A 57,671-nucleotide genomic window follows, 5' to 3' on the forward strand; every position below is an offset into this window, starting at 1 on the left:
GTCTTTAAGTCTATCGCTTCATATACGTCATTCTCAAAGGCATCCGAATGCGTCTTGTATTCTTCCAGAGTCAGATCGGCTAAAGACTTGTCCTCACGTACACACTGTGCAACCAGCTGTCCGACTGTCTTGTATGCATCACGGAACGGCATTCCCTTCTTGGTCAGGTAATCTGCACAGTCCGTTGCATTGATAAAGCCCTTCAGAGCGGCTTTCTTCATATTGTCTTTCAGAATCTGCATCGTAGAGAACATCGGTGTCAGCACACGCAGGCACTGTTTTACGGTGTCAATCGCATCAAAGACAGCCTCTTTGTCTTCCTGCATATCTTTGTTGTATGCCAGCGGAATGCCCTTTAACATTGTAAGAAGAGTAAATAAATCGCCGTAGACACGTCCTGTCTTGCCGCGGACCAGCTCGCATACATCCGGATTTTTCTTCTGGGGCATAATGGAAGAACCGGTGGAGAATGCATCATCCAGCTCTACAAACTTGAACTCCCAGGAGCACCAGGAAATAATTTCCTCAGAGAAACGGGACAGATGCATCATCAGGATGGATAAAGCGGCTGTCAGCTCCACGCAGTAATCGCGGTCAGAAACACCATCCAGGGAGTTGTTGGTCACTCTGGCAAAACCAAGCTGCTGGCGTACAAAATCACGGTCAATCGGATATGTGGTGGAAGCCAGTGCGCCTGAGCCGAGCGGCATATCATCCATGCCCTCTAAGCAGTTTTCCAGACGGATCACATCGCGGCGCATCATATTGGCGTATGCCATCATATAATGTCCAAATGTAACCGGCTGTGCCCGCTGCAGGTGCGTATACCCCGGCATAACAGTCTCCAGATTATTTTTCGCGCTCTCACAGAGTGCTTCCATGAAATCGATGATTTCTTTCTTGATTGCCACGATCTCTTTCTTCACGTAAAGACGCATATCCAGTGCAACCTGATCATTTCTGGATCTCGCCGTATGAAGACGTTTTCCGGCATCGCCGATGCGCTCGGTCAGAATCTGCTCTACATTCATATGAATATCCTCATAATCCTGTGAGAAATGAATCTTGCCCGCCTCGATATCCGCTAAGATACCTTTCAGTCCTTCGATAATCTTGTCTGATTCTTCCTTCGCAATGATGCCCTGCTTGCCCAGCATAGCCGCATGGGCCATGGAGCCTGTGATATCTTCCTTATAAAGACGACAGTCAAAGGAAATCGATGAGTTAAAATCATTCACCTCCAGATCCGTCTCTTTTCCGAATCGTCCTGCCCATAACTTTGCCATAAGTGTAAACTCCTTTTTATTCTCTGATTTAGAACCAATGCGACCATTGGAACCGGCAGATACCGGAAAACCAATGGTCACCATCGGCTGCGGGCTTGTCGCCTGCAGATTATTTATTATTTTCCTAAATTACTCTACGTCTGGAAAATGCTCGCCGGTCTTTGCTGCCAGAACTTCGTCGTTCAGGGCGCGAACCTTGATCGGAAGTCCAAACAGGTTGATGAATCCAGCGGAATCTGCCTGATCGTAGCAGTCATCCTCATCGAAGGTAGCCATACCTGCGGAATACAGGCTGTACGGGGATGTAACAGATGCCGGAATAATGTTGCCCTTGTAGAGTTTCAGTTTTACATCACCGGTTACGGTCTCCTGTGTGGAATCAACAAATGCGCTCATCGCCTTGCGAAGCGGTGTGTACCACTGACCGTTGTATACTAACTCAGCGAACTTGAGAGCCAGCTGCTGTTTGTAGTGCTGTGTCTCTTTGTCCAGAGTGATTTCTTCCAGTTTCTCATGTGCCTTGTAAAGAATAGCTCCGCCAGGAGTCTCATAAACACCGCGGCTCTTCATGCCAACCAGACGGTTCTCTACGATATCCAGCAGACCACAGCCATTCTCACCGCCTAATTTGTTCAGAGTCTCGATTACCTTCTCTGCATCCATCTCCTCGCCATTTACACTGGTCGGAACACCCTTCTCGAAGTGGATGGTTACATAAGCAGCTTTATCCGGTGCATTCTCCGGAGATACGCCCAACTCAAGGAATCCAGGTTTGTTGATCGGAGCCTCGTTTGCCGGATCCTCCAGATCCAGACCCTCATGGGACAGATGCCACAGGTTCTTATCCTTGGAGTAGTTGGTCTCTTTCGTAATCTTTAACGGAATGTTGTGAGCCTCTGCGTACTCGATCTCTTTTTCACGGGAATTCAGTTCCCAGAAACGCCACGGAGCGATAACATCCATCTGCGGAGCAAATGCCTTGATAGCCAGTTCGAAACGAACCTGATCGTTTCCTTTACCGGTACAGCCGTGGCAGATAGCGTCTGCGCCCTCTTTCTTCGCAATTTCAACGATTCTCTTAGCGATAATCGGACGAGCGAAGGAAGTACCTAACAGGTAATGCTCATAAGTAGCGCCAGCCTTCATGGTCGGGATGATGTACTCATCTACGAACTCTTTCTTCAGATCCTCGATGTACAGCTTGGAAGCACCTGTCTTTAATGCCTTCTCTTCCAGACCATCCAGCTCCGCACCCTGACCTACGTCAGCGGAAACTGCGATAACCTCACAGCCATAGTTTTCTTTCAGCCACGGGATTAAAACCGATGTGTCCAGACCGCCTGAATATGCAAGAACAATTTTATTATATTTCTTAGCCATTTTTCATTTCCTCCAATCATTTGCCTGCGTGATGCTTTTTTCTTTGTCCATCCAGTCAACTAAGACCGGCAGATTTATATGCCTCACGTGAAATTACCCAGATTATACCTCCTTGATCCTAATTATGCAATACTTTTTTTGCATTTTTATGAATAATTTTTGTATAAAAACGTGTTTTATGCATTTTTCATGTGTTTTATGCATAAAAATAACATTTACGGACTTCATTTATATGCTATGCTACATGATAGGTATAAGTATTATAAATAAGTGGTACTGTGTGTGTACAGTAACATGGTACTGCCCTTCCTGCATTCTAAAATATGCATCTTGATTTAAAATGTCAAAATTGCTATTATAATGTAAGAATAAAATGAAAGCATTCGAAAGGATAAAAACCATGACGATCAATGAAAAAGCACTCGAACTTCATGAAAAATGGAACGGCAAGCTCGATACCGTCTCCAAAGTACAGGTAAAAACCAGAGAGGATCTGGCTCTGGCATACACACCGGGCGTTGCAGAACCATGTAAGGTAATTGCAAAAGATCCGGAAGCTGCATACCGCTACACCATCAAGTCCAACACTGTAGCCGTTGTCTCCGACGGAAGCGCCGTTCTGGGACTTGGCAATATCGGACCGTTAGCAGCTATGCCGGTTATGGAAGGAAAAGCCGTTCTGTTTAAAGAGTTCGGCGGCATCAATGCATTCCCGATCTGCCTCGACACACAGGACACCGAGGAGATCATCGAGACAGTTGTCCGCATTGCCCCGGCATTCGGCGGTATCAACCTGGAGGACATCTCCGCACCGCGCTGCTTTGAGATCGAGGAACGTTTAAAGAAACTGTTAAACATTCCGGTTTTCCACGATGATCAGCACGGAACCGCCATCGTCGTACTGGCAGGTATCATCAACGCCCTGAAAGTAACCGGCAAGAAGAAGGAAGACTGCCGAGTTGTTGTCAACGGCGCCGGAAGCGCAGGCGTTGCCATCACCAAACTGCTCTTAAACTACGGATTCCCGCATATCACCATGTGTGATAAGACCGGTATGCTCTGCAAGGGCATGGAAGGGCTTAACTGGATGCAGGAAAAGATGGTCGAAGTTACCAACTTAGAGCACAAGACGGGCACACTTGCCGATGCATTAAAAGGCGCTGACATCTTCGTAGGCGTGTCTGCTCCGGGCATCGTTTCCCAGGAGATGGTTGCTTCCATGAATAAGGATTCCATTCTCTTCGCAATGGCAAACCCGGTTCCGGAGATCATGCCGGATCTGGCAAAAGCTGCTGGTGCAAGAGTCGTAGGAACCGGACGTTCCGATTTCCCGAACCAGGTCAACAATGTTCTCATCTTCCCAGGCATCTTCCGCGGCGCTCTGGAAGGACGTGCAACCGCTATCACCGAAGAAATGAAACTGGCTGCTGCCAACGCAATTGCTGCTCTGGTTGATGACAACGAATTGAGCGACGAGAACATTCTTCCGGCAGCATTTGATCCGCGTGTAGCTGACGCTGTTTCCAAGGCTGTGAAGGAACACATTAAGAAATAAACGTAACAATTCAAGCGATTCTCGCATTTACCGTAAGAACCGCACAAAATTTACACAGTTACGAAATAATAATAAAGGAGTTTTTCCATGCTGGCTGAACCGATGACACTTTACAAACTGATGAATCTCTATATGCTGCACCAGGTCAATTTTCCGCTGACCAACGCGCAGCTCTCCAATTTTTTCCTGGATCGTGAGTACACCACGTATTTCACACTCCAGCAGGCTTTGAACGAGCTTCTGGATGCAGGTCTGGTAAAAAAGGAGACGATGCGGAACAGCTCCCGCTATGAGATCACTAAGGAGGGCGAGGAAACGCTGGAATTTTTCGGCAAAAACATCTCTCCTGCCATCGTCAGCGACATGGATGAATACCTGAAACAGAACCGCTTCCGCATGCGAAACGAGGTAGGACTGATCTCCGATTTCTATAAATCGACCAATCAGGACTACATCGTTCACTGCGAGGTGCGGGAAGGAAAAGCCGTTCTTGTCAATCTCGATATCTCCGTTCCGGATAAGGAGCAGGCGGAAATCATGTGCAATCACTGGAAGGATCGAAGCCAAGAGATTTATGCTTATGTGATGAAATCTTTGATGAGTGAGCATGGGGTGGAGAAAAAATAAAGACGATAAAAAATCGCATACGAGACGAAAAAGAGAGTCCTCCGCGTGATTGCAAAATCACACGGAGAACTCTCTTTTTCTGTTTAGTTTCAAGCAAAAAACAAGGTCTGCGTCTGACATTTTATGCCTTTTTGCAAACCTTGTCTTTTCTTTCCATTTATATTACTTTTTCTAGATCTATAACAACACCATAAAAAGCTCTATTACTCTACCGTAACACTCTTCGCCAGGTTTCTAGGCTTATCTACATCCAGTCCCTTCGATACACTTACATAATATCCCAGCAGCTGCAGCGGCACAACCGCTAAGCTCGGTGTGAAGTGCTCGTCAGTCTTCGGTATATAGACTGCGAAATCGACGGTGTCTTCAATATTGTAGTTGCCTGCAGTTGTGAGTCCCATGAGGTAGGCGCCGCGGCATTTTACTTCTACCATGTTGCTGATCATCTTCTCATACAGGGCTTCCTGGGTCAGGATGCTGACTACGAGGATACCATCCTCAATCAGGCTGATGGTTCCGTGTTTTAATTCTCCGGCTGCATACGCTTCGGAATGGATGTAGCTGATCTCTTTTAATTTCAGGCTGCCTTCCATGCTGACTGCGTAGTCGATGCCGCGGCCGATGAAGAACACGTCTTTTGCATTGGCATATTTCGCTGCGAACCACTGGATGCGTTCTTTGTCATCTTCGAGCAGCTTCGCGATCTGATCCGGCAGTTCCTGCAGGGCTGCAAGGAGTTCTTCATATTTTTCTTCTGTGATCGTACCGCGCACATGGGCAAACTGCACGCCCAGAAGATATCCGGCAACCAGCTGTGTGCTATATGCCTTGGTGGTCGCCACCGCAATCTCCGGACCTGCCAATGTGTAGAAAATATGATCTGCCTCACGCGCAATCGTGGAACCTACTACATTGACAATCGCCATCGTAGGAACGCCCTGGCTCTTTGCCAGACGCAGGGCTGCCAGGCTGTCGGCTGTCTCGCCCGACTGGCTGATGATGATAACCAGACTGTTCTCTTCCAGAATCGGGTTCCGGTAACGGAACTCGGAAGCCAGCTCGACGCGGACCGGAATACGCGCCAGATCTTCGATCACATACTGAGCTGCCACGCCTGCATGGTAAGCAGAACCACACGCTACGATATAAATACGCTTTAACGAACGAATGACATCATCGGAAAGTCCCGCCTCGGTCAGGTCAATATGACCATCGCGAATGACTGAATTTAATGTATCCCGAACCGCACGCGGCTGTTCATGGATCTCCTTAATCATGAAATGCTCATAACCTCCCTTTTCAGCAGCTTCTGCATCCCACTCAATCGTCACAAGTTCTTTCTGAATCTCTTCCTGATCAATATTATAGAAAGTAACCTCTCCCTTATGTAAGCGTCCCAATTCCTGATTGCCGATATAGTATACCTTGCGGGTATATGGAAGCAGGGGCGGAACATCCGACGCGATAAAGGATTCACCCTCGCCTACTCCGATGATCATCGGGTTATCCTGACGGGCTACAAAGATCTCCTCCGGATAATCCTTAAACATAACCGCCAGTGCATACGTGCCACGGATACGCATCATCGCACGCGCCATCGCATCGAGCGGTCCCTCGTTGTATTTCTTATAATAATGATCGATCAGCTTTACAGCCACCTCTGTATCAGTATCTGAATAAAACGTATATCCATTTTTAATCAGTTTTTCGCGAATTTCCTGATAGTTTTCGATAATACCATTGTGAACCGCTACCACGCTGCGGTCATCCGTGCAGTGCGGATGTGCATTGTTCTCAGACGGCTCCCCGTGTGTCGCCCAGCGGGTATGACCGATACCGCAGTTGCCCCGCATTGCGCGTCCATTGTCTGTTTTCTCTGCCAGCGCGCGCAGACGTCCCTTCGCCTTTACAACCTCCGGTACACGTTCTCCGTCTCTGACTGCCAGACCTGCTGAATCGTATCCACGATATTCAAGCTTCTCCAGACCCGCTAATAAGATCGGAGCCGCCTGCTGGTCTCCTGTATATCCTACGATACCACACATACAATTATTCCTCCTTTTTCCAACCAGGCGAGCCGCTGCCATCATACCGCCTCAGACACTCCCGCCTTCGTATCTCTATCTCAAGAATATGATAAATCTATTGATTCTTCAAAATAGAATCTTCTATAAAATATGTCGTTTATCCCTAAATAGCGCCTGACCGGCACCTTCGATATAGACTTTCTTCTCAGTCATGTACATATTCTGTCTCATTATACCAAAAAAGAATCTTCTTGTCAGCATTTGCTGTAATATTTTCGTCAGTCATCATATAGACACATCTCATTTTAAAACCATCCGCTATAAGCAGTCACATATTTCTTCTGCATATCTACCTGTAAAATAACGATTGTCCACGACAACTATTTTTTATACAGGAGGTTTCATCATGAAAAACGAAACAATGTACTTTAACGATCTTCTTTCCATCTGGCTGGAAAAGCAGAAACAGGCGCGAGCCCTGTCTACCTATGTGAAATACCGGCATCTGGCAGACCGTTATATCTCCCCTTATTTTAGATCCATCCAGCTTTCAAAGGTCGATCTGCCTATGCTTCAGACATTCCGCAATTCCCTTTTATCCCCGGATTCCCTGCATCCGCTTGGGAACGGAACTATCCGCTGTATTCTTCTGCTCGTCAACTCCATTCTGCGTCTTTCCTATGAAACCGGGCAGACAAACGGCATTCTCTATCTCCCGCCCCGTCTTCCAAAAAAGCGCCCTGAAGTACCTGTTTTTACCCTTCAGGAACAGAAACAGCTCGAACACTATCTAACTGCCCATACAGGAATCTCCGAAGCCGTCATCTATCTGGGACTCTATACAGGGCTGCGGGTTGGAGAACTCTGCGCCCTGCGTTGGGAAAATATTCATTTTTCCGATCGCTATCTCCATGTCCGACACACGGTGCAGCGCCTGACGCGCCTTGACACAACTCATAAATCAGAACTCATTTTATCCGGTCCCAAAAGCATCTCCTCCAACCGTTTGGTTCCCCTGCCCGCTTTCCTTCTGCCGATCCTACAGCCATATTCTCATCCGGAACACCCGGATTATTTTCTGCTGTCACAATCTGCCAACTCCCCGATGGATCCGCGAACCTTCCAGAATCACTACCAGCGCATTCTATCACAAGCCGGACTGCGCTATCTGAATTTTCATGCAATCCGGCACACGTTTGCCACCCGCTGTATCACAAATGGCATGGATCCCAAAACGCTCAGCGAAATTCTGGGACACTCCGATTTGAAAGTCACGCTTGAATACTATTTTCATTCCTCTCTGGAATTCAAGAAAGAACAGATCGACCGCCTTACTGCTCTTTCTCCGGCCGTCCATACTTCTCTTCCAGATATGCCACATAATATGACGGATTAAAATCTTCCCCCGTCATATCGCGCAGGATCTGACGGCTGTCCTTCAATTTGCCATACTGGTGAATATTTTTCCGCAGATATTCGCGGATTTCTCCCAGGTTTCCAGCCTCCAGTAGTTTTTCTACCGGCAATTCCTTCTTCATCTGGTGATAAATCTGCGCGCCAAAGGCATTTCCTAATGCATAGGACGGAAAATAGCCGATCGATCCCTGTGACCAGTGAATATCCTGCAGTACGCCCTCCCGATCCGTGGACGGGCGTACTCCCAGGTATTCTTCATACTTATCATTCCAGATCTGCGGCAGTTTCTCCACCTCCAGATCCTCCTCAATCAGCATTTTCTCAATTTCATAGCGCACCAGCACATGCAGCGGATAAGAAAGCTCATCCGCTTCCGTCCGGATCAGCCCCGGAACGGTTCTATTAACCGCCGCCAGAAAATCCTCCAGACTCGTCTCCGTCAGCGGGCTTCCAAACATCTGCGCCACTTTTCCATAAATCGGTTTCCAGAATGCATGGCTGCGTCCCACGATATTTTCAAAGAAACGGGACTGGCATTCATGCATTCCCATCGAAGTTCCCTGCCCCACCAGCGTCTGTGTCAGGTCATCCCGGATGCCAAATTCATAGATAGCATGTCCCGTCTCATGCAGCACGGAAAAAATCGAAGAATCAATCCGTTTCTGATAGTGCGTCGTGATCCGTACATCATGATTGTGCAGATTCGTCGTAAACGGATGGGCGCTGAGTGCCAGTACTCCCCGATCAAAATCAAAGCCCTCATATTCTGCTAGGAAACGCGCCGCCTCTGCCTGCGCCGCCTCCGGATAATCTGCGGATAAAAAGGCGTCCGGAACCGTCTTCGAGCGCTCTGCCGATTCTTTCAAAAGCGGCACGATTTTCCCTTTCATCAGCTCAAAAAATGGATCTAACATCTCCATATTAAAACCTTTTTCGTAGGTATCCAGCATCACATCGTAAAGCTTCTGTCCCGGCTTTGCCCGGTACGTCGCAAATTTCTTCTGATAGGAAATAATCTCCTTCAAAACAGGGGCAAATGAAGCAAAATCATTTTTCTCTCGCGCACGCGTCCAGATTCCCGTCGCACGCGCCGTAAGTTCTGCATACGCACGGTATTCCTCCGGCGGAATGCAAGAAAGCCGCTCCTGCTCCTCGGCTGCTTCCCGGAGAATTGCCGACTGCACCTCATCAAATACGCCCGCATTCTCTTTTTCTGCCTTCTGGCAGACATCCAGCAGCTCCTTAAAACGCATTGACGCCAGAATCTCCTGATACTGCTCCGAAAGTGAACCTATCACCCGCGCGGTATGCTCTACTGCACCCTTCGGCGCCAGCGTCTCATCATCCCACTCAAACAAAACCATCGACGTCTGAAGCGCCATCGCCCGCTCCAAAAGAGACTGCAGCTCCTCAAACTGTTTTTTTACATTCTGATTCTTCTGTTCTGTCTGTGCCATTTTCCTGCCTCCTGTCTTTTTTTCGTAATTCTATCATCCAAATTCTGTGTATTTTTTAGGTTCCGCTGCACATATGCCTGCATTCTTTTGTAATATGAGCCATTTCCATCTTCATCATACCAGATTTTCTTTCTTCTGTTTCTTATATCTTTCTTATGATTTTTTACAGTTCACACATTGTGCAAACTGTAACAGGATTTTCTCATGATGCCTTATGTGACTTTCCAATCTTGCATAATCATGCAAAACGCGGTATACTAAAACCAGTTTAAATCATATGCATAAAGCTGGTTCCCGGCACACGGATATACGCCACGAATCAACTTCCATGCACACACCAGGACAGGAGGGATTGCAGATGATCGAAGCAACGAGCTGCGGCGGTGTGGTTATATTTCGGGGAAAATTACTCGTTCTTTACAAAAACTACCGGAACAAATACGAAGGCTGGGTTCTTCCCAAAGGAACCGTAGAACCGGGCGAAGACTTCAAGCAGACCGCCCTCCGGGAGGTTCATGAGGAGACTGGCGTCGCCGCCTCCATCATCAAGTACATTGGCAAAAGCCAGTACACCTTCAACACCCCTCAGGATACCATCGAAAAGACCGTGCACTGGTATCTGATGATGGCGGACAGCTACTACAGCAAGCCGCAGCGCGAAGAATACTTCGTCGATTCCGGCTACTACAAATTTTACGAAGCCTACCATCTTCTGAAATTTTCCAACGAAAAACAGATCCTGGAAAAAGCCTACAATGAGTATCTGGATCTGAAAAAGGCAAATTTGTGGGGGAATCGGAAATACTTTTAATCACAAGAACAAAGAGGCTGTTGCAAAATCATTATCAAAAATAGATGATTGAGCGGCAGCTTCCATTTCTCTGCAAGCTAATCTGGGTTAAAATTCGCGGTTTTCCTGTTAAAAAAGGCTTTTCGGTAATTTCCTATGAAACAAAAAAACACCCCGTCCGCTGCACAAAGCCAACGAACAGGGTATTAAAAAGGGGAGGATAAGTATTCAAAAATTTCTCTTTTGTGATACTAACAGTATGACCCGTTTCTGTTATTCTATACATCAATCTCCAAATTTTTATACGCCTTTTATCTGCTTCCGAGTATCCGGTTTTCATATTATTTATCATACATACCTTTTTCCCTTGCTTTCTTCCTCTCTTTCCGTTACAATAGATACGTTTTGAGTTGTACTTTTTAATTTATTTTTATCTCTATGAAAAATACAACTCCAGCAAATCATTTTATGTACATTTTTATATTGATTTGAAACTTTTTATATCATAAACCTTGTACTTACCTCACAAAAAGGAGATTTACCTTATGAACAAGAAAAACATCTTAGTCGGACAGTCCGGCGGACCGACCGCGGTTATCAACGGGAGCCTTTACGGTGTTATCTGCGAAGGTGCGCGCCACAGCGATGCGGTTGGCTGCGTCTACGGTATGATAAATGGAATCGAGGGCTTTCTCGCGGATTCTTATATGAACCTTTCAGAAACACTCTCCGATGACGATCTGGAACTTCTTCGCCTGACTCCGGCGGCGTATCTGGGTTCCTGCCGTTTTAAACTCCCTGAGAACCTCTCCGACAGCTTCTACCGCGTCCTCTTTGAAAAACTGGAGCGGCTGGACATCGGCTATTTCTTTTACATCGGCGGCAACGACTCGATGGACACCGTCAGCAAGCTTTCCCGCTATGCGGCGCAGATCAAAAGCCCGATCCGCTTTATCGGCATTCCCAAGACGATCGACAACGATCTCGTCCTGACCGATCACACGCCGGGATACGGCAGCGCTGCCCGCTATGTCGCTGCATCCGTCCGTGAAATTGCGCTGGACGCCTCTGTCTATCAGCAGAAATCGGTCACCATCGTTGAGATCATGGGACGCCATGCCGGATGGCTGACGGCTGCCTCTGCCTTAGCACGCAAGGAATCCGGTGACAATCCGCTCTTAATCTATCTGCCGGAAGCTCCATTTGAGCTGGCACAATTTAATGACGACTTAAAGAAAGCGTTTGAAAAGACAGCGAATGTCATCGTCTGCGTCTCCGAGGGCATCCGCGACCACGGTGGTCGTTTTATCTGCGAATATTCAACCGAAGCCCAGGTCGACACCTTCGGTCACAAAATGTTAGCCGGATGCGGCAAAATTCTGGAAAATTATGTCCGCAACCAGTTCGGAGTCAAGGTGCGCTCGGTTGAGCTCAACGTCAACCAGCGCTGCTCCGGTCTCACCGTTTCCGGTACTGATTTAAACGAGGCTGAAATGGCAGGTCGTTTCGGCGTCCAGGCAGCCCTGGACGGTCACACTGGACAGATGGTCGCATTTGAGCGTGAGACTGATACAGCTGCTTCTGAACCTGTTCATGCAGCTGCTGCCGTTTCAAACGCTGCGGACTTAGGCGCAGCATCCGCTTCATGCGTAAAACATCGTAACACTGTATATAAAATTCATCCAGTTCTCAAGGATGTCAATCTGATCTGCAATCAGGAAAAGAAAGTACCTGCTGAGTGGATCACGAAAAACGGTACCGATGTCAGCGATGATTTCCTGGCTTACTCGCAGCCGCTGATCCAAGGGGACGTTTCCCATATTATGGAAAACGGACTTCCAAAATATTTGTACCGCAAATAGTCCGTCACGCAGTATAACTGCTTCATCCTTGAAATCCATACAAGCAACAGAAAAAGAGACGCTTCTTTCATTTTACGAATGCGTCTCTTTTCTACTTAATAATACATAATACCTGAATTTTTTCTAATTTACCCCAATCACACACTCTTATCATTTGGGGAGGAATCCTGACCGTGCCCTTTCAGCGCAGCCATCTTCTAAATCTAATCTTCCTCACAATCCCGAATTTCAACCCCATCATAAAAGAACATCAGAATCTCTTCATAATTCTTGCCTTCGCGCGCCATCTCCTGTGCGCCGTTCTGGCTCATGCCGACTCCGTGACCGTAGCCTCCGCCCCAGATGGTAAATGTGCGGATGTCTTTTTCCTCATCCCTGGCAGTTTCATCCACCGAGAAAAAGGCACTCGGAAGCGTACTCCATCCTGTCAGTTCGGTTCCGTCATTTTTCTTATAAACGAGTGATTCCGAGCCGAGGACACTCCGAATCTGACTCTGACCTTTCAGTGTCTTGGTTCCCTCGCTTCCGACGATCTGCACCGTCTGGGCGATACCACCCTTACCGCGGGAAGTCACAAAAATACCCTGAATCTCGCCGATGGTATCTACCTTCTGCTGCAGCTTCTTATTCGTGATCGTTGTTTTCCAGCGGTACATCGGGAACGAGGAATCATAATTCTGCTCACCCTGTCCCTGGATAAACTTGAGAAATGTGTCGTTGTCCGTCAAATCCGGAATCTTCTTCTTTTCCGTCAAACCGATCCCTTTCAGATACGGAACCTCGTCTTTGCTGGCGCCCCAGATCGTTCCATCGGTCGAATATCCGCAGGAAGTTGAAAAATAATACGTTTCCGCCGGAGTATCGTTGTAATATACAATCTTCCCGTCCGTCTCCTTGACTGCCAGATTCGTCCGCTCACTGCTCTCTGTATTATTGTACACCTGATAGTTCGTGCTGTCATCAACGTGTGCGCCGTAACGGCTGTAAGCATTCGCCTTGATCTGCCGGTAGGCATACGTCCGTGCGCAAACTGCCTGCGCCTTGAGCGCCTCCAGCTCATAATTAGATGGCATCTCGCTCGGCACTACGCGTGTCAGGTAATCTTCGACGTCCAGCTCATTGATCAGAAGCAGCCCATCCGACTCCTCGCTCAACTCGAAGCTGCCGAAATACGACGGCGTTCCCTGCGCCCGCTTGGTGCTCAGGATGCGGATCTCCTTCTGCGGATCTTCCAGCGTGATCGTCATGCGCCCTTCTTTCAGACGGTCATCGCCAGGACTCACGGACAATTTCGTTCCCGGGCTCAAAGTCTCCTCTGATTCGCCCCAGGTCACATGCATCGTGCTGTCCGACTGGAGTACCACTTTCGTGTGAAACAAGGAGGAATAATCATCATTCATGATCAGCACGCGGATGTTCGTCGCTGAAAAATCATGATTTAAGAGTGCTGCGCAAACCTTTTTGCCAGCCACGACAAATTTTCCCAGATCATAGCCGACCAGCACATCCCGCTTTTTCTGCTCCTTGACGACTCCATATGTTTTATATACTTTAAAATCATCGTCCAGTTTCAGCGTTCCGTACCCGTCAATCTCGATCGTATCATCCTTGACCGAGAGTACCTTTCCTTCGATCATATCTTCCTTGAGCGACAGCTTGCGGATCTTGCCCTTATCCAGCTCTACATCCGCCAGCACTCCATCGGTACGATCCTTGAGCTTTTCTTCCTCTGGAAATGTCCGGACGATCGTGCCAATATACACATCCATCCCACCCGATTCTCCCGGAACGATCCAGACATTCTTATATGTAACTTTTTCAGACTGTACGCCGCACAGCGTGATGATCGAACCATCACGCTCATAGACCTCGATCTTCCGATCGATGCAGGCATCCAGCGACACGCCCTCAAAATTCATCGTTCCCTGATCCGTATATGCCGTCCATGCCGCTGCTTCCTTCACATTTTTTGGTGTTCCATAAAGCACCAGCTTCTGTTTTTTGACCGCGTTTTCCGAATCTGCCTTTTTTAAGAATGACTCATAAAACAGCCACCATTCTTCCTTCGGCATTGCCTTTTTATATTTATTTTTAGATACATTCAGGGCGCTCGAAAGCCCTTTGGAAACACGATCCGCCGCATATGCCGCTTCGCCATAGGTCAGTGCGCCCATCGCGTAGCTTTTACTTATCTTCTCGTCTCCCGGCTCCAGATAGCCTTCCTCAATCATATAGTCAATATATTTGGCATACCATTCATCCTGATCCGGCGTTCCAAAATGGCTTCCGTGTTCTCCCTGCGACGCAACGATGTCGTCCCGGTCTGCAAATGATAACGCCATAGCTTTCGATGCCATGGCGCGTGAAATATCATTATCCGAGTGATCCAAAAATACAATTGCAAAGAGCAGGAGTGCCAGAAAAGCCGGAATCGCCACTGCCCAGTAAACCAGCTTTTTAGGTTTCAGAGACTGTACTGCCTTTCGCGATCTGCCTGTTTTCTTTTCCATATTTCTCCAGCCGCCTTTATTTTTTAACTGTCCTTTCTCATTCACAGTCACTTTTTATTTAACTCCATAAACGTTCCTGTTTTCTCATCAATGTGGTCTAACTTCCGGTATTCGTCTGTCTCCATCGGCAATTTCCGAAGCCGCAGCGACCGGTGCACCGCGCGGGAGATCAAGTCATAAATAACCGCAAATGCCGGTACTGCGATAATCATGCCGACGAAACCAAAGAGTCCGCCAAAGAAGAGAATCGAAAACAGTACCCAGAAACTCGAAAGTCCTGTCGAATTGCCCAGGATCTTCGGTCCCAGAATATTGCCGTCAAACTGCTGCAGAAGCAGAATCCAGATGAGGAAATACACACACTGGAGCGGACTGACTAAGAATACCAGGAACGCTGCAGGTATCGCACCGATGAACGGTCCAAAAAAAGGTATCACATTCGTCACACCGATAATGACGCTCAAAAGCATCGGGAACGGCATATTTAAGATCGTCACACCGATGAAACAGATAATACCGATAATGAGGGAATCCACCAGCTTGCCGATGATGAAGCCGCCGAACATCTGATTGATAAACCGGAGCTCCTCGATTACCAGATTCGCCTGTCTTAGATTCAGGCAGCCATAAACAATCTTCTTTCCCTGTGCTGCCAGTGTATCTTTGATATTTAGCAGATACACCATGACGATCAGACCGATCAGCCAGTTTTTGATAAATTCCAGGACACCCAGCACGCTGCTGGAAAGGCCTGTCACGATCTGTCCAATCCGGTGCATATCAATGTTGGTAAACGATTTCTCCGCCCAGTTCTGAAAAACTGCCAGGTTATTTTCAAAACTGCTCAGAACCATATTTTCGATCTCCGGATTATTTTTCAAAATACGCTGAATCCATTCATACACATTCTGCACATACAGCGGAAATGAATCCTGAATACCGATCAAACTCTCGATCAGCTGCGGGATCATAAGCTGGAACATCCCTACCACAAGCACAATAACCAGCCCCAGACATGCTGCCGTCGCAAGCATCCGGGCTGCACCACGGACGTATTTGGAATTCTTAGTGACAGAGCCAAGGGTCTTTTCCACGATCCCTGCTACCCAGTTATATGCCGGGGCGGTCAGATACGTCAGCACCGCACCGCAGAGAATCGGCGCAAGGATTTTCACAACCTTGCGGGTGCCCGCCGACACCACATCCCAGTGTTGGATGCTGAACCAGAGCAGTATGCAGACCGCAATCACCGAAACTGCCGTCATACCCATATAAATGTATTCTTTGAAATCTCTTTTTTCCATACTTATGTTCTTATCCGTTCCTCTTTTCTGATTTTACAATGTGCTTCTGGAAAATGTTACATTTTCTTTACACACTTTCTTTTACAGAGAAAGCAGCGATTGCTCGCTGCTTTTATCCTTTGTAACCCCAAAATGCCGGCTCTTACCATATTGACGCCTAGCGCTGCTAGGTGGGCAACCTCACTTAGATTTCTGTCTTCCACTCGAGAGGAGGCCTGACATCCATCTAAAAATATCGGAATCCCGTTAGTCAAAATGTAGGTTCAAAAAAAGCAAGAGTTGTCGAGCATCCCAGGAATTACAAATATTCTCTTTTGATACGGCTATTATACCGCAAGTCGGATGTTTTTTCAAGTTCCATTTTCTGATAATGCGGTCAGGTTGTTACTGTTCGCGCATACGTGCCCAGTAACGGATTAAGAAACTCCTTTTTGTCTTTTATACTTCTCCCCACTTCATCAGGAAATCTCCCAGCTCTTCCACCGTCTCAATCTGGTAGTCTGCCCCATTTTCCGTAAATTCTTCCCGGGAACCATATCCATACAGCACCGCCGCACATGGGAGCTGATTTTCATGCGCCCCGATAATATCGTGTTTCCGGTCGCCCACCATGATAACCTTCGATTCCTCCGGTGTTGTTCCCAGATGGTCCAGCGTGTAGGCAATCACATCGCCTTTGCGGACCCGGATCTCCTCCATATCCGCCCCGCCAACCAGGGTAAAGTAGGAAAGCAGATCAAAATGCTCCAGAATCTGAATAGCAAACGGTTCCGGCTTCGAGGTTGCCACCGCCAGCGTAAGACCGGCATCCTTTAAACGTGCCAGCATCTCCCGGATTCCCGGATAGACTTTGTTTTCAAACATTCCCTGTTTCGTAAAATATTCGTGGAAATGGTCAATCGCTTCGCGCGCCTGCGCTTCGCTGAATCCGTAATATTCTTTAAAACTGTCCGACAGCGGCGGTCCGATGAACGGACACAGTTTATCCAGATCCGGCTCATCGATCCCGTATGCCTGCAGCGCATGCTGGACAGACTTTGTGATGCCTTCCTTCGGATCTGTAAGGGTTCCGTCGAGGTCAAATAGTATGATATGGTTCATATGGTTCGTTCTCCTTATTGTAGTCCGCGGTGCATTACTCCGCAGCACACCAGCTTGAAAAAACTACGTTTTCATTGCTTACGACCATTCTAATACATTTTACGCAAAAAAGAAAGACAACTTTTCTCCAGCCATCTTTCTTTTCTGCGTTTCAGTTACTGTTCACGCATACGTGCCCAGCAACGGAATTTGCCGTGGCTTCGCATTTAAATACGGCAAATTTCTGCTGCCACCACGTTTTCTTACGGCACTTTCGGTTCCAAAAGTGCCTACCCGTGAACAGTAACGTGTTTCACTCTTTATTTGTAAAATTCATGTCCACCATGCTGCATGACATAGGTCAGCTTGCCATCGAACCAGCGTACATTGGAGGAAGCAGAGATTCCGCGGTTCATGAAGTACAGGGCGCCGCCCGAGTAATCCTCGCCTTCCAGTGCACGGTTGACGCAGTCAATTGTCTGCTGCGTTACCTTACAGCTGTTGATCGTTCCATCCAGTACCGGTGAGAACTGGGATGGTTCGTACACAACGGCTTTAACGCTGTTCGGGAATTTCTTGTTTTTCACCCGGTTGATGATTACATTTGCAACCAGTATCTTTCCCCTGTCGTCACACACACCCGCCTCCGCCTGCACAATTTTCTGCAGAACACTGTAATCTTCATCGCTGTAAGAGATGACTGCGCGTTCCCGGCGCTCCCGTTCTTCTGCTTCCTGCGCCGCCTGCTGGGTCTGCATTCGTACTTCTCGTTCGATTACCTCTACTTCCAGAGCTTCCTTCGCAAGTTCATCCTGAATCCCCTGCTCCAGCCTCTGTCCGAGTAGATGCTGACTCTCCTCGTTGGAGGCGAGAATCGTAAATTCTGATAAGCTCTCTGTCTCTGTCGTTTCTTCTGACTGCAGCATTTCTGTCAGTTCCACATCATCCGGATATTCCCGGTGTGCCGAGGCTGCATTTTTGCCAACGCCGCCAAAACTGACCGAATTAAATGCTATCACCGTCACAACCGCTGCTCCCGTCATCAATACGGCTGCGGTCCGGTACATCCTTTTTGTCACACGGACAAATAATGCCTTTATAAACTGATAAGCAGTCTGAAGAAATGTGTCAATGCTTGGCATACACTCTCCTCTTTCTATCAGTGCAGTCCTCCCAAAACCGGTCTGACTGCCATTTAACATCTGCGGCATCTTCTTTGGCTGTCTGATTTTTTCTGACAGCTACGGACAGATCGTTACTGTTCACACACGTGTGCCCAGCAACGGGATTTTGCCGATGCTACGCATTCCAAATCGGCAAAATCTGCTGCCAGAACTGTATCGTACGGAATTTTCAGTTCAGAAAATTCCTACCTGTGAACAGTTACGACAGATCCTCTCTGCCTGTGCCGCTTCCTTCAAGTGACGGGAGACATTATATGTGGTTTCCGGCTTCAAAGTCAACGTCTTTTTTACATTTTTGTGACAAATCACATTCTCATTTAACTTTTCCTTAATATTTATGTGAGCATTTTATAAACTTTTTTGCTTTTTCTTCCCAATTTTTATAAACTTTGGCTGGTATAAAATTTTTAATTTTTTACAATTCTGTTAAATTCTGCCCGTCAAAAAAACAGGCGAATCAAGTCGCCTGTTTTTTATGTCAACTGTAATAGAACAATTATGGTATCTGTAAAGGTGTCAGACAGACTCCTTACCACTCTAGATCAGCGCTGCAAACTGTGCATCCACATATTTTGCAAGTTCCTCCGGATTCAGAATGACCTGAACACCTCTCTGACCCGCGCTGATGCTGATTTTGTCGAAAATCTGCGCTGTTTCTTCTATATAAGTAGGGAACTTCTTTTTCATGCCGATCGGGGAACAACCACCTCGCATATAGCCAGTCAGCGGAAGAAGTTCCTTCATATGGATCATCTCCACTTTCTTGTCCTTGGAAGCCTTTGCCACCTTTTTCAGGTCCAGCTCCTCATCGACCGGGATACAGCAGACCAGATAGCCGTTCTTATCGCCCTTTAAAACGAGCGTTTTGAACATCGTGTCATGGTCCATCCCCATCATATCCGCCGCATGGCTGCCGGATAAGTCGTCCTCATCTACTTCATACTCGCCTGCTTCATAATCGATTCCAGCCGCGTCTAAAAGACGCATTACGTTTGTTTTTGTCATAAGCTAAACCCTTTCTGGAGACAGATTTAGTGCACTCCTCTTATTTCTGGTTGATATAGTTTACCAGTCCACCGGCTGTGATGATCTTCTGCATGAACTCCGGGAACGCCTGCCCCTGGAAGCTCTGGCCGGTGGTTTTATCGGTAATCACACCGCTGTCAAAATCAACCTCTACCTCATCACCAGCCGCGATTGCTTTTGCAGCCTCCGGGCATTCGATGATCGGCAGACCGATATTAATAGAGTTGCGGTAGAAAATACGTGCAAACGTCTCAGCAATAACACAGCTTACTCCTGCACATTTGATTGCCAGCGGCGCATGCTCGCGGGAAGAACCGCAGCCAAAGTTCTTATTTGCTACGATGATATCACCCTTCTGTACTTTATTTACAAACTCTTTATCAATATCTTCCATACAATGTTTTGCCAGCTCGTTGCCATCCGGAGAGTTTAAGTATCTTGCCGGGATGATAACGTCTGTATCTACATTGTCTCCATATTTAAATACATGTCCATTTGCTTTCATTTCTATATCCTCCTGCGATTTATCCTGTTATTTTATTCCAATTCACGAGACGGCACCTGCGATTGCAGGAAACCCTTCCCCGAACCGTAATATCCGTTTGTAACTGTTCAGTACCTTCACAGTCACGCACAGACCTACTGAACAGTTACATCCGTTTTACTTATTCCTAAACTTTTATGCCTATTACAGTCCCAGTTCCGCCGGTCCGCTCACTTTTCCGGTAATGGCGCTGGCTGCTGCCACTGCCGGGCTTGCCAGATAAATCTCAGAATCCACGTGTCCCATACGTCCAACGAAGTTACGGTTGGTCGTGGATACACATCTCTCGCCTTCTGCCAGGATACCCATATAACCGCCCAGGCACGGACCGCAGGTCGGAGTGCTGACAACGGCACCAGCCTCGATGAAGGTCTCTAAAAGTCCCTCTTTCATGGACTGTAAATAGATCGCCTGTGTCGCCGGAATCACGATGCAGCGCAGACCTTTTTTCACTTTTCTGCCCTTTAAGATCTCAGCTGCGATACGCATATCCTCGATACGTCCGTTCGTACAGGAGCCAATGACAACCTGATCGATCGCAATGTCACCCACTTCATCGATCGTTCTCGTATTCTCCGGAAGGTGTGGGAAGGATACGGTCGGCTTTAACTCAGATAAGTCTATGGTGTACTCTTCGTCATACTCTGCATCCGGATCTGCCTCATATACCTTGAAATCACGTTTAGAATGCTCTTTTAAGTACTCGATGGTCTTCTCATCAACCGGAAAGATACCGTTCTTGCCGCCTGCCTCGATCGCCATGTTGCAGATCGTGAAACGGTCATCCATGGAAAGGTTCTTGATGCCCTCGCCGACAAACTCCATGGAACGGTACAGCGCGCCATCTACGCCGATCATACCGATAATGTGAAGAATGACATCTTTACCACTGACCCATTTTGCCGGTTTGCCGATCAGGTTGAACTTGATCGCGGACGGTACCTTGAACCAAGCCTTACCGGTTACCATGCCAGCTGCCATATCGGTACTGCCGACACCTGTAGAGAATGCGCCAAGTGCGCCGTATGTACAGGTATGGGAATCCGCACCGATGACTGCATCACCTGCTACAACCAGACCTTTTTCCGGAAGGAGTGCATGCTCGATTCCCATCTCTCCTACGTCAAAATAGTTGGTGATATCATGACGACAGGCAAATTCACGACAGCATTTGCAGTTTTCCGCCGACTTGATATCCTTATTCGGGATAAAATGATCCATAACCAGCGCAATTTTGTCATGATTGAATACCGTCTGGTTGTCCATCTTCTTCATCTCATTGACCGCTACCGGTGTTGTGATATCATTTCCAAGAACCAGATCCAGATCTGCTTCGATCAACTGTCCTGCTTTTACCTCTGCAAGACCCGCGTGCGCTGCCAGGATCTTCTGTGTCATTGTCATTCCCATGATTTATTTCCTCCTGCATATACATACTTGGTAACGGCTCCGATGCCCTTACTGTTGTAGGAAAAAACTCTGTTCCAACGGTGCCGCTGACATCTTTTGCTTTTTTATATTTGTATTATAACACCGGTTCTGTTATAATACAAATATATATTGTTGATAGATACTATGAGTCGAAGTTATAGTGTCACTGTTCACGGGTAGGCACTTTTGGAACCGAAAGGGCCGTAAGAAAACGTGCCCAGTAACGTTATAGTGTCACCGATTTTTCCGATTGGAATACGAAGCATCCGCAAAATCCTGTCACATTTTGCACAACGTGTGAACTGTAGCTTTATAGATATAAAGGAGTATTATGGAACAACATTTAACCCAGTACCGTATTTTCTACGCCGTTGCACGCGCCGGCAATATTTCCCGCGCCGCCAAGGAACTTTTTATCAGCCAGCCCGCGATCAGCAAATCAATCAGCAAGCTGGAAGAAAGCCTCGGCATAGCACTTTTTATCCGCAATTCCCGCGGCGTCTCCCTGACCGCAGAGGGACAGGTCTTATTTCAGCATGTAGAAGCCGCCTTTGAAGCACTGGATCGCGGTGAAAATGAGCTGAAACAGATCCAGAACCTCCACATCGGACAGCTCAAGATCGGCGTCAGCAACACTCTGTGCAAATATATTCTTCTTCCTTATTTAAAAGAATTTATTGCACAGTACCCGCATGTCCGCATTTTGATTGAAAGTCAGGACACCGCACGCACAATCTCGATGCTGGAACAGCAGAAGCTCGACATCGGTCTGATCGCCGAGCCCAAAAACCGCCGCTACCTTTCGTTTCTTCCCGTCATGCGAATCGAGGACACCTTTGTCTGTACCCGGTCTTATCTGGAAAATCTGCGGATCCGCGAAGGTGCCGATGTCGATCCGTTCGAATCCGGGACAATCCTGCTGCTCGACCGCAGCAATATGACGCGCACGCACATTGACGCGTACTTTGCAGAGCACGGAATTGAACCGAAGCAGATTTTAGAGGCGACGACGATGGATCTTCTGATTGAATTTGCCAAAACGGGACTTGGAATCGGATGTGTGATCCGCGAATTTGTGCGGGAAGAATTAAAAGATGGTTCGCTGATCGAACTCCCGCTGGAAGTGCCAATCCGAAACCGAACGATTGGATTTGCTTATCATCCGACGGCGATGACGCGGACGATGAATGATTTTGTGCAATTTTGTTCGGAATAATGAAATAATTGGCAACACGGACGCCATTTCCTATGAAACGAAAAAGTCCGGCGCATGGCGGTCAAGCTGCCATATGCCGGACTTTTTCTGTTTAGTTCCTATTTTTATCAATTTTCGTAACTGTTCAGTACCTTCACAGTCACGCGCAAAAATTCATTAAAAATTGCCTGCGGCAATGGAATTTTTGCCTGCTGGCCCATGTTTTCGTACGGTCAGCGCAGTAAATGCGCAGACCTACTGAGCAGTTACCGATTTTCTTTTAAAATATTCTTCGCACATTTCCACACACATGGAAATATTTTCCCATCTACCAGCCAGACATACACTTTCGAACAAATTCCTATTAAAATACAGCTCAGAACCAGATTCACCCCGATCGCCAGCTTCTCTCCCGCCTCAGAATAAATGCTGTAAAACCAACAGGAAAAGCTGGCAATCACAAGCCAGTGTGTCAGGAAGATTCCCATGCTATACTCGCCGATCCACAGAATAATTTTTTTGAGGATCTCCGGGAGCCAGGTCTCCAGACCGCCGAGCCAGAAGAGACGGAAGCCTAAAATCATCAGGAATGCAGCAACATGACCATAGAATTCCATGGTTCCGAGTCCGCCTGGAAATCCATGCGCTCCCAATGTGGTTCCGATCCAGAAAGATTTTCGAACGAACCAGATGCTGAAAATCCAGAGGGCAGCACCAAAAATGCCATATTTTTCTTCTCCATCTTTAAGCAGATTCTCTTTTCGCTCTCTTTCTTTCATGGACTTCTCAACTGCCCGCATCAGCAGACAGATCCCATTTCCCAGAAGCAGGCAGATATAAAAGCTGTTCATTCCGATCAGCACTGCCGCGACGCCTGCCAGAATCAGAATTTTCTGGCGGGTTCCTACTTCCCGGAGGGCGGATGAAAGTACAAGAGTCAGAATACTTCCCATGAAAGTGTAGGTCAGCATCCAGGACGGACCATAGTACGTTGAATCAGCCTTGAAGATTGTATCAAACCAGGCATAGCGGAGCGCCTTCAGACCGCCTGGCAGATAGCTGTAAAAGTTGCTCAGCCACTCATTTTCCAGACGCGGCGCAACCCGCACTGTGTAGAAGAGACCGCTCCGGTAAAATAGATATGCCAGCAGAAATGTGACCGTCAACGGGCAGGTCAGTTTCAGATAGCGGCGCAGGATCTCTAAACTCCACGAAGTAAATCGCCCGGAATATACCTTATCGGCTATCAGCATTCCGCTGATCATCAAAAAAAGACTAACCCCGAAGGTTCCATAGCGGAGCAGGGGAAGCGGTCCTATTTCCATCAGCGCATTTACCTTATTGCTGCCCCAGCTCCCGAATGTACCGAACCAGTGACTTCCAAAGACCGCCAGACAGGCGTATGCCTTGATTATATTTACGTCATCATAGCGTTTCATCCGCGTTTCCTTTCCCATTCATATAAAAAGAATGTGCCTTGGCACATTCTCGCGCCGAGCGCGGTCGCCGGCGACATGTTTCTTCTTCGCGCGAGTGTGCATCCACGCGGAGTGATTTTTATTTCATAGGATGCATTTTCCTATGAAACCACAAAAAGCAGGACCGCTGCAAACCTGCAGCAGCCCTGTATAAGATTTCCTATATTCGAAAAACGATTAGTTGTTGATCAGCTTATCGTTCTCGTTGTTCCAGCTGTAAAGCTTACGGATCTCTGCGCCGACTTTCTCAGACGGATGCTCGGAAGCAAGCTTTCTCATAGCCTGGAAGTGTACCTGACGACCTGCCGGGGACATATCCAGTAAGAACTCTTTTGCAAAGGTACCGTCCTGGATATCGGACAGAATTTTCTTCATAGCTTTCTTTGTCTCAGCGGTAACGATCTTCGGTCCGGTTACATAATCGCCGTACTCAGCTGTGTTGGAGATGGAGTATCTCATACCAGCGAAACCAGACTGATAAATCAGGTCTACGATCAGCTTCATCTCGTGGATACACTCGAAGTAAGCATTTCTCGGGTCATAACCAGCCTCACACAGAGTCTCGAAACCAGCCTGCATCAGAGCGCAAACACCGCCGCAAAGAACTGCCTGCTCACCGAAGAGGTCTGTCTCAGTCTCAGTACGGAATGTAGTCTCCAGAAGACCAGCTCTAGCGCCGCCAATGCCAAGACCATAAGCCAGTGCGCGGTCAAGTGCCTTGCCTGTGTAATCCTGCTCTACTGCTACCAGGCACGGTGTACCTTTACCAGCCTGATACTCACTTCTTACAGTGTGACCCGGTGCCTTCGGAGCGATCATGGTTACATCGACATTCTTCGGCGGTTTGATGCATCCAAAGTGGATGTTAAAGCCATGAGCGAACATAAGCATATTGCCCTCTTCCAGGTTTGGCTCGATGTCTTTCTTGTACATATCTGCCTGAAGCTCATCGTTGATCAGGACCATGATGATATCAGCCTGTTTTGCAGCCTCTGCTGCGGTGTATACTTTAAATCCCTGTGCCTCTGCTTTTGCCCAAGACTTGCTGCCCTCGTAAAGACCGATGATAACATCGCATCCGGACTCTTTTAAGTTCAAGGCATGTGCATGACCCTGGCTGCCGTAACCGATAATAGCAATCTTCTGTCCTTCTAATAAGGATAAATTACAATCTTCCTGATAGTAAATCTTTGCTGCCATTTTTCATTTCCTCCTTGGATCTAACAAAAATAAAATAAATTTATTATAAAGCATAGACCGGCGCCTCTCTGTGCGTCTTTGGACCAAACTTTGTAAACCTCTTGAATGCCTTGTATCCAGTCTATCAATTGATGTACTACGGCAGATAGCGGATATCATCGGCACCTCTGGAAAGACCTGTAAGACCCGTTCTAGCTAATTCCAGAATCTCATAATCTTCCAGAAGATTAATCAGCGCGTCCTGTTTGGACTGGTCGCCTGTCAGCATAACAGTGACAGAATCTTTTCCCACATCGACAATCGACGCACGGAAAATCTCGGAAATTGCATTGATCGCCATCCGCTGGTTTGCATTTGCTCTCACCTTGACGAGCATCAGCTCACGGTATACGGAATGACCTTCCCGCAGTTCCTTTATGTCGTGTACATCTTCCAGTTTTCCAAGCTGCTTCTGAATCTGCTCCAGAACCTGATGATCGCCCAGCGATACAACCGTCATACGGGAGTATCTCGGATCCGCGGTCACGCCAACTGTAAGGCTTTCGATATTATATCCGCGGCGGCTGAAAAGTCCAGCCACACGGCTTAAAACGCCGGCAGTATTATCTACCAGCAGTGATAACACAATTCTGCTCATGCAATCTTCCCACCTTGCTCTTCTGTCTTGTTCGTATAGCCTTAATGATAGCAACCAATTCTCAGTTTGTCAACTAATTAAAAGGAATGCTTAGTATTCCCCAGAGCTATATCATTACTGTTCACGCATACGTGCTCAGTAACGAAATTTGCCGTGGCTCCGCATTTAAATACGGCAAATTCCTGCTGCCACCACGTTTTCTTACGGCACTTTCGGTTCCAAAAGTGCCTACCTGTGTACATTAACGATATATCAACACATCATTTCTGGTGTTCCTTCCACTTTTTCTCCCAGTCCGGACCGTATTTAAAATACATCTTCATCTCGGTTCCGACACTGATGAGGCGTGCATCGTCCGGGATCTCCTCACGCGTATACCAGCCTGCCTCAGAAAGCTCGTCCTCCTGCAGACGGATCTTATCATCCCCATCCAGTTCTGCAAAAAATCCGATCATCTCCGTATCAGTAAACGCCCACGGCTGACTCTTGAAATAGCGGATATTTTTAACTTTCAGCCCGACTTCCTCCATCACTTCGCGGCGGACGGTCTCTTCAAATGTCTCCCCGATCTCGACAAATCCAGCGATCAGCGCATAGCCACGGTAGGTACTGTGGTTGACACGGTAGCGCGACATAAGAAGTTTGTTCCCGTTCGTGATCGCCACGATAACTGCCGGGGAGATCTTTGGATATTCCGTCTGGCCGCAGACCGGGCAGACGAGCGCCCGCTCGTTCTTGCTGTCCTGCGTCTTTGCCCCGCAGCGTCCGCAAAACTGACGGCTCTGTCTCCAGCGCCACAGCTGCACCGCCGTGATCGCTGCAAATGCCTGGTGCATCGGCTCCATCGCACGGATGTCGGTCGGCGTTTTCCATGCATAGTAAAGCTGTTCCAACTCTTTTTCTGCCCCTTCCAGTGCACCAGAATCCGTCTTCCCAGCTTCCATATTATTTTTGTCCGAAACAGGCATCTGACCAGCCCCTTCTTTTAGCTTTGCCAGAATCTCTTCTGCTTCTTTCTCCGGCACACTGACCAGAAAATATGGCTTCTCATCAACCGAAAAGAGATAGACCGCCCGATCCATCAGTTCCGGAACTGCCGCCTCAATCTCCTCCCGGCGCGGGATAGTAAGCACATGTTCCTCCGCGGTCTCACGCAGAAGAATCCGGCTTTTCTGGATGCAGAAGACGTAGTCCTGTGATCCAGGTTTCTGAATGTGGTATGTATTGTCGTAGCGATGTGGTGCGATGTCCTGTATCATAACTTTATCTCTCTATCCTTTTATTCTCCAAAACTTGTGTAACCGTTATTTCCATACTGTGTAACGGCTGTCCTCGCAGACATTCTTTGTAATCTTTCTGCAAGTCTCTTCATTTTACTCTTTTTATTAAAAAAATACAATCCCTCGGCTCGCCCCAGACTTACAACCGTCCCACAAAATCCTCATATCCAAACGCCCGCACCACTTCCGCTGTCCCATCTTCATGCCGGTATACGATCGACGGAAGCGGCATTCCATTAAAGGTATTATTTTTGACCATCGTATAGAGCGCCATATCGCCAAACACCAGCCGTCCACCCTCTTTTAGCGGTGCATCGAACGAATAATCCCCGATGCAGTCCCCCGAAAGACAGGTTGGTCCGCCCAGGCGGAACGTATACGGCTTTTCGCCCGCTTCTCCCGCTCCGATAAGCGGCGGACGGTACGGCATTTCCAGCACATCCGGCATATGGCAGGCTGCCGAGGTATCCAGAATCGCAATCTGCATGCCGTTTTCCATCGTCTCCAGCACGGAAGTTACAAGAAATCCCGCGTTTAAGACAACTGCCTCGCCCGGTTCCAGGTATACTTCTACCCCATATTTTTCGCGCAGCCCGCGCACCAGGCGGATCAGGCGTTCCCGGTCATAATCTTCTCTCGTAATGTGGTGTCCGCCGCCCAGGTTCAGCCATTTTACCTTTGAAAACCAGGCTCCAAACTTCTCCTCCGCTGCCCGCAGCGTCGTCTCCAGGTCATCTGAATTCTGCTCGCAGAGCGTATGCATATGAAATCCATCCAGATACGGAAGGATGGTTTCTTCAAAGTTTCCCGTCTCCGAAAGCATCGGAAGAGTCGTCCCCATGCGGGATCCCGGCGCACACGGATCATAGATCGCGTGCCCCTCCTGCGTGGAACACTCCGGGTTCAGCCGGAGTCCCGCCTGTTTTCCGGCCTTTTTTACTTTTTCACCATATTTCAGCACCTGCCCCGGCGTATTAAAAACGATGTGGTCGGCATAATTTAAAATCTCATCAAACTCATCCGGGCGGTAGGCGGCAGAAAACACATGGGTCTCCCCGCCAAACTCCGTTTTTCCAAGCCGCGCCTCATAAAGCCCGCTCGCCGCGGTTCCCGACAGATACTGACGAATCAGCGGGTAGACCGAATACATGGAAAATGCTTTCTGTGCCAGCAGAATCCGGCATCCAGCCCGCTCTGCCGTATCTTTCAAAATTTCCAGATTTTTCTTTAAAAGCGTCTCATCCACCACATAAAATGGCGTGCGGATCGCCGCCGTGTCCCGGAGAACCCCAGCCGCCTCCCGTTCCTGCATCTGTTTTCCTTCCTTTCCTTCTCGCTTCCATCTTCCCTGTCCATTCTCTTCCTGCGCCTAAAAAACGCAAAATAAAACCAGTTTCTTACATGGAGGTATTTTTATCTTAATCCACCAGTGCCGGATCCCAGGATTCCTTCCACGGAAGTCCCCATTTATTTAACGCATCCATAAATGGATCCGGATCAAATTCTTCAATATTATAAACGCCCGGTTTCTGCCAGGTTCCATTCATCACCAGCATCGCACCGATCATCGCCGGTACACCGGTTGTGTAGGAGATCGCCTGGGAACCAACCTCTTTGTAGCACTCCTGATGATCACAGATATTATATAAGTAATACTTCTTCTCTTTTCCATCCTTCTTACCCTGGAAAATGCATCCGATATTCGTTTTTCCAACAGTACGAGGACCAAGGGATGCCGGATCCGGAAGCACTGCCTTTAAGAACTGCAGCGGTACGATCTCTTTTCCTTCGTACATAATCGGCTCGATCGAAGTCATGCCGACGTTCTCCAGACACTTTAAATGGGTCAGGTAACTCTGGCCGAAGGTCATGAAGAAGCGGATCCGCTTGATTCCCGGCATATTGAGCGCCAACGATTCGATCTCCTCATGGTGAAGCAGGTACATATCCTTCATGCCGACGCCGTCAAAATCATACTCTCTCTTGATCTCCATCGGTTTCGTCTCTACCCAGTGTCCATCTTCCCAGTAAGAACCGTTTGCCGACACCTCCCGGATATTGATCTCCGGGTTAAAATTGGTTGCAAACGGATAGCCGTGGTCGCCGCCGTTGCAATCCAGAATGTCGATGTAGTTGATCTCGTCAAACTCATGTTTCAGCGCATACGCCGAAAATACGCCGGTTACACCCGGATCAAAGCCGCTTCCCAGCAGTGCGGTAATGCCCGCCTCTTTAAATTTCTCACGATATGCCCACTGCCATTTGTACTCAAATTTTGCCGTATCCTCCGGCTCATAGTTCGCAGTATCGATATAATGGGTCTTCGTCGCCAGGCAGGCATCCATGATCGTCAGATCCTGGTACGGAAGCGCTAGGTTCAGCACCACATCCGGGTTAAATTTCTCAATCAGGGCAATCAGCTCGTCCACGTTGTTTGCATCCACCTGTGCAGTCTGGATCTTCGTCTTGGTGGTTCCCTCTAATTTTTCTTTCAGCGCATCGCATTTGGACTTCGTCCGGCTTGCAATGCAGATCTCCTCAAATGCCTCGCTGTTCTGGCAGCACTTGTGAATTGCTACGGAAGCTACGCCTCCACATCCGATAATTAACGCTTTTCCCATCTTTTTTTCCTCCTGTATTCTGAAATGTACTCTGTTTTTGTTCCATTTTATAATCCAAATTTCACATTTGCTTTTGTTCAAACACTTTTCAGTTCATGTCTCAAACACACACTTTTATTTGATGATACCAGGGTCAAAAGGTCAGAAGTTCGACGCAAGCTTGCTTGCAGGAGAATTTTTGACCTTGGGACCCGCCAAAAACATTTCTTACTTAATCTTTGGATTTCCCAACAGCGCCAGCAGCATCTCCCTTACAATCTTGCACGCCACCGCCGTCGATGCACCGGACGCATCCAGCGCCGGGGATAATTCATTCACATCACATCCAACAATCCAAGCTGCACTGCAGATCTGCGTGACTGCCCGTCGAAGTTCCTCAAAACTGATTCCGCCCGGTTCCGGCGTTCCTGTTCCCGGAAATACACTCGGATCCAGCACATCCAGATCCAGGGTAAAATACACCGGTTTTCCTTCCAGTTTCCGAAGAGTTTCCTGAAGGACTTCCATATCCACGATAAATGGATGCGTCGTCACGTGTTCTTTTCCCCAGCGCCATTCCTCCCGGTCGCCGGAGCGGATACCAAACTGCGTGATCCTGCCATCTCCCAGGACTTCCCAGCAGCGGCGCAGCACACAGGCGTGGGAAAGTTTCGCGCCCAGATAATCGTCCCGCAGATCGGCGTGTGCATCAAAATGAATGATATGCAGATCCGGATATTTCTCTGCCAGTGCCTGCACCGGTGCCAGCGTCACCAGGTGCTCGCCGCCCAGCATAAATGGGATCTTGCCATCCCCGGCTATCTCCGCCGCCCGCTCCCGCAGATCCTTTAACGCCAACGATGCGTCACCAAAGCAGAGCTCCTGATCGCCCGCGTCAAACACGGCGTAATCGGTCAGATCACGGTCCTGGTACGGCGAATACGATTCCAGCCCATAGGATTCCGAGCGGATCGCCCGTGAGCCGAACCGGGTGCCCGGGCGGTACGAAGTGGTTGAGTCAAACGGCGCGCCGTAGAGCACGATCCCCGCCTCCTCATAGCTGGCGTCACACGCCAGAAACGTCTCAATATTTGCCTTCAACATCTTCTAACATCTCCTCCACATATGCCGGCAGGTAAAATGCCCCTTTATGCAGGGTCGTCGTATAATACCGGCAGTCCAGCCCCCGCAGGTTCCATCTTGTCTCATCCAAATTCTTTAACGGATGGTATTTCTTCGACGCAAATCCAAACAGCCAGTGCCCGGACGGGTAGGTCGGGATATGCGCCTGATAGACGCGGCTGATCGGAAATGACTCCACGATCCGCTTATGAGCCCGCTTGCACGCCTCCGCATCTTCGGCATAAAACGGGCTTTCATGCTGATTGACCATGATGCCGTCCTCTTTTAACGCCTTATAGCAGTTCCCGTAAAATTCCCGGGTAAAAAGCCCTTCGCCCGGTCCAAACGGGTCGGTTGAATCCACGATGATCAGATCGTATTCATTTTCCTTAAAGCGGACATATTTCAGCCCATCCTCATAGTGGATCGAGAGTCTCGGATCATCGAGACGGCACGCTGTCTTCGGCAGATATTTCCGGCAGACCTCCACCACCAGCGGGTCGATCTCCACCATGTCGATGTGCTCGATCTCCGGATAGCGGGTCAGCTCCCGGATCACGCCTCCATCCCCGGCTCCAATTACCAGTACCTTTTTGACCAACGGATGCACTGCCATCGGCACATGCGTGATCATTTCGTGATAGATAAATTCATCCTTTTCCGTCAGCATCATATATCCATCCAAAGTCAAAAACCGCCCAAATTCCGGCGAATCAAAGACATCGATCCGCTGAAACTCGCTCTTTCCGCTGTAAAGCTGGCGATCCACCCGGATGGAAATTTTTACATTTGGCGTATGATTCTCTGAAAACCAGAAATTCATAATTTTCCCCTTTCTATCTACTGCTTATCTATTTCAGCACATTCAGGCGCTCAATCCCCGGATCCTCCGGTCCGGTCATTGAACATCCTTTTTCCAGCGCATACGCAATGTAGTCAATGATCTCTTCCGTGATCTGCTCGCCCGGCGTCAGAATCGGAATGCCAGGCGGGTAGCACATGACAAACTCACTGCACACACGCCCGGCTGTCTCGCGGATCGGAAGGGATTCTTTTTCCCCATAAAATGCCTCCTGCGGCGACATCGCCACGATCGGTTCAATGTAATCAAAATCCATCAGCGTCGATTTATCCCGGCTGAACCGGCGCTTGATCTCCGCCAGCGCGCTGACCAAGCGCTCTACCTCCCGCTGCCGATCACCGATGGAGAGATATGCCAGAATATTTCCCAGATCACCAAATTCCGCCTGGATATCGTACTCGTCCCGGAGAAGATCATAAACCTCGATCCCCGCCAGCCCGATATCGCGCGTGTGAATTGAAAGTTTGGTCACATCGAAATCATAAATGCTGTCGCCGTTTACCAGCTCCTTCGAATAGGCATAATAACCGCCAATCCGGTTGATTTCTGTTCTCGCATACTCCGCCAGCTCCACCACCTGCTTAAATGCCTCACGCCCGCGAAGCGCCAGGTTCCGTCTGGAGATATCGAGACTGGAAAGGAGCAGGTAGGAACCACTCGTCGTCTGCGTCAGATTGATAATCTGGCGGACATACCCGGCGGACATACCCGGACCCGTCAGAAGAATCGAGCTCTGCGTCAGGCTTCCGCCTGATTTGTGCATCGAAACCGCCGCCATATCCGCCCCAGCTGCCATCGCGGAAATCGGCATATTTTCCCCGAAATAAAAATGGGTTCCATGTGCCTCATCAGCTAAACACAACATCCCATGCTCATGTGCCAGCTTTACGATCGAGCGCAGATCCGAACAAATGCCGTAATACGTCGGATTGTTCACAAACACCGCCTTAGCATCTGGATTTTCCTTGATCGCCCGGCGCACATCTTCCACACGCATTCCAAGAGGAATCCCCAGTCTCTTATCACCCGCCGGATTCACATAGACCGGAACCGCGCCTCCAAGCACCATGGCACCCATGACGCTGCGGTGGACATTTCGCGGCAATATAATCTTCTCGCCCCGCTTGACTGCCGTCAGCACCATGCTCTGGACCGCCGATGTCGTACCGCCGACCATCAGGAATGCGTGTGCCGCCCCGAATGCCTCAGCCGCCAGCTGCTCCGCATCCGCGATGACGGACACCGGATGGCAGAGGTTATCGAGCGGCTTCATGGAATTGACGTCCAGCCGCATGCAGGTCTCTCCTAAAAGTTTCGTCAACTCCGGGTTGCCGCGCCCCCTCTTGTGCCCCGGCACATCAAACGGCACCACGCGCATCTTCTGAAATGCTTCCAGCGCCTCATAGATCGGCGCGCGCTCCTGGGTCAGCGCGTCATCTCTTCGACTACCTCCCCCCGTTTCTTTCGGTTCTGAAGCTTCCTTTCTGCGCCGTGCACTCCGTCCGACGCCCGGCTCCAGATTTCTTCTCTCTTCTTCCATCTGCCGTCCCTCCTGAAAATCACTCATTCGTTTCTTCTATCGAATTTCCCTGGTTTTCGCGGTATTTTCCAGTCAAACCATTCTCTTTCCTCTCAAAAAGCATTTCTTTTAAAACACATTTCTTCCGCTGAAAATTTCAATCATCTCCCGCCGCAGGCTGTCCATAATACTGAGTCTGGTGGTCGGCGGAAGTTCATAGACATCTGTCTTAAACAGATAATTCTGCAGATCGATCTCTTTCAGCATCATCTTGGTATGGAACAGATTCGCCTCGTACACATTGATATCGACCACATCGTAGCGCCGCAGCGTTTCCTTGGAGATATAATCCTGAATCGAGCGGATCTCACGATCCATAAACAGCTTTTTTCCGTCCACATCCCGCGTGAATCCGCGCACCCGGTAGTCCATCGTAATGATGTCCGAATCAAACGAACCGATCAGGTAATCGAGAGTCGAAAGAGGCGTGATCTCCCCGCAGGTCGCCACGTCGATATCCACCCGGAAGGTCGCCAGACAGGTCTCTGGATGGTATTCCGGATAGGTATGGACGGTCACATGGCTCTTGTCCAGATGCGCCACCTGCGTCTCCCCCTGCACCGGCACCATAGAGTCTTCCGCAATCAGAAGCGTAACCGAAGCCCCCTGCGGATCGTAGTCCTGCTGGGAAATACTCAATACCCGCGCCCCGATCATATCTGTCAGCGACGTTAGAATCCGGGTCAGACGTTCCGAATTGTACTGCTGATCAATGTAGGCAATATAATCCTTCTGCTCCCTCGGTGTCTTGGCATAACAGACATCATAGATATTAAAGCTAAGCGCCTTTGTAAGGTTATTAAAGCCGTATAATTTTAATTTTTCGCTGTGATCCATATCTTCCTTCTCCTGAAATATAAATGGTGTTGATCAAAAAAGCGGATGATGTGTCTCCACATCATCCGCAAAAACGTTCTTTTCCTGCTTCGCTCTATTTTTACAAATCTGCCGTATATCTGCGAAATCTTCCCTTGTCCCTATTTACCGCATATACTGCACATTGCTTCAAACCTTTTTATCCACAGAAATCTTACATTCAGAGTCTATATAGCAAATATCTACTTTTACCACTCTTATTGACCGTTTTACAAGTTGATGTGCATGAGCACTGGTTGTAAAGTAACCAACTTATAAAATTGAGCTTTTAACTCAATCAATAGGGCAGTTCGCACTGCCAATCGGCATTTGACCCGGCTGTCCGTATGGCCATTCCCTGTTTCACAGGTGGTCAGATATATTTGCATGGATGACTCTTAAAATGTTAAGATTTTCCATATCAGAGGTATCATACAGCAATTTTGGTAAAATGTCAAGAATGATTTTTATTTGGGTTGACATTTGAAAATTTTCACTTTTCTAACGGTACTTCCGTCCGCTTCCCGCAGAACGCAAACATCGCCACGCCCGCCGCAAAGATAAACAACGAGATAAACTGTGAAGTCGAGAGGGATCCGACCGCTCCCCGGTTCAAATCACCGCGGAAAAATTCCAGCACGAAGCGTCCCAGACTGTAGCAGATCAGATACAGGGATACCACCTGCCCCTGTTTTTTGCACTTTTTCGCCGCATAGAGAAGCAGCAGGCAGTGCAGAAAATCCAGACCGCTTGAGATGAGCTGGGTCGGAACCAGGGGAATGTTGTTCGGGGCAAAGTCCGAATCGTGGAACACGATCGCAAAATGGCTGTGGGTCGGCATACCGTAGCAGCAGCCAGCCAGAAAACAGCCGATCCGTCCAAAGCCCTGCGCGAGCGCAACCGACGGCATGACCAGATCCGCGTACTGGAAAAAGGAAATATGCTTGATCCGGCTCAGTATATAACCGCCCAGCACACCGCCGATGATGCCGCCGTACACGACAAATCCGTCGCTGATATCTAGCAATTTCTTCGGGTTTGCCAGAATTTCGTCAAAGATTGTGACATAGTACAGAAGTTTTGCACCTAAAATTCCACATACAACACCGCAGATCGCGATCGAGAGGATCATATCGACATCCATCCCCCGCTTGTTTGCCCGGTACTCTGCCAGGTAATACGCAACGATAATGCCGATGCCAATCATCAGACCGTAGCCGTGGATCGTGATGCTGCCGATTGTGAATAAGTCATTTTTCATGAAAGGTTTATCCTCCTATTTAGTTTACGTTCCCTGATGCTTTTCGATTATAGCATTATTTATATAAAAAAACAAATGTTAATAGATAGCAGAAAAACAGATGTAAAACAGGCTTTTTTCTTCCCATTCTACATCTGTTTCACTGTACTTATTTTATAATTGAGGATATAATCAAGCCCGTATCCAGACTCCTTACGCCTCTTCCCGCTCTTCCTCCGGCAGCAGGTTCGTCATGCTCTTTAAGCTGATCGCCAGTGTCGAGCTGTTGTGCAGCAGCGCCGACATAGACGGTGTGATGATACCAGCCACCCCCAAGAGAATCAGACCCAGGTTGAAGCTGATGACGAAACGGTAGTTTCCATGGACACGTTTCATCAGATCCATGCTCAGATGACGCAGAAGCACGACTTCATCCAGGGAATCTTTCTTGATCGTGATATCCGCGATCTCTCTGGCAATCTCCGCGCCCTCGCTGACTGCGATGCCCGCGTCTGCTGCTGACAGGGCCGGTGAATCGTTGATGCCGTCACCGATCATGATAACTTTGTGGCCTTTCGCCTTCTCCTCCTCAACAAAGCGCGCCTTATCCTCCGGAAGTACCTCGGAGAAATAATCATCCACGCCGACCCTCTTCGCGATCGCCGCTGCGGTCCGCTCGCTGTCGCCGGTCATCATGACAATGCGCTTAAATCCAGCCTCTTTTAACTGGCGGATGACAGACGGTGCTTCCTCACGCAGCGGATCCTCGATGCAGATAACGGCTGCAAGCTGTCCGCCGATTGCCATGTAAAGATGGGAACAATTTTCCGGAAGGTTCTCAAACTTCTCTTTTCCATCCTCCGGCAGTGTGCACTTCTCATCCTCAAATACGAAATGGTGGCTTCCAATCACGACGCGTTCTTCGCCCACATAGGTAGCGATACCGTGCGCTACGATGTAATCCACTCTCGAGTGCATCTCCTCATGTACCAGATGACGTTTTTTCGCTTCCTGTACGACCGCGTTTGCCATCGAATGCGGGAAATGTTCTTCCAGGCAGGCTGCGATACGAAGCAGTTCTTCCTTCTCCATGCCATTGAAAGATACTACATCGGATACAACCGGTTTTGCCTTGGTCAGGGTTCCGGTCTTGTCAAATACGATCGTCTCCGCCTCGGCAACAGCCTCCAGAAACTTGCCGCCCTTGACCGTAATGTGATGCTGGCTTGCCTCACGCATCGCAGACAGGACTGCAAGCGGCATTGCCAGCTTCAGTGCGCAGGAGAAATCAACCATCAGGATCGACAGTGCTTTCGTCGCGTTGCGGGTCAACAGATAGGTAAGCGCGGTACCGCCCAGACTCCACGGAACGAGTGCATCTGCCAGGTTCGACGCCTTGCCTTCAACGGATGATTTGAGCTTCTCCGAATCCTCGATCATCTGTACGATACGCTCATAACGGGTGGAACCGGCGGATTTTTCTACCTTGAAGGTAATCTCTCCCTCTTCCAGCGCGGTTCCTGCGTAAACATAGCTGCCCGGCTCTTTTCTGACCGGCTGGGATTCGCCGGTCATCGAAGCCTGGTTGATCATCGCCTCGCCGCTCACTACGACACCATCCAGTGGAATCACTGTACCCATATGGACGGTCAGCTCGTCGCCCGCGGTAACATCCGAAAGCGGTACAAGGACTTCGGTCCCGTCCACTTTTTTCCAGACCTTTTCCACGTTCAAGGACATGCTCCGCGCCAGATCCCCAACGGATTTCTTATGTGTCCACTCCTCCAGAAGCTCACCGACGCCGAGCAGGAACATAACGGAGCCAGCCGTATTGAAATCGCGGCGCAGAAGGGAAACACTGATCGCCGTCGCATCCAGCACCTCCACATGCAGCTTGCGCTTAAATACGAGGCAGTGGATACCTTTCACGATATAACGGATCGCCTGCACGGACGTGTATACCGCACGGACCGGCGCCGGGAGAAATGTCTTCGTCGCAAAGCGGGTCAGTACCTTCTGAATCAGCTTTTCTTTGTACTCCTGATTCAGGGCGCGTCCGCTGCTTTTAACTGCCATCTCCTGTTTTTCGGTAATCTGACCATCAAACGCCGCTACCTGTACGAGTACCGCCTCCCGATCCTCCTTATAATAGATAACCGCATCTGCTGTCCGCTCATACACCTTAGCCGCCGTCACGCCGTCCAGGCCAAGCAGATACTGTTCCAAAACGTCCGCTTCGCGCACGGTATGGAATTTCCGGGCAAGGCTGATACGGATTCTTCCTTTGATTTCATGCTTTATAATGAATTTCATGATTCATCTTCCTCCGGTTATAGAAGAGCTGCCGCGAGACAGCATCCCATGCTATCTTGCGGCAGCCCCCCCTGTTATTTAGATTCATGTATTCTTGGAGTTGCTATTACTGCTCTGCCTTCTCAGCCTCCGGTGCGGCCTCGGTTGCCTCAGCAGTCTCGTTGAAATCCTCATCCTCACCAAAGCTCTCATAGCCGCGAGCCTCGTTGATCTGCTTTGCCTCAGCCAGGATGTCCTCAGCGTTCTCCTGAATATTGGTAGCGGTGGTCATCACACAATCACGTGCACGAAGTCCGGCTGCTACGCAGTTTACGTAAAATTTCTTTGCATCCTCGCTGCCAAGAATCTTAACACCTGCTGTTCCGAACAAAACGCCGCCTGCAAATAAACCTAATTTTTTTAATTTGAAAATGTCCATCATGATTACTCCTCCTCTGATATTATCTAAATTATATTCACATATGATTTTTGAAAACTATTTATTCCATTTCAAATGCGAATATAGCTGCGTTTAATGACTCATTTCTGAGGTACAAGTAGATGGTAACAGCTTACCCCCATGATAGTCAAACCTAACTTTCCTTATTGAGATTTTTTATCAACTGGCATCCGAAGTTATACTTGACAGCTCATCCTCATTCCGCAGAGAATACTGGCGGCAACGGTTTAAAACGCCGATTTCTTCCAGCACTGCAATCATCCGGTACACCGTTGCCTTGCCGATCCCCGGGTCGCGCTTGGATGCCTCGTAGTAGATCTCCTTACAACTGCTCCATCTTCCCTCCAGGATCACATCCAACATGATCTTTCTTTGATCGGTCATCCGTTTCCCCCGTCTCTTCAGTTCGCTGATAATCTGCTCTCTCTGCTGCATCGTATCATCTCTCTTTCCATATCTTCTAAATTATTTTTCCGCACATCTGCCGTTTCCGTCCACAACCCGGCTTTTTATTAGCGCAGACTAACTGTTCGTTTAAAATATATAGCATACTCTGCTTGCCACTCTTTTTGCAAGTACTAAATTCCGCTTTTGCCTCTGGCTCAGCCTCATTAAGTCCTTAGATACGACTCGCACTAAGTGCTCATATTATATTGTGTTTCATCAAAAACAAAACATAATTAGCATGAACAAACTCGGGTTAGAATGCCGCAACTCAAGTTAGATGTCTCTAACCTTAATTTAAAGACTACCTCTTTTTTTCTCATCTGTCAATGAATTTTCGAAAATATATTTGATTTTCTTCTCTGATAATGGTAAGGTACTCACAGAATAATCAATTCAGACAGGAAAGGAAGGATTTTTCGATGAGCTTCAAAGAAATAAAGCCAGAAGAATTAAATTTTAACCCGTTTACCCGCATCGGTTCCGACTGGATGCTTTTAACCGCCGGCACCGAGGATAAATTCAACACCATGACTGCCAGCTGGGGTGGCGCAGGCGTATTCTGGGGCAAACCGGCTGTTACCTGCTATATCCGTCCCCAGCGCTACACCAAAGAATTTATAGACAAAGAAGAACTCTTCTCCGTCAGCTTCTTAAAAGACGGACACCGCGATGCTCTCAAACTCTGCGGCTCCGTATCTGGCCGTGACCACGACAAAATCAAGGAAGCCGGCCTGACCCCGGTCTTCATCGACGGCGTACCGGCATTTGAAGAAGCTGACACCATCCTCATCTGCCGCAAAATGTACCGCACATCCATGAATCCGGCAGATTTTATCGATAAGGACGCTGACAGCAAGTTCTATCCGGAAAAGGACTATCATGATATGTATATTGCGGAGATTGTGAAAGCGGTTGTGGCTGAATAAGCAGAGCCGTTCCATTTAAAATTTAAATCCCACAGGGAATGCCGCTGTCTGGTCTCTAGCTGTGATTGTATGTTTTCCTGACAGGCAATCACAGCCGAAAACGCTGATTTGCAGCATTTTCTGTGGGAATCCTTTGAATGATCCTTTTTGGTTTATTTGTTTATATTGTATCTTTATTTATTCCTTTATTTTGCCAATTCCAGCATCTGCGCCAGCGGACCAACCGCCCTCTGCCGCATCGCCTCATCCATCTCCACTTCCTCTTCCGGATTTTCCAGCGCCCGCAGTACGCTGTCCAGATGAATCTTCTTCATGTTCGGGCAAAACTGGCGGTGACCTACGGAGAAAAACTTCTTCTCCGGGTTCTTCTGCAGCAGTTCATAGAACACGCCCATCTCGGTGCAGATCAGGAAGACTTTCTCATCCGAATTCGTCGCATAATCAATAATCTGGGAGGTACTTCCGACAAAATCTGCCAGCTCCAGCACATCGCCGGTACACTCCGGATGCGCCAGCACAACTGCCTCCGGATGCAGCTCTTTTGCTTTCTTTACATCTTCCGCATGAATACTCTTATGTACATGGCAGAAACCGTCATTGAAAATAAAATGTTTCTCCGGCACTTTTTTTGCGATAAAACGTCCCAGATTCTCATCCGGAATAAAGAAAATATCCTTGTTCGGCAGTTTTTTCACGATTTTGAGTGCATTCGATGAGGTAACACAGACATCCGATTCTGCCTTGATCTCCGCCATCGAGTTCACATAACAGACAACGGCTACATCCGGATACTCTTTGCGTACTTCGCGGATCTTCTCCACCTCAACCATGTGAGCCATCGGACAGTCTGCGCTCCGGTCTGCCATGATAACCGTCTTCTCCGGGCTTAAAATCTTCGCACTCTCGCCCATAAATGACACGCCACAGAAAATGATCGTCTTCTGCGGCACCGTCGTCGCCAGCTCCGCCAGATAATACGAATCGCCCACATAATCGGCAATCTCCTGCACTTCCCCATCAACGTAATAATGTGCCAGAATCACGGCATCCTTCTCTTTTTTTAATGTCTCGATCCGCTGCTTTATCTCCTGATCCATCTCTTTTCCCTCTCCTTTTTTCACCGCTCTGTTCACGCTTCCGAATCCCCATCGATTGACAGAAACCATACCATTTTTCCGACAGCTGCGGTTCATTTTCTTCTTTACAATGTATCCGACATCTTTGCCACGCCATATTTCTCTGTCCATATAGCTTCCACACGGTAAACTTCTGTGATTATACCTCTAAGAGAAAAGCTGTGTCAATGAAATTTTGACACTTTTTATTACATCTGTCTTGTCATATAGCAATTCATCTACATACAGACTGAACGTCTGCTTTTCCGGCGCTTCAACCAGAGCAGCCAATATGCATTTATGCAATTTTTTTGTTTCACAAATGTATTTTACTGTGCAACAAAAAGTCAAACCAAAAATCGGACGGTTTTTCGCTGTGTTTTTCACTGTTCAAACCGTCCGATCTACATGACATATTTATAATTTTATCGCTTTATGCACATCCGCCCTTATTGCTGAAACAGCACCAGTCTCGATACCTTTCCTTCCGCGTCCGCCCAGATCGCGCATTTCTTTCCCGCTTCCAGATCGTCTGCGGTCACGATGTTCCGGGTTAAATACGGCAGAATACGTGTCTCAGCGCTGACAGTATAGGTCACGCCATCCTTTGCTTTCACACAGACGGTATCATCATTCTCGGCACTCTTTTTCACCGACTCGATCTCCGTGTAAACCGGCACGGCGCTCACATCGGTTACATGGACGAAGAAGAGCTGTCCGTTCGTGATTGGCGGCTCGCTCATCGCCATCGCATCCCCGATGTAGGCATATACAACGGTTCCCGTCTCCGCCTCGGTCATATCGACCGGATTGCCTGTCTCTGCGTCAAAAATCGGCGTTTCCGGTGAAAATGTGATCACCATCTCGCCGGCACTGCTGATTCCCGACTGATTGTCGATCGTGACGGAATCGCTGGTAACCTCCGAAACCGGACCATACACACAAATAAATTCGGATGAAACCTTCTTTCCTGTACCGGATGCCGGACCGGACGGGGCGTTTTTCTCGATAACCGTATTACTCTCGCTGGTTTCCGCTGCAACGTTCTCCCCAGCTGCCTTCGTATCTTCGACAGCCGTCTTATTCTCCTCATCGCCCGCTTTTGCACTGGAAGCGCACCCAAGCGCACCTACCGACAGTGCTGCACAAATCCCCGTAATATATAACGATTTTTTTTTCATAATTTGAATCTCCTTCCGACTGTTCTTATGCCTGCTCCCTGTCTGTTCCCAGGGACTTCTCTGAAATTTTTCAAAACTTCCCAGGCACTTTTTAGTTTGTCCTAAAACCAGTGAAATATTTTTCTTTATACTCTGTATTCAGCTCTTCTATCTGGTTTTCTCTGTTCTAACAGTCTACCCTATTTCACCCAAAAGTAAAAGTGCTTTTTTCTTACGGATTTCTGATATTTTATTACTGTTCACGCATACGTGCCCAGTAACGGAATTTGCCGTGGCTTCGCATTTAAATACGGCAAATTCCTGCTGCCACCACGTTTTCTTACGGCACTTTCGGTTCCAAAAGTGCCTACCCGTAAACAGTAACGATATTTTCCTTTGCCGGTCAGGAGGTCCATACAAAGCTTCAGCAACTGTGCTGCCATGTAACATTTCACTCCACTTCCTCTTCTATCAGCTCCACACGGCAGATCTGTGGAAAATTTACCGCGATCTCCCCGCCTATATTTTCAAGTCCAGGCTGATTTCCACTCCTTATTTCCGCCAACCACAAAACCTGCTGGTAATAGTCGATTTTCTTCAATCGTCCTGCTGCCGTTCGGTAAGCGCCGCCATCCTTGTGCACGTCCGGTTGGAACCAGGTCACAGAAAGCCGAACCGTCTCGCCACGCATCAGCTGCTCCTCCGCTTCCACAAGCGTCTGATTGATCATCTCACGCACGCTGTCATCCAGATCGATCTCCCGCTCGGTCAGACGCGCTTCCTCCTCTACCGCCTCCTCATAGCCATTCAGTGCAGCAAACGAGGCAAACTGCGCCGCCCGGTCCTCCACCGGCATCCGTGCATGGCGCAAGGGAAATGGGTAAGAATGACCGAGGATATCGCCGTAGCGGCGCTGGGCGTCACTTTCCTGCCCTTTTGGGGTTTGGCTTCGTCCACCTTTTAAGTTTTCAAATTCATTCACTCTATATTGATCTTCCATCTACGCCTGATGTCCCCCGATCTGCCCGTTGCGCTCCTTGGCGGTCGCGCCTTCCTCAAAGTTCATCCCGCGCAGCACCGCGTTTTTTCCGTATTTTTTCTTGATTGTCAGAAGCGCTTCCTGCATCCGGCGCTCCCGCTCACGTTTTTTCTGTTCTTCCTTCTCTTTTGCTTCCTTTTTTGCGTAATCGGTAAACAACTCAAGCTGTTCAAAAGTTTCCTTCTGTTCACGCTCTTTCGCCATTTTCTCATTTACCACATGACATGCCGAGAGCGACATCCGGCGGATGAGAAGCGCCGGGTTGACAATCTTATCATACAGAGCCGCCATCGCCTCCAGAAGCTCGCTTGAGGACGAAGTCGCACGCGGCAGATTCCACGTTCCATGTGCATGCTTCGGCACACGCCGCCCGTAGCGATCGGTTGTTACCGGTCCCTTGTATACTTTCCGTATCTCCGGGCGGGTCAGGTTTTCGATGTCATATCCGACCGTTAGAACGAGCTGATCGGTCACCAGCCGTTTTTCCACCAGCTCCAGCGAGATCCCGTCAATCATCTCCTGAACCACGATCCGCGCCTTGTCCGCCGTGTACGGACAGTGAAGCACCTGTCCGCAGCCCAGGCTGCTACTCTGCGGCTTGTACGCCCGTATCTGTGCGATCGTGCACGACTCATAGCCCCACGCATGGTCAATCAGAAGCTCGGCGTTGATGCCGAACATCTGGTACAACAGTTCCTCGCTGTAAAACTCGCCCGGTTTTCCCAGTGAACAACGCGCAATATCGCCCATTGTCCGAAGTCCCGCCTGCCAGAGTTTCTTCTGATAGCCCGGTCCAACCCGCCAGAAATCAGTCAGCGGCTCATGCGTCCACAAAAGCTCCCGATAACTCTGCTCATCCAGCTCGGCAATCCGCACGCCGTCCTTGTCCGCTTCCACGTGCTTCGCCACAATATCCATCGCCACCTTGCACAGATACAGATTCGTCCCGATCCCCGCCGTCGCCGTGATGCCCGTTTCCTCTAACACCGTGCGGATGATGCGCTTTGCCAGCTCGCGCGGCGAAACCTTGTAAATCCCCAGATATTCCGTAACATCCATGAATACCTCGTCGATCGAATACACATGGATGTCCTCCGGTGCCACATACCGGAGATAAATCTGGTAGATCTGCGTGCTCCATTTCATATAGTATGCCATTCTCGGCGGCGCAACCAGATAGCTGACCGCCAGCGACGGATCCGCCTTTAATTCTTCATTTCTCCACGATTTATCCCGGAACTGACGTCCCGGCGCCAGTCTGCGGCGTTCCTCATTGACTTCCCTAATCCGCTGAATCACCTCAAATAACCTGGGACGCCCCGGCACACCATAGGATTTCAGTGACGGTGACACCGCCAGACAGATCGTTTTCTCCGTCCGCGACGGATTCGCCACGACCAGATTCGTCGTCAACGGATCCAGACCGCGCTCTACGCACTCGACCGATGCATAGAACGATTTTAAATCAATGGCAATGTACGCGCGCCTGGAAACTGTTTTCTGCATGGCAGGATCCTCCCTTCTCTATGAATTTAAAATTTGAGCGCCACTGGTAAAAAATCATCTCAAAAAATCAAGCACAGAAAGATTCCGAGCGTACACATGAAAATCCAGTTAAAAACTCACTACATGCTTCTATTATAGCATAACCATCAGCTTCACGAAATACTCAAATCCAAACATGTGTTTTACAGCAGTAAAAAGAATGTGCCTTGGCGCATCCGGGCGTCTCGCGCGGTCGCTTGCGACATGTTTCTGCTTCGCGCGGGTGTGCATCCTCGCGGAGCGTTTTTTGTTTCATAGGACGTAATTTCCTATGAAACAAAAAACCTCCAGTCCATTCGAATGAGAATCACATTTCTCATCCAAATAAACTGGAGGTTTTCTATCTCACCAGGTTTACCTCTTGGATTTATTTACCATTTATTTCTGGCATTATAACTGCGGACCAGCCTTTACCAGAGCCTTGCCAGCTTCGTTTCCTTCGTATTTAGCGAAGTTCTTGATGAAACGGCTTGCCAGATCTTTTGCTTTCTCTTCCCACTCAGCCTCGTTTGCATAGGTATCGCGGGTATCCAGGATAGCCGGATCTACGCCCGGAAGCTCGGTCGGTACTTCGAAGTTGAAGTACGGGATCTTCTTGGTCGGAGCCTTCTGGATGTCACCGTTTAAGATAGCGTCGATAATACCACGGGTATCTTTGATGGAGATACGTTTGCCGGTTCCGTTCCAGCCTGTATTTACGAGGTAAGCTTTTGCTCCGCTCTTCTCCATTCTCTTAACCAGCTCTTCTGCGTATTTGGTCGGATGCAGCTCCAGGAAAGCCTGTCCGAAGCAAGCGGAGAAGGTCGGGGTCGGCTCGGTAATGCCGCGCTCGGTACCAGCCAGTTTTGCTGTAAATCCGGATAAGAAGTAGTACTGTGTCTGCTCCGGTGTCAGGATAGATACCGGCGGAAGTACTCCGAATGCGTCTGCAGACAGGAAGATAACGTTCTTAGCTGCCGGTGCAGAGGATACCGGACGTACAATATTCTGAATATGATCGATCGGGTAGGATACACGGGTGTTCTCGGTTACGCTCTTATCAGCGAAATCGATCTTGCCGTTCTCATCCAGGGTAACGTTCTCAAGCAGCGCATCACGTCTGATAGCGTTGTAGATATCCGGCTCAGACTCTTTATCCAGGTTGATAACCTTCGCATAGCAGCCGCCCTCGAAGTTGAATACACCGTTGTCATCCCAGCCGTGCTCGTCATCACCGATGAGAAGACGTTTCGGGTCGGTAGAAAGGGTAGTCTTGCCAGTTCCGGAAAGTCCGAAGAAGATAGCGGTGTTCTCGCCATTTAAGTCGGTGTTAGCGGAGCAGTGCATAGCAGCGATGCCCTTTAACGGAAGGTAGTAGTTCATCATGGAGAACATACCTTTCTTCATCTCTCCACCGTACCAGGTGTTGATGATAACCTGCTCGCGGCTTGTGATATTGAAGACAACAGCTGTCTCAGAGTTTAATCCAAGCTCTTTGTAGTTCTCAACTTTAGCCTTGGAAGCATTGTATACTACGAAGTCCGGTTCGAAATCAGCCAGTTCTTCGTCGGTCGGAACGATGAACATATTCTTTACGAAATGAGCCTGCCAAGCAACCTCCACAATAAAACGGATCGCCATACGGGTGTCTTTATTTGCGCCGCAGAAAGCATCTACTACAAACAGTCTCTTGTTGGAGAGCTCTTTTAAAGCGATATCCTTTACTGCGCTCCAGGTCTCTTTGGATGCTACATGGTTGTCGTTCTTATACTCGTCTGAAGTCCACCATACTGTGTCCTTAGAGTTCTCATCCATAACGATGAATTTGTCTTTCGGGGAACGTCCGGTATAAATACCTGTCATAACGTTTACTGCACCAAGCTCGCTGACCTGACCTTTTTCATAGCCCTCCAGCTCCGGTTTGGTTTCTTCTTCAAACAGCATCTCATAAGAAGGGTTGTAAACAATCTCCGTTGTTCCTGTGATTCCGTACTTGCTTAAATCGATCTTAGCCATCTTAATACCCCTTTCCTGTTATCCGGCGGCTCCCGTCTGTGTGAAATTGTCAGCTTCGCTGACCAGAATCATGCGCCAAGTCTCACGGACGTTCGACTTAAATTTTGTCTGACATTTCTCACCGAACCGGGGATTTCAGTGTCCCCCACTGTACATGTGTATAGTTTGCAACCGCTTTACCTTTTCACGGTTCTTATATTTTGTACAATGCGAAAACTCGCCTTTTCTTCTCTTTATCTATTTTTACCAAAAGAGATTACTTCATCATTCTAATGCATTCATGGTAAAAAATCAAGCGAAATCGCGAAATGATTGATATTTTTTTATCAATTTCATTATTTCAAATATATCTGTCACTCACAGCGTCTAAATCGTTTAAGTTTTAAAATCACACGTACCACACCGCTTCATTCGTCGCTGAAATGGCATCCGTACCCGCCTCAAAGGCCGCCATCACATCTTTTTTGTCAGACAGCAGTCCCCCGGCGATCAGCGGAATATCGGTGTACTCGCGCATGATCTTAAGAATCTTCGGCATCACCCCCGGCATGATCTCGACTGCATCCGGTCGGAACATTTCGATCTGTTTTTTCAACGTATCGAGTGCGATCGAATCCACAACAAAGGTTCTCTGGATCGCATAAAGTCCCATCTCCTTCGCGCGCTCCACCAGTGTATTTTTTGTGCTGATAATACCGTCCGCCCGCGTATTGTGGGCGATAAAATCGACCGCCACCCTCTTGGTGCTCAGTCCCTGGATCATATCCACGTGGACGATCGCCACCTTCCCGGCGTCCTTGATGCGCGCTACAATCTGATCAATATCACAGATCGTGCCAAACAGCACAAATACTACCTTACATTCAGATTTAAGACTTTTTTCCAGCCCTTCCCAGCTCTTAATCGCTGCGATTATCGGAGATTCCTCCAGTAATTCAAGCATTGTCATTCTATGCTTCCTCTTCTCTCATAGTCTTGAGTATTTCTCCCATCTCTTTCAGCCCTGTGAAAATCGCATCCGGCACGACATCCGCCTTCGGTACATCCTCCAGCTTCGTCTCGCCGGTCAGCACCAGGATTCCGTGTGCCCCATTTACCACGCCGGTTTTCACATCCGTGTAGATCCGGTCGCCGACAAACGACATTGCCTCGCGCTTTGCCCCGGTCATCTCCAGAACCATATCCACGGTCTCCTTGAATGGTTTTCCGACATACTTCGGCTCCTTTCCGGTCGATAAGGAGATTGCCGCGCACATTGCGCCGCAGTCCGGGATAAAACCATCCTTCGTCGGGCAGTTGATATCCAGATGCGTTGCCAGGAACACAGCGCCGTTGCGGATATACGTGCAGGCACGCTCCAGCTTCTCATAGGTCAATGTCATATCAAAGCCAATCACGACCACATCCGGCATCTCCCCTGTCAGAAGAATGCCATTTTCACGGAAATTCTCCTCCAGATCCGGCGTTCCCACCAGATAGACTTTCTTTTCAGGATAATACTCTTTCAGATACTGAATCATCACATCCCCGGATGTAATGATCTGATTCCTTTTAATATAACACCCCATTTTTGCCAGTTTGTCAATATATGTTTTCGGAGATTTCGACGAATTATTCGTAAAAAATACATATCTCTTCCCTGCTTTCTCCACTTCCTCCAGGAAATCCAACGCCCCGTCGAGCACATCCGTATCCAGATAAAACGTCCCGTCCATATCGAGGACAAACAGTTCTGTCTCCTTTAAAATTTCACGTTTTTCCATGCCTCTCTCCTTGTAATTTTTATCTCTGTAAATATGTAAACACTAAATTTTTTTCCAAAACAACTTTATCCAATCCTGCACAAATATGCAAGCACGTTTTTCATAAATCTTAATTTCAAAAATGGGAAGCCGTACAAATCTCTTCTATGAGTCTGTACAACCTCCCATCTCTCATCTTTATATTCTGCGACAGGCTGGCGGCGTCACTTTTACGTTTTTTACGCCCGCCCTACATTCTTGCTCGCCACAACCGCAACCCCGGTTCCAGCGCAGTCTGCGATAATCACATCCCCGATATGCACCGGAGCAGCCACCTTCACGGCGCGGATCTCCTTCATGCAATCAAAGATTTTGCCCTTCGGGATATCCGAAGCCGTCTTGACCGCTGCTCTCTCGATCGTGCCGCCCTCGACGCGTACCGTTGAAGTAACGATTCTCGTCGGATTGGTTACCTCTTTCTTTGCATACGCCTCGCCGCGCGGGCATGTATTTCCTTCTACCTTGATCTCGTCATTTCCCATCGTCACAGTGAGCTGACAGCCCAGCGGACATCCGATACAGGTCAGTTCTCTTACTTCCATCACTCATCCACCTCCGTGCAAATGGTTATTTCTTTCAGATCCGGATATTTCTCCAGACTTTCCTTCGTCAGGATTACCTGCTCCATCTCACCTGGTGCCAGCACGCGTTTTTTGCGGCTACTCACGCGCTCTCCGTCAAAATAAACGGAAATGCTGCGATTTTTATAAACATCTGCCACACGGAAACGAACCGTCAGCTTGTCTGCCATCGCCTCGGTATCGATCGACTGCGGTACCGTGTAGCGGACGCCATTTTCTGCCTTGAGTGTCACGCTGTGACCTTTCTTCGTCTCGCCGGATTTCACATATTTCGCTGCGTTCTGTCCTGCCAGCGCTGCCTCCTCGGATACATAGTCAACCAGATCATGTACATGAAGCACGTTGCCGCAGGCAAATACACCCTCGATGCCTGTTTCCAGACGGTCATTGACCATTGGACCGGAGGTAACCGGGCTCATCGCCACGCCCATATTTCTCGTCAGCTCATTCTCCGGAATCAGGCCACAGGATAACAGAAGCGTATCACAGTCATAGTGCTCTTCGGTACCCGGAATTGGTTTGCGGTCCAGTCCGACCTGTGCCAGCGTGATGCCTTTCACGCGCTCTTTTCCCTCGATATTCACAACCGTATGGCTTAACTTCAACGGAATATCAAAGTCGTTTAAGCACTGTACGATATTTCTCTTCAGGCCGCCCGAATACGGCATCAGCTCCGCTACGACCTTAACCTTTGCGCCCTCCAGTGTCATACGTCTCGCCATGATCAGTCCGATATCGCCGGAACCAAGGATGACAACCTCTTTACCGACCATATGACCCTCGATGTTCATGAGACGCTGTGCTGTACCAGCAGTGTAGATACCTGCCGGACGATACCCCGGAATGTTCAGGGCGCCTCTCGGACGTTCGCGGCATCCCATCGCCAGGATAATCGCTTTTGCCTTGATGAGCTCCAGTCCCTCGCTCCGGCTTACGACTGTGATCTCTTTGTCTTTATTGATATCCAGTACCATGCTGTTTAAGCGGTACGGAATTTCCAGCTTTTTCACTTCTTCCTCATAACGTGCCGCATACTCCGGTCCGGTCAGCTCTTCTTTAAAGGTATGAAGACCAAAACCATTGTGGATACACTGATTTAAGATACCGCCCAGCACGCTGTCGCGCTCCAGAATCAGAATATCCTCTGCGCCGCTTTTCTTTGCCGCTGCTGCCGCTGCCAGTCCAGCCGGACCGCCGCCGATAATTACAATGTCATGCTGAATCATGGTTATGCCTCCTCACCTTTTATCATTTCGGAACCTTTGCGGTTTTTGCAGATCTCTGTGATCGGGATTCCCGTCTCACGGGAGAGAATTTCCATCGCTCTCGGAGTGCAGAAGCCTGCCTGACACCGTCCCATACCCTGACGGACGCGCCGTTTGATGCCATCCATCGAGCGTGCGCCGAGTGTACGGGTGATCGCATCCACGATCTCCCCCTCGCTGATTGTCTCGCAACGGCAGACGATTGCGCCGTATGCCGGGTTCTTGCGGATCAGTTCTGCGCGTTCTTCCGTATTTAAACGTGCTGCTTTCACGATGCCCTTGCGGACCGGATTGAAATTCGGATTCTTGCCAAATCCAGCTTTTTCCTCGATCATCCCAGCCAGATATTCACCGATCGCCGGTGCGCAGGAAAGTCCCGGAGACTCGATTCCGGCTGCATCAAAGAAGCCCGGTGCGTCCTCCGCCTCACCGATGATGAAATCATCGCCGTCCTCATGGGCACGCAGACCGGAGAAGGAAGTGATGACCTGACGGAACGGAATGTTGTTGACACTCTTGGCTGCCTTCTCACATGCCTCTGCCAGTCCCTCGGCGGTCGTGTAGGTTCCGTCCTTATCTTCCTGATCCACCGCGGTCGGTCCGACTAAGAGATTTCCGTGAATCGTCGGGCTGACGAGGATTCCCTTGCCATACTTGCCCGGAAGCTGGAAGACAGTCGCTGATACGTGGTTGCCTGCCTCTTTATCGAGCAGGCAGTACTCGCCGCGGCGCGGCACAATGTGAAGCTTCTTTTCCGAAACCATGTTGTGGATCTCGTCAGAATACACGCCGGCTGCGTTCACGACATATTTTGTCTCGAAGACACCGTTGTTGGTTATCACACGGTATCCTTCTGTCGTTTTTTCAACTTTTTCTGCTTTTGTGTTGAATACAAATTCAACGCCGTTATCACAGGCATTCTCTGCCAGCGCGATCGTCAGACCAAATGGACATACGATGCCGCCAGTCGGTGCATAGAGCGCTGCCACAACCTCCCCGCTGACGTTCGGCTCCATCTTGCGGACCTCATCGCCGGTCAGAATGGAAATATCCGGCACACCGTTTGCCACGCCTCTCTCATAGAGTGCCTGCAGCGCCGGGAGGTCCTCCTGCGCGAAGCAGAGTACCAGGGAGGAATTCCGCTTGAAATCAAAATCGAGTTCTTTGGATAAATCTCCCATCATGGCGTTGCCTTTTACATTGAGCTTTGCTTTTAAAGAACCTGTCTTTGCGTCATAGCCCGCATGGACGATAGCACTGTTTGCCTTCGATGTGCCGGAGCAGACATCCTCTTCTTTTTCCAGAAGCACGGTGCGGCACTCATATTTCGAAAGCGCTCTGGCGATGCTGCTGCCGATGACGCCACCTCCGATAATCACTACGTCGTATGTATTTCCGTTCATACTGTGATCCTCCATTATTTATACTAAATGTTTTCTTGCTCTCGTTTCAACTATCCTGTTTGTTTAGACAATTCATCCTATTTCTGCTGCATTTCGTGCGTAAGCCCATCTGAACCCTTTAGCTGCTACAGCTCCTCTGCAAACCGGATCTCCTCCATCGCCTGAATATCGCTCAGAAGTGTTTTTCGAAGCGACTTGTCCTGCACTTCCACCGACATCGTCGCGGAGGGACCCTCGCCCTTTAACTTATTCTTGGCAATATCAAAAGACACGATTTTCACATTCTTAGAACGCATGGTATCCATGAACGCCCCAACACACCGGCTGCTGGTAAATTCCAGATAGAAATCGAACACCTTTGCATGCTCATGAATCATTGTATCCACACGTGTCAGGAGCTTCAAGGTAACCGCAATCAGAATCAGACCGTAAACCGCACCGTCCACAAATCCGATACCGGCTGCCAGTCCTTCACAGGCGCAGACCCAGAGACACGCCGCTGTAGTCAATCCACGCACCTGATTACGCCCGGTTACCATGATCGTGCCAACCCCTAAAAATCCGACACCGCTGATAACCTGCGCGCCCATCCGCGCCATGTCCGCTTTTGCAGATGGAAATGTCCGGAACATATATTCACTCGTCAACATGACAAGCGCTGAACCCAGGCAGACCAGCACATGCGTCTTGATGCCCGCACCGCGCCGTTTCAGGCCACGGTCAATTCCAATGAACATTCCCACCGCCAGCGAAAACAGCAGGCGAATCCAGATGCCGACCGCTGTCCAGGTCGCCGCCGTCTCCACAATCCATTTCCAAACTGCCATTTTTTCTCCCTCTGCAAGCCCGTAAAGCTTCTAGAACACAGCTCTTTTTCGCTCCACAAGACTCTTCCATGACCGATACCGGTATCTTTTATGGAACAAAAAAGAGCAGAAAGCATCCGTATTTCTACGTTTGCCTTTCTGCTCTTAATCTCACAGGCTTTATTATATCCAATTTATTAACGTTTTGTCAATCTGTTTCTATGCTGCGCCGTACAGAAGATCCGGTACACATGTAATTAAGAACGGGCAGAAGGTCAGAAGCAGAAGAACAACCAGAAGGGACACGATAAATGGCCATACTTCCTTCAGGAACTCACTGATCGGACATCCCGTGATACCACAGGTCGTGAACATCATCGAACCGAACGGAGGTGTAATACCACCGATCATGATGTTAACGATCGCTACCAGTCCAAAGTGGTAATCATTGATTCCAAGCTGTCTTGCAACCGGAAGCAGCAGAGGTGTGATAATCATCAGCGCCGCACCGCCTTCCAGGAACATACCCATAATCAGAAGAATTACGTTGCATGCCATGAGGAACAGCCACTTGTTGGTTGTCAGGCTTAACATACCAGTTGCCACGACTCTCGGCAGGTTAATCCAGGTCATGTAGTAACCGAATACATTCGCTGCAACCATGATCAGGACAACGCTGGAAGTACCGGCGATACTGTCAAGCAGGATCGGAACCAGATGCTCTTTCAGGGATAGTTTCTTGTAAACGAAACGTCCGATAATAATACAGTAAAGAACGGCTACCGCACCGCCCTCAGACGGGGTAAACATGCCAAAACGCATTCCCAGGATGATACCAAATGGGAAGAACAGACCCCAGAAAGAGGTAATACCCTGTTTCACGATCTCTTTCAGAGACGGGAATTTTTCACGGGTGGTCGGGTAGTTTCTCTTATGTGCAATAATCGAAACAACGATCATCATCGAGATTGCCATCAGAATACCCGGAATATAACCAGCCGCAAACGTACGACCCAGGGAAATCTGTGCAATCAGTGTAAAAACGATCAGGTTTACTCCCGGCGGAATAACCGGTGTAGCAGCCGAGGAAGCCGCTGTGATCGCTGCGGAGAACGCCTTGGAGTAACCTCTCTTCTCCATCTCCGGAACCAGCATCTTGGACTGCATCGCACAATCTGCGTTGGCCGAACCGGAGCATCCGCCCATCAGCATACTAAGTACTACGTTTACCTGTGCCAGACCGCCTTTCATATGACCGGTCAGCACTTCCGCGAAATCCATCATCTTGTCACTGATGCCGCCGTAGTTCATGACGGAACCAGCCATAACGAAAAATGGAATCGCTAACATCGAGAACGACTGTGTAGAGGTCATAACCTTCTGTAAGATCAGCCAGTTTTTACTGGTTGTATCAATAAATGTAAAATAAAAGAAGGTTGAACCAAACAGTGCATATACAATCGGCATTCCCAGGAAATAGAGAATAAATACCATAAAAATCGGAACGAGTTCAATTAATTCGAGTCCCATCAGTTATTTCCCCCTTTCCCTTTAAATACCTTGATAATATCCTTAACCAAAAAGTAAATACAGAAAATCAGTGAAAGCCCAAATCCGATCGGAACCGCGCCGGAAATATACCAACTCGGAACACGCAGCGTATTCGTCAGCTTATCCATCGTGTTCATCACATACTGGACGCTTGTTCTGGTCAGCATAATCAGAGTAACAAGCTCCAGAAGATCCATAATAACCTTAACAACTTTTCTTATCTTCTCCGGAAGAATGTTGATCAGGATGTCTACGCCCAGATGTGCGTGCTTACGGTACGCATATGCGCTTCCAATAAAGACGGTCCAGACGAAGAGCCCCGTAGCGACCTCTTCCGACCAATACAACGGTCTTTTCAGGAAATAGCGCATAAGGACGTTTGCGTTTACAACGATTGTACAGAGTGTCAGTGTCACGCAGGTAATAATTGCATCCAGGTTTACCAGCACCGACCCCAGTGTGATTTTTTTCTTTTCCATAGTCTATCCTCATGCATTCATAATGGCAGTCAGTTTTGCATAACCGACGACTGTTCTGTCATACAGCCATCTTTCCAGCAGTTGTAACTGTTCAGTACCTTCACAGTCACGCGCAAAAATCCATTAAAAATTGCCTACGGCAATGGGATTTTTGCCTGCTGGCCCATGTTTTCGTACGGTCAGCGCAGTAAATGCGCAGACCTACTGAACAGTTACCAGCAGTTTCATATTTCCGGCACTATACGTTTGTCGGAAGTCTGCCCGGACCTCAGACAATCTTCTTTGTTCTGACAGCCCGGGCAGATATACTTTCTTCTCCGCAGCGGTTCTGATAACCGTTACGTTTTACCATTTCATAATTGCTTTAAAATACTGTATTTGTTCGGAACAATCTACATTATTCGTTCTTTGCACGGTAGTCATTCAGGAAATCAACCAGTTTCTGATGAAGTTCCGGATCTGCGCCGTACTCGTCTACGATCCAGTCATAAACCGGAGCACAAGCCTCTGTGAATGCGTCAATATCTACATCGTTCCACTCAACGCCTTTGTCTTTCAGGAACTCGATCATGGAAGCTTCGTCGTTCTCAGCATTTTCCTGCTCCCACTTACCAGCTTCTACACAGCACTCATCCAGGATGTTTCTCCATTTTTCCGGGATGGACTGATATACGTCCTCAGCCATGAATAACCAACGGGTTGCGATGAAGTGGTTCGTGTTTGCAACTTTCTTGGTGTACTCATAAGCACCTGTATCCTTCAGAGTGGAGATGGAACCTTCGAAACCATCAACAACACCACTGGACATAGCAGATAAGCACTCCGTAAAGCTCATTGCAGACGGGGTAGCACCCAGACAGGTAATCGTCTTAACAAACAGCGGAGACTCGGTCGAACGCATGATCAGACCATTTAAGTCAGCCGGTTTCTCAACTACCTTGTTCGTACATACGCTTCTGAATCCGAACGAATAATGTGTATCCAGAACGTGGATGTTGTGCTCGCTTGCCAGTTTTGCATTCAGATCTTTTACAATATCAGAATCCATCACTGCATTATACTCTGCATTGTTCTTGTAAAGCATCGGTCCAACTAATACGTTGTAATCGCCGATGTAATCAGCAAAGTAGGACGGCTCCTCCAGACCCATCCAGACAGCGCCGTTGTGTGCCTGTGCTACAGACTCCGCATAGCAGTCAAGCTGGTTCTGTCCGTAATACTCCAGAGTGATATGACCATCGGTCTTCTCTTTTACCAGGTCTGCCAGATATTCGCTGGCTTTGTAGTTCCACTCTGCCGGCTGGAATACGTTGGAAAACTTGATGGTGATGTAGTAATCATCTGCAGATGCCTCGTCACCTGCTGCCGTTCCTGCGTCTGCTGCCTTTGTGTCAGTCTTTGCGCCGCTACCGCCGCAGGCCGCCAGGCTCATCGCCATCGTCGCTGCCAGTACTACTGATAATACTTTTCTCATACGTTTTCTCTCCTTTTTCTTAACCTCCCCCAGTCATCTTTCTGACCGGTTCATCAACAGTTTCTACTACTTTCTAAATAAATTACCATTTCAGCATTTAGGCAAAAAAATAGCATCATTTTTAAAAAACAGTCTTTTCCAGCTGTTTCTAACCATGGCGCATCTCTTCGTCTCTGCTTTTGGTCCTTTATTCATCTTTTACCTAATTTTAACACTTATTTTACGATTAGGCAAGCTATTTTGTCGAAATTATATAATTTTTCTCGATTTTAGTCGATTTTTATGTGATATTTTTGTAACAATCTTGTTTATTTTTTATCAACATTACAGATTTAACAGATCCAGTTGCGGAAACAGGGAAGAAACAGTATACTACTTCTTAAGATATTTTCTATGCTTCTATATACTGTTTTTATATAGGTGATGATTGATTTTTTATATGAAAGGGCTTACCATGATTTACTATAAGATAGAAATGCACCACAACGAAAAAACCTTCGAATCCCTGTCCCGGATGCAGTACGATCTCTTCTGCGCTTCCAACCGGATCACGCGGACAATTTTAAGCATCCTGTTCATCGCCGGAGGTATCATCAATCTAAGCGAGTGGTGGGGCATCCTCTTAGCCGCCTACGGCTGCTATCTGACGACCAGCACCTACAGCTCCGCCAACCACACCGCCCACAAGCTCGCCGAACAGATCAAAAAAAGCGGCATGCCGTTCCCGGCGTCCCGCTATGAATTCCGTGAAAATCATCTGGAAGTCTATTCTCTTCCGAAAAACACCCGCGAAAGCACACTGGCTTACAATGAATTTGAAAAGCTGGGTGAGGACCGCGATTATTTCTATCTGTTCCGCGATTCCTACGGCGGGTATATGGTGCCGAAAAAGGGGATTGACGCAAGCGCGGGGTCCCGTTCAAATTCGGATGAGAGCCAGAATTTGAAAGCAATTGGCGCGTTTCGGGAATTTTTGGAAAATAAGAGTGGGAAACGGATTTACAGGAAGGCGATTCCGCTGGTTCGGGTGATGCAGGCGTTGAAGAAGAAAAGATAGGTCGATAGATATAAACTATAAAATAGTTCAACCACTCTAAAAAGCCACGATTTGAACTCTTTGATTCAGATCGTGGCTTTCTCAAAAAACTGCTGTTCTATTCTGTTTTTCTGCCAAAAATATTCTGCAGTTCCTAGAATCAGCCTTACCGCGTGGTGCTCAAAAAAATATCAATGCAGTTATTTTCTTCTATCTCTGCGCCACCTTATGCGGATTCAGAATATTCTTCGGATCAAACACTTTCTTGATTCCGTTCATCAGATCCAGGTTCTTCTCCGGCAGGGATTCTCTTAAATACGGCTTTTTCGCATATCCGATGCCGTGCTCGCCGGACACCTGACCTTCGAGTTCATGGGCCTTCTGATAGATCTTCTCCATTGCAGCAGACATCCGTTTTTCCCACTCTTCATCACTCAAATCGTCTTTCAGGATGTAGGCGTGCAGATTTCCGTCGCCCGCATGACCGAAGCTCTTGATTCGGATATCAATTTCATTGTGGAGATCGTGCAGATACGTCACCATCTCATTGACGCGGCTTCTCGGAACAACCATATCGACCTCATCCATGTAAGTCGTGGATCCCTTGATTGCCTCCAGGAAAGCGCCTCTGGCTTTCCAGATGGATTCCTCACGCTCCTGGGTATCGGAAATCAGCACGTCCAGTGCGCCCTGTTCCAGGCAGAGTTTGGCCACCTTGTCATACGCTTCTTCGATCTCCTGGGTGGAATTACCATCAAATTTCAAAAG

Annotated in this window: 48 protein-coding genes and 1 other RNA gene (2 of these 49 cut by a window edge); 8 read left to right on the forward strand and 41 right to left on the reverse strand. The window is 48.5% G+C overall.

Features of this window, described 5'->3' with window-relative positions; translation table 11 throughout:
* Positions 1-1,286: the 5' portion of an argininosuccinate lyase gene (gene argH / locus C7U56_RS03205; RefSeq protein WP_107000435.1), read on the reverse strand. 103 nt of this gene lie to the left of the window's left edge; only the first 1,286 of its 1,389 coding nucleotides appear in the window; it begins with the start codon at positions 1,284-1,286; the stop codon falls past the left edge of the window.
* A gap of 129 nt (positions 1,287-1,415) precedes the next feature.
* A complete protein-coding gene (locus C7U56_RS03210) occupies positions 1,416-2,666 on the reverse strand; it encodes an argininosuccinate synthase (RefSeq protein ID WP_107000106.1) in 1,251 nt (416 codons plus the stop codon).
* A 400-nt stretch (positions 2,667-3,066) separates the two neighbouring features.
* Between C7U56_RS03210 and C7U56_RS03215 the strand changes: the two genes are divergently transcribed.
* On the forward strand, positions 3,067-4,221 hold the full coding sequence (locus C7U56_RS03215) for an NAD(P)-dependent malic enzyme (RefSeq protein WP_107000107.1): 1,155 nt from the start codon (positions 3,067-3,069) through the stop codon (positions 4,219-4,221).
* Between the two features lie 87 nt (positions 4,222-4,308).
* On the forward strand, positions 4,309-4,848 hold the full coding sequence (locus tag C7U56_RS03220) for a DUF4364 family protein (RefSeq protein WP_107000108.1): 540 nt from the start codon (positions 4,309-4,311) through the stop codon (positions 4,846-4,848).
* 203 nt (positions 4,849-5,051) lie between these two features.
* Here the strand turns inward: C7U56_RS03220 and glmS are convergent, their stop codons facing one another.
* Positions 5,052-6,893, reverse strand: coding sequence for a glutamine--fructose-6-phosphate transaminase (isomerizing) (glmS, locus tag C7U56_RS03225; RefSeq protein WP_107000109.1), 1,842 nt, complete (start codon positions 6,891-6,893; stop codon positions 5,052-5,054).
* 388 nt (positions 6,894-7,281) lie between these two features.
* Here glmS and C7U56_RS03230 point away from each other — a divergent pair, with 388 nt between their 5' ends.
* Entirely contained in the window at positions 7,282-8,271 is a 990-nt protein-coding gene (locus C7U56_RS03230; protein WP_107000110.1) for a tyrosine-type recombinase/integrase, read from the forward strand.
* Here the strand turns inward: C7U56_RS03230 and C7U56_RS03235 are convergent.
* Positions 8,207-9,748, reverse strand: coding sequence for a carboxypeptidase M32 (locus tag C7U56_RS03235; RefSeq protein ID WP_107000111.1), 1,542 nt, complete (start codon positions 9,746-9,748; stop codon positions 8,207-8,209). The two genes, C7U56_RS03230 and C7U56_RS03235, sit on opposite strands and share 65 nt — an antisense overlap.
* Before the next feature lie 358 nt (positions 9,749-10,106).
* Here C7U56_RS03235 and C7U56_RS03240 point away from each other — a divergent pair, with 358 nt between their 5' ends.
* Together C7U56_RS03240 and C7U56_RS03250 are read left to right on the forward strand one after the other, a co-directional pair.
* On the forward strand, positions 10,107-10,559 hold the full coding sequence (locus tag C7U56_RS03240) for an NUDIX hydrolase (protein WP_022358438.1): 453 nt from the start codon (positions 10,107-10,109) through the stop codon (positions 10,557-10,559).
* A gap of 524 nt (positions 10,560-11,083) precedes the next feature.
* Positions 11,084-12,400 carry a 6-phosphofructokinase gene (locus tag C7U56_RS03250; RefSeq protein ID WP_107000113.1) on the forward strand — a complete coding sequence of 439 codons (1,317 nt, stop codon included), beginning with the start codon at positions 11,084-11,086 and terminating at the stop codon, positions 12,398-12,400.
* Between the two features lie 203 nt (positions 12,401-12,603).
* Here C7U56_RS03250 and C7U56_RS03255 read toward each other — a convergent pair whose 3' ends face one another.
* The 8 genes from C7U56_RS03255 to leuC all read right to left on the reverse strand — a co-directional run bounded on the left by C7U56_RS03255 (position 12,604) and on the right by leuC (position 21,458).
* Positions 12,604-14,910, reverse strand: a complete 2,307-nt coding sequence (locus tag C7U56_RS03255) for a SpoIID/LytB domain-containing protein (protein WP_233430167.1) — start codon at positions 14,908-14,910, stop codon at positions 12,604-12,606.
* Positions 14,911-14,957: 47 nt separating this feature from the next.
* Positions 14,958-16,214: an AI-2E family transporter gene (locus C7U56_RS03260; protein WP_107000114.1), complete on the reverse strand. Its 1,257-nt coding sequence runs from the start codon at positions 16,212-16,214 to the stop codon at positions 14,958-14,960.
* A 120-nt stretch (positions 16,215-16,334) separates the two neighbouring features.
* Positions 16,335-16,515: non-coding RNA, 6S RNA (gene ssrS / locus C7U56_RS03265), on the reverse strand.
* 137 nt (positions 16,516-16,652) lie between these two features.
* Positions 16,653-17,315 carry an HAD family hydrolase gene (locus C7U56_RS03270; protein ID WP_107000115.1) on the reverse strand — a complete coding sequence of 221 codons (663 nt, stop codon included), beginning with the start codon at positions 17,313-17,315 and terminating at the stop codon, positions 16,653-16,655.
* A 299-nt stretch (positions 17,316-17,614) separates the two neighbouring features.
* Positions 17,615-18,436 (reverse strand): cell wall hydrolase, encoded by an 822-nt coding sequence (locus C7U56_RS03275; protein WP_022359395.1) that lies wholly within the window; start codon positions 18,434-18,436, stop codon positions 17,615-17,617.
* A 579-nt stretch (positions 18,437-19,015) separates the two neighbouring features.
* Positions 19,016-19,483: a Cys-tRNA(Pro) deacylase gene (gene ybaK, locus C7U56_RS03280; protein WP_107000116.1), complete on the reverse strand. Its 468-nt coding sequence runs from the start codon at positions 19,481-19,483 to the stop codon at positions 19,016-19,018.
* A gap of 40 nt (positions 19,484-19,523) precedes the next feature.
* A complete protein-coding gene (gene leuD, locus C7U56_RS03285) occupies positions 19,524-20,009 on the reverse strand; it encodes a 3-isopropylmalate dehydratase small subunit (protein ID WP_022359393.1) in 486 nt (161 codons plus the stop codon).
* A 183-nt stretch (positions 20,010-20,192) separates the two neighbouring features.
* Entirely contained in the window at positions 20,193-21,458 is a 1,266-nt protein-coding gene (gene leuC / locus C7U56_RS03290) for a 3-isopropylmalate dehydratase large subunit (RefSeq protein WP_022359392.1), read from the reverse strand.
* A gap of 352 nt (positions 21,459-21,810) precedes the next feature.
* On the opposite strand from leuC, the gene C7U56_RS03295 reads away from it, so the two are divergent.
* Positions 21,811-22,695, forward strand: a complete 885-nt coding sequence (locus tag C7U56_RS03295; protein ID WP_107000117.1) for a LysR family transcriptional regulator — start codon at positions 21,811-21,813, stop codon at positions 22,693-22,695.
* A 245-nt stretch (positions 22,696-22,940) separates the two neighbouring features.
* On the opposite strand, the gene C7U56_RS03300 is transcribed toward C7U56_RS03295, so the two are convergent.
* From C7U56_RS03300 to C7U56_RS03365, 14 genes are all read right to left on the reverse strand, one after another.
* Positions 22,941-24,113: an acyltransferase family protein gene (locus tag C7U56_RS03300; RefSeq protein ID WP_181357153.1), complete on the reverse strand. Its 1,173-nt coding sequence runs from the start codon at positions 24,111-24,113 to the stop codon at positions 22,941-22,943.
* Between the two features lie 216 nt (positions 24,114-24,329).
* Entirely contained in the window at positions 24,330-25,352 is a 1,023-nt protein-coding gene (gene ilvC, locus C7U56_RS03305; protein ID WP_107000119.1) for a ketol-acid reductoisomerase, read from the reverse strand.
* 136 nt (positions 25,353-25,488) lie between these two features.
* The gene (ilvN, locus tag C7U56_RS03310; RefSeq protein WP_022360536.1) at positions 25,489-25,989 is read right to left on the reverse strand and encodes an acetolactate synthase small subunit; all 501 of its coding nucleotides are present in this window, start codon (positions 25,987-25,989) and stop codon (positions 25,489-25,491) included.
* A 260-nt stretch (positions 25,990-26,249) separates the two neighbouring features.
* The gene (gene nudC, locus C7U56_RS03315) at positions 26,250-27,248 is read right to left on the reverse strand and encodes an NAD(+) diphosphatase (RefSeq protein ID WP_107000120.1); all 999 of its coding nucleotides are present in this window, start codon (positions 27,246-27,248) and stop codon (positions 26,250-26,252) included.
* 160 nt (positions 27,249-27,408) lie between these two features.
* On the reverse strand, positions 27,409-28,581 hold the full coding sequence (nspC, locus tag C7U56_RS03320; RefSeq protein ID WP_107000121.1) for a carboxynorspermidine decarboxylase: 1,173 nt from the start codon (positions 28,579-28,581) through the stop codon (positions 27,409-27,411).
* A 106-nt stretch (positions 28,582-28,687) separates the two neighbouring features.
* On the reverse strand, positions 28,688-29,890 hold the full coding sequence (locus C7U56_RS03325; RefSeq protein WP_022360539.1) for a saccharopine dehydrogenase family protein: 1,203 nt from the start codon (positions 29,888-29,890) through the stop codon (positions 28,688-28,690).
* A gap of 207 nt (positions 29,891-30,097) precedes the next feature.
* Positions 30,098-30,973: an agmatinase gene (gene speB / locus C7U56_RS03330; protein ID WP_107000122.1), complete on the reverse strand. Its 876-nt coding sequence runs from the start codon at positions 30,971-30,973 to the stop codon at positions 30,098-30,100.
* On the reverse strand, positions 30,954-31,814 hold the full coding sequence (gene speE / locus C7U56_RS03335) for a polyamine aminopropyltransferase (protein WP_107000123.1): 861 nt from the start codon (positions 31,812-31,814) through the stop codon (positions 30,954-30,956). Before speE ends, speB begins: the two co-directional genes overlap by 20 nt.
* Before the next feature lie 28 nt (positions 31,815-31,842).
* Positions 31,843-33,420, reverse strand: coding sequence for an aminotransferase class I/II-fold pyridoxal phosphate-dependent enzyme (locus C7U56_RS03340; RefSeq protein WP_267895292.1), 1,578 nt, complete (start codon positions 33,418-33,420; stop codon positions 31,843-31,845).
* Positions 33,421-33,501: 81 nt separating this feature from the next.
* Positions 33,502-34,269, reverse strand: coding sequence for an adenosylmethionine decarboxylase (gene speD / locus C7U56_RS03345; RefSeq protein ID WP_107000125.1), 768 nt, complete (start codon positions 34,267-34,269; stop codon positions 33,502-33,504).
* 511 nt (positions 34,270-34,780) lie between these two features.
* Positions 34,781-35,548: a prolipoprotein diacylglyceryl transferase gene (locus C7U56_RS03350; protein WP_107000126.1), complete on the reverse strand. Its 768-nt coding sequence runs from the start codon at positions 35,546-35,548 to the stop codon at positions 34,781-34,783.
* 192 nt (positions 35,549-35,740) lie between these two features.
* Positions 35,741-37,840 (reverse strand): heavy metal translocating P-type ATPase, encoded by a 2,100-nt coding sequence (locus C7U56_RS03355; RefSeq protein ID WP_107000127.1) that lies wholly within the window; start codon positions 37,838-37,840, stop codon positions 35,741-35,743.
* A gap of 106 nt (positions 37,841-37,946) precedes the next feature.
* Positions 37,947-38,258: a DUF6110 family protein gene (locus tag C7U56_RS03360; RefSeq protein WP_353784507.1), complete on the reverse strand. Its 312-nt coding sequence runs from the start codon at positions 38,256-38,258 to the stop codon at positions 37,947-37,949.
* 180 nt (positions 38,259-38,438) lie between these two features.
* Positions 38,439-38,714, reverse strand: a complete 276-nt coding sequence (locus C7U56_RS03365; protein ID WP_107000128.1) for a Fur family transcriptional regulator — start codon at positions 38,712-38,714, stop codon at positions 38,439-38,441.
* A gap of 431 nt (positions 38,715-39,145) precedes the next feature.
* On the opposite strand from C7U56_RS03365, the gene C7U56_RS03370 reads away from it, so the two are divergent.
* The gene (locus tag C7U56_RS03370) at positions 39,146-39,652 is read left to right on the forward strand and encodes a flavin reductase family protein (RefSeq protein WP_107000129.1); all 507 of its coding nucleotides are present in this window, start codon (positions 39,146-39,148) and stop codon (positions 39,650-39,652) included.
* Positions 39,653-39,837: 185 nt separating this feature from the next.
* On the opposite strand, the gene nadA is transcribed toward C7U56_RS03370, so the two are convergent.
* From nadA to dctP, 14 genes are all read right to left on the reverse strand, one after another.
* Positions 39,838-40,749, reverse strand: a complete 912-nt coding sequence (gene nadA / locus C7U56_RS03375; protein ID WP_107000437.1) for a quinolinate synthase NadA — start codon at positions 40,747-40,749, stop codon at positions 39,838-39,840.
* A gap of 467 nt (positions 40,750-41,216) precedes the next feature.
* On the reverse strand, positions 41,217-41,948 hold the full coding sequence (locus tag C7U56_RS03380) for a hypothetical protein (RefSeq protein WP_107000130.1): 732 nt from the start codon (positions 41,946-41,948) through the stop codon (positions 41,217-41,219).
* A 430-nt stretch (positions 41,949-42,378) separates the two neighbouring features.
* Entirely contained in the window at positions 42,379-42,927 is a 549-nt protein-coding gene (locus C7U56_RS03390; RefSeq protein WP_107000132.1) for a hypothetical protein, read from the reverse strand.
* A complete protein-coding gene (locus C7U56_RS03395) occupies positions 42,928-44,472 on the reverse strand; it encodes a Y-family DNA polymerase (protein ID WP_107000133.1) in 1,545 nt (514 codons plus the stop codon). It lies immediately after the preceding gene.
* A gap of 429 nt (positions 44,473-44,901) precedes the next feature.
* The gene (gene pckA, locus C7U56_RS03400; protein WP_107000134.1) at positions 44,902-46,506 is read right to left on the reverse strand and encodes a phosphoenolpyruvate carboxykinase (ATP); all 1,605 of its coding nucleotides are present in this window, start codon (positions 46,504-46,506) and stop codon (positions 44,902-44,904) included.
* A 388-nt stretch (positions 46,507-46,894) separates the two neighbouring features.
* A complete protein-coding gene (locus C7U56_RS03405; protein ID WP_107000135.1) occupies positions 46,895-47,455 on the reverse strand; it encodes a glycerol-3-phosphate responsive antiterminator in 561 nt (186 codons plus the stop codon).
* A gap of 1 nt (position 47,456) precedes the next feature.
* Positions 47,457-48,269: an HAD-IIA family hydrolase gene (locus C7U56_RS03410; protein WP_107000136.1), complete on the reverse strand. Its 813-nt coding sequence runs from the start codon at positions 48,267-48,269 to the stop codon at positions 47,457-47,459.
* A gap of 218 nt (positions 48,270-48,487) precedes the next feature.
* Positions 48,488-48,850, reverse strand: coding sequence for a DUF1667 domain-containing protein (locus tag C7U56_RS03415; RefSeq protein ID WP_022359840.1), 363 nt, complete (start codon positions 48,848-48,850; stop codon positions 48,488-48,490).
* Complete coding sequence (locus C7U56_RS03420; protein WP_107000137.1) at positions 48,850-50,115, reverse strand: NAD(P)/FAD-dependent oxidoreductase; 1,266 nt, start codon at positions 50,113-50,115, stop codon at positions 48,850-48,852. Before C7U56_RS03420 ends, C7U56_RS03415 begins: the two co-directional genes overlap by 1 nt.
* 2 nt (positions 50,116-50,117) lie before the next feature.
* A complete protein-coding gene (locus tag C7U56_RS03425) occupies positions 50,118-51,557 on the reverse strand; it encodes an NAD(P)/FAD-dependent oxidoreductase (protein ID WP_107000138.1) in 1,440 nt (479 codons plus the stop codon).
* A 125-nt stretch (positions 51,558-51,682) separates the two neighbouring features.
* Positions 51,683-52,384, reverse strand: a complete 702-nt coding sequence (locus C7U56_RS03430) for an MgtC/SapB family protein (RefSeq protein ID WP_107000139.1) — start codon at positions 52,382-52,384, stop codon at positions 51,683-51,685.
* A 198-nt stretch (positions 52,385-52,582) separates the two neighbouring features.
* The gene (locus C7U56_RS03435) at positions 52,583-53,893 is read right to left on the reverse strand and encodes a TRAP transporter large permease (protein ID WP_181357154.1); all 1,311 of its coding nucleotides are present in this window, start codon (positions 53,891-53,893) and stop codon (positions 52,583-52,585) included.
* Positions 53,893-54,393, reverse strand: a complete 501-nt coding sequence (locus C7U56_RS03440; RefSeq protein ID WP_107000140.1) for a TRAP transporter small permease — start codon at positions 54,391-54,393, stop codon at positions 53,893-53,895. Before C7U56_RS03440 ends, C7U56_RS03435 begins: the two co-directional genes overlap by 1 nt.
* A gap of 397 nt (positions 54,394-54,790) precedes the next feature.
* Complete coding sequence (gene dctP / locus C7U56_RS03445) at positions 54,791-55,867, reverse strand: TRAP transporter substrate-binding protein DctP (RefSeq protein WP_107000141.1); 1,077 nt, start codon at positions 55,865-55,867, stop codon at positions 54,791-54,793.
* 454 nt (positions 55,868-56,321) lie between these two features.
* On the opposite strand from dctP, the gene C7U56_RS03450 reads away from it, so the two are divergent.
* Entirely contained in the window at positions 56,322-56,924 is a 603-nt protein-coding gene (locus C7U56_RS03450; RefSeq protein WP_181357155.1) for a YcxB family protein, read from the forward strand.
* 189 nt (positions 56,925-57,113) lie between these two features.
* Here C7U56_RS03450 and C7U56_RS03455 read toward each other — a convergent pair whose 3' ends face one another.
* Positions 57,114-57,671: the end of an FAD-binding oxidoreductase gene (locus C7U56_RS03455; RefSeq protein WP_107000143.1), read on the reverse strand. 849 nt of this gene lie beyond the right edge of the window; the window shows 558 of its 1,407 coding nt (coding positions 850-1,407); its start codon lies beyond the right edge, outside the window; its stop codon occupies positions 57,114-57,116.

The organism is Clostridium fessum, from assembly GCF_003024715.1.
Lineage (GTDB): Bacteria > Bacillota > Clostridia > Lachnospirales > Lachnospiraceae > Otoolea > Otoolea fessa.

What these genes read in the sequence shown, in the direction of transcription:
- C7U56_RS03325 (WP_022360539.1), bottom strand. Translation starts at nt 29,890, where the DNA reads ATGGGAAAAGCGTTAATTATCGGATGTGGAGGCGTAGCTTCCGTAGCA.
- nspC (WP_107000121.1), bottom strand. Translation starts at nt 28,581, where the DNA reads ATGCAGGAACGGGAGGCGGCTGGGGTTCTCCGGGACACGGCGGCGATC.
- speD (WP_107000125.1), bottom strand. Translation starts at nt 34,269, where the DNA reads ATGGATCACAGCGAAAAATTAAAATTATACGGCTTTAATAACCTTACA.
- C7U56_RS03275 (WP_022359395.1), bottom strand. Translation starts at nt 18,436, where the DNA reads ATGCCAAGCATTGACACATTTCTTCAGACTGCTTATCAGTTTATAAAG.
- ilvC (WP_107000119.1), bottom strand. Translation starts at nt 25,352, where the DNA reads ATGGCAGCAAAGATTTACTATCAGGAAGATTGTAATTTATCCTTATTA.
- C7U56_RS03235 (WP_107000111.1), bottom strand. Translation starts at nt 9,748, where the DNA reads ATGGCACAGACAGAACAGAAGAATCAGAATGTAAAAAAACAGTTTGAG.
- C7U56_RS03395 (WP_107000133.1), bottom strand. Translation starts at nt 44,472, where the DNA reads ATGCAGAAAACAGTTTCCAGGCGCGCGTACATTGCCATTGATTTAAAA.
- speB (WP_107000122.1), bottom strand. Translation starts at nt 30,973, where the DNA reads ATGTTGAAGGCAAATATTGAGACGTTTCTGGCGTGTGACGCCAGCTAT.
- C7U56_RS03370 (WP_107000129.1), top strand. Translation starts at nt 39,146, where the DNA reads ATGAGCTTCAAAGAAATAAAGCCAGAAGAATTAAATTTTAACCCGTTT.
- C7U56_RS03210 (WP_107000106.1), bottom strand. Translation starts at nt 2,666, where the DNA reads ATGGCTAAGAAATATAATAAAATTGTTCTTGCATATTCAGGCGGTCTG.
- C7U56_RS03260 (WP_107000114.1), bottom strand. Translation starts at nt 16,214, where the DNA reads ATGGAAAAAAGAGATTTCAAAGAATACATTTATATGGGTATGACGGCA.
- C7U56_RS03215 (WP_107000107.1), top strand. Translation starts at nt 3,067, where the DNA reads ATGACGATCAATGAAAAAGCACTCGAACTTCATGAAAAATGGAACGGC.
- C7U56_RS03430 (WP_107000139.1), bottom strand. Translation starts at nt 52,384, where the DNA reads ATGGCAGTTTGGAAATGGATTGTGGAGACGGCGGCGACCTGGACAGCG.
- leuD (WP_022359393.1), bottom strand. Translation starts at nt 20,009, where the DNA reads ATGAAAGCAAATGGACATGTATTTAAATATGGAGACAATGTAGATACA.
- ilvN (WP_022360536.1), bottom strand. Translation starts at nt 25,989, where the DNA reads ATGAGCAGAATTGTGTTATCACTGCTGGTAGATAATACTGCCGGCGTT.
- C7U56_RS03440 (WP_107000140.1), bottom strand. Translation starts at nt 54,393, where the DNA reads ATGGAAAAGAAAAAAATCACACTGGGGTCGGTGCTGGTAAACCTGGAT.
- C7U56_RS03405 (WP_107000135.1), bottom strand. Translation starts at nt 47,455, where the DNA reads ATGACAATGCTTGAATTACTGGAGGAATCTCCGATAATCGCAGCGATT.
- C7U56_RS03365 (WP_107000128.1), bottom strand. Translation starts at nt 38,714, where the DNA reads ATGCAGCAGAGAGAGCAGATTATCAGCGAACTGAAGAGACGGGGGAAA.
- C7U56_RS03390 (WP_107000132.1), bottom strand. Translation starts at nt 42,927, where the DNA reads ATGGAAGATCAATATAGAGTGAATGAATTTGAAAACTTAAAAGGTGGA.
- C7U56_RS03250 (WP_107000113.1), top strand. Translation starts at nt 11,084, where the DNA reads ATGAACAAGAAAAACATCTTAGTCGGACAGTCCGGCGGACCGACCGCG.
- ybaK (WP_107000116.1), bottom strand. Translation starts at nt 19,483, where the DNA reads ATGACAAAAACAAACGTAATGCGTCTTTTAGACGCGGCTGGAATCGAT.
- C7U56_RS03220 (WP_107000108.1), top strand. Translation starts at nt 4,309, where the DNA reads ATGCTGGCTGAACCGATGACACTTTACAAACTGATGAATCTCTATATG.
- nudC (WP_107000120.1), bottom strand. Translation starts at nt 27,248, where the DNA reads ATGATACAGGACATCGCACCACATCGCTACGACAATACATACCACATT.
- C7U56_RS03340 (WP_267895292.1), bottom strand. Translation starts at nt 33,420, where the DNA reads ATGAGTGATTTTCAGGAGGGACGGCAGATGGAAGAAGAGAGAAGAAAT.
- C7U56_RS03410 (WP_107000136.1), bottom strand. Translation starts at nt 48,269, where the DNA reads ATGGAAAAACGTGAAATTTTAAAGGAGACAGAACTGTTTGTCCTCGAT.
- dctP (WP_107000141.1), bottom strand. Translation starts at nt 55,867, where the DNA reads ATGAGAAAAGTATTATCAGTAGTACTGGCAGCGACGATGGCGATGAGC.
- pckA (WP_107000134.1), bottom strand. Translation starts at nt 46,506, where the DNA reads ATGGCTAAGATCGATTTAAGCAAGTACGGAATCACAGGAACAACGGAG.
- C7U56_RS03300 (WP_181357153.1), bottom strand. Translation starts at nt 24,113, where the DNA reads ATGAAACGCTATGATGACGTAAATATAATCAAGGCATACGCCTGTCTG.
- C7U56_RS03425 (WP_107000138.1), bottom strand. Translation starts at nt 51,557, where the DNA reads ATGAACGGAAATACATACGACGTAGTGATTATCGGAGGTGGCGTCATC.
- C7U56_RS03350 (WP_107000126.1), bottom strand. Translation starts at nt 35,548, where the DNA reads ATGAAAAATGACTTATTCACAATCGGCAGCATCACGATCCACGGCTAC.
- C7U56_RS03420 (WP_107000137.1), bottom strand. Translation starts at nt 50,115, where the DNA reads ATGATTCAGCATGACATTGTAATTATCGGCGGCGGTCCGGCTGGACTG.
- C7U56_RS03360 (WP_353784507.1), bottom strand. Translation starts at nt 38,258, where the DNA reads ATGGACATTTTCAAATTAAAAAAATTAGGTTTATTTGCAGGCGGCGTT.
- nadA (WP_107000437.1), bottom strand. Translation starts at nt 40,749, where the DNA reads ATGGATCAGGAGATAAAGCAGCGGATCGAGACATTAAAAAAAGAGAAG.
- C7U56_RS03355 (WP_107000127.1), bottom strand. Translation starts at nt 37,840, where the DNA reads ATGAAATTCATTATAAAGCATGAAATCAAAGGAAGAATCCGTATCAGC.
- C7U56_RS03270 (WP_107000115.1), bottom strand. Translation starts at nt 17,315, where the DNA reads ATGAACCATATCATACTATTTGACCTCGACGGAACCCTTACAGATCCG.
- C7U56_RS03295 (WP_107000117.1), top strand. Translation starts at nt 21,811, where the DNA reads ATGGAACAACATTTAACCCAGTACCGTATTTTCTACGCCGTTGCACGC.
- C7U56_RS03450 (WP_181357155.1), top strand. Translation starts at nt 56,322, where the DNA reads ATGATTTACTATAAGATAGAAATGCACCACAACGAAAAAACCTTCGAA.
- C7U56_RS03240 (WP_022358438.1), top strand. Translation starts at nt 10,107, where the DNA reads ATGATCGAAGCAACGAGCTGCGGCGGTGTGGTTATATTTCGGGGAAAA.
- C7U56_RS03255 (WP_233430167.1), bottom strand. Translation starts at nt 14,910, where the DNA reads ATGGAAAAGAAAACAGGCAGATCGCGAAAGGCAGTACAGTCTCTGAAA.
- C7U56_RS03415 (WP_022359840.1), bottom strand. Translation starts at nt 48,850, where the DNA reads ATGGAAGTAAGAGAACTGACCTGTATCGGATGTCCGCTGGGCTGTCAG.
- C7U56_RS03380 (WP_107000130.1), bottom strand. Translation starts at nt 41,948, where the DNA reads ATGAAAAAAAAATCGTTATATATTACGGGGATTTGTGCAGCACTGTCG.
- C7U56_RS03230 (WP_107000110.1), top strand. Translation starts at nt 7,282, where the DNA reads ATGAAAAACGAAACAATGTACTTTAACGATCTTCTTTCCATCTGGCTG.
- speE (WP_107000123.1), bottom strand. Translation starts at nt 31,814, where the DNA reads ATGAATTTCTGGTTTTCAGAGAATCATACGCCAAATGTAAAAATTTCC.
- C7U56_RS03435 (WP_181357154.1), bottom strand. Translation starts at nt 53,893, where the DNA reads ATGGGACTCGAATTAATTGAACTCGTTCCGATTTTTATGGTATTTATT.
- glmS (WP_107000109.1), bottom strand. Translation starts at nt 6,893, where the DNA reads ATGTGTGGTATCGTAGGATATACAGGAGACCAGCAGGCGGCTCCGATC.
- leuC (WP_022359392.1), bottom strand. Translation starts at nt 21,458, where the DNA reads ATGGGAATGACAATGACACAGAAGATCCTGGCAGCGCACGCGGGTCTT.